This window comes from Flavobacterium album (genome assembly GCF_003096035.1).
GTDB lineage: Bacteria > Bacteroidota > Bacteroidia > Flavobacteriales > Flavobacteriaceae > Flavobacterium > Flavobacterium album.
Map to the genome: position 1 here is coordinate 2,632,227 of NZ_CP029186.1, position 57,671 is coordinate 2,689,897.

Sequence of the window (57,671 nt, forward strand, 5' to 3'; positions counted from 1 at the left end):
ATGTGATTGGAAAAATTGCTCACAAAAACGGCCGCTACATGCAATGCCTTGCGTTGTTCCGAGCCAATTTTGTGAACCGTGTCAGATAAGGATTTTGCCAATTCTGCCAGAACAGCATAGTCTTTTTCATGTTCACTTTCCAGGCAGAGTGGGACCTTTTTAAAATCGACATCCTTATTTTTAGAGAATGTCTGTAATGGGTAAAATACACCACGTCGGTTTTTGCCGTCTAATTGTTCCAATGACACGCTGCCCGAAGTATGTACCACCAGCCTTCCTTCAAATGGTAACTGAGAAGAAACGTCAGCAATCGCATCATCTGATACTGCAATGATATACATATCGGCTTCGGCAACAGTATCTAATGAAGTTGTAATCTTCTCTTCAGGAAGCAGGTGTGCCAGCTTTTCAGGATGCCTTGCATACACCTGTACCAGCGTTGCCCTGCCTGATCTTACGAAGGCTTTGGCAAGGTGCTGCGCTACATTTCCCGAACCGATAATGACTACTCTTAACATGGTCGCTAAATTATGAAAAAACTTTCAGGTTATCAGAGTGAAGTTTTTAGCCACGAATTACACTAATTTTCACAAATTAAGCTACATGGATTACCTGATTAAAACCGGAACAAGCCAAGACTAATTTAATGAAGCTAAAAATTTGTGAAAATTAGTGTAATTCGTGGCTAAAAAAATAAAAGCGGCTTCGGCCGCTTTCTATTTATTCTTTAACCCATTTGTTATCTTTCAGGTCGATGTCCGGGATAAACCTCTGCGGGTCGATCTCTACGGATTTCAGTTTCTTGTCAGATTTTACAAGGTATTTCCATTCATTTTGGCGCATCCAGGCCTCTACAGGCAGGGTACGCATCTCAATGGTATCATCGTCATAGGTTATCTTGAAGACTACCGGCATTGGGAAATCACCCTTGTTCACGAATTTAATGATTGCCGATCCTGTATCCTGCGTAACGTCAAGAATGCCAAGGTCGATGTTGCCATTCTCTACGAACCATCCCCTCCAGAACCAGTTCAGGTTTTCGCCTGCAGCATTGTCCATCGCGTTGAAGAAGTCGGTAGGCTGCGGGTGCTTAAACGACCAGTTTTTGATATAGCTACGGAAAGCATAGTCAAAACGGTCATGCCCAAGGATGTACTCACGAAGCATGATAAGCCCGGTAGCAGGCTTGTAATAAGCGGTATAACCCAGGTTCATGTTCTTGGCAATGTCCGGGTAGGTGGAAATACTTTCCCTGCTTTTCCATTTAAACCAGTGTACCCTGTTCTGCGCTTTGGCAATATCAGTAGGGTATTCGCCATTATTAAAGGCAAGCGTGCTGTAGTAATTGATAAAGGTGTTGAACCCTTCGTCCATCCATGCGTAACGGCGCTCGTTAGAGCCCACGATCATAGGGAACCAGTTATGGCCAAATTCATGGTCGGTCACGTCCCATAGGCTGGCGCCTGTAGCTCCCGCTTCACAGAACGAAAGCCCCGGATATTCCATACCGCCTGCATTAGATGCAACGTTCACGGCGTTAGGGTAAGGGAATTCAAACCACATTTTTGAGTAATGCTCTATAGCGGCTTTGGTATATTCGGTAGAGCGGCCCCATGCATTGGTGCCTTTTACCTCGGTATTATAAGCAGATTGCGCCATACCTTTTCTTCCGCTCGGGAAGTTGATGCGAGCCGCATCCCACACAAAAGCTTTTGAGGTTGCAAACGCCACGTCGCGTGTATTGGTCATTTTAAAATGCCATGTTGCCTTGCCGCTTTGCATTGGCCTGGTAACGCTGGTGTTGCCCACTTCTTCGGGAGTGATAAGGTAAACAGTTTTATCGCTTTGTTTTGCGTGTTCCCAGCGGGACTGCTGCTGTTTGGTAAGGACTTCTTTGGCATTTACCAATTCGCCCGAACCCACAACAATATGGTCATAAGGCACAGTGATCTTGTAATCGAAGTTGCCATATTCTACATAGAATTCGCCTGCACCAAGGTAAGGTTCTGTATTCCAGCCTACCACATCGTCATACACTGCTGCTCTTGGGTACCATTGCGCTAATGAGTAAATTGTACCTTTAGGAGTATTCAACTGGCCCATACGGTCCATACCCGCCTTCGGTATCTTGAACTCAAAGTTCATGGTAACGGTAGCCTTTGCTTTCGGTTTAAGCGGTTCGTTAAAGAAAACCTGCATCCTTGTGTCGGAAATAAGGTATTTATTCGATGCATCGCCTTTCGTTTTGGAGCTAAGGTTGGTTATGGTAAGCCCTCCATCCGTATCGCCCGAATAGCGGTTGCCGGCAAGGGGAGTGGTGAGCGTTCCGCGGGAATCCGGTGTAAAGCGGTTCTGCTCTACGTACATCCATATATAATCAAGGCTTTGCGGGCTGTTGTTATGGTAGGTCATCGTCATTTTGCCCTTCAGGATGTTGGTTTTGTCATCCAGTTCGGCTTCAATAACATAGTCGGCATTGTTCTGCCAGTAATGGGGGCCCGGCACACCCGATGCTGCACGGTATTCGTTGCCCCTGCGGTACATGACATCGTCAAATTCCGACTGGTTGTTCTTTGTCACTGCTTCCTGTGCGAAGGAAGTTAATCCTGTAAGGCTTAGGAGCAACAGTAATTTAGGTATTCTCATTAAATCTCTAAAGTTTGTATTGGTTAGTAATCAGGTTAAACGTCAAATATACCTAACTTCTGATTAATAATAAAATTATATTTCAGGCCTTATTTTTATCCGTAAAGTAAGGCTTTAAACTGAAGTTTTAAGTATTTTTGCACCAATTTACATTCAACTTTCCACACTCATGGATAAAATAATTTCGTTCTTTTTCTCAACACGTTTAATGGCTGTGCTTTTCCTTGTTTTTGCGGCGGCAATGGGAATTGGTACTTTTATCGAAGACGCCTACAATACCGAAACAGCCCGTGTTTTTATTTATAATGCAAAATGGTTCGAGGCCATCATGCTGCTTTTTGTAATCAACTTTTTCGGTAACATAAAGCGTTACCAGCTTCACAAAAAAGAAAAATGGGCCACACTGCTTTTGCACCTTTCGTTTATCCTTATCATAACCGGTGCGTTCGTAACGCGATACATCAGCTTTGAAGGCATGATGCCGATACGCGAGAATGAGACCGAAAGCCGCTTTTATTCTGATAAAGCTTATCTTACGGTACTTATTGATGGCGAGTACAACGGCCAGATGAGCCGCAAGAGGCTGGAAAAACCGATGCTGTTCTCCTCAAAAGAAGTGCCTTTCCTGGCTTCTAATTATTTCAATATCTCAGATGAATTTGACAAAACCCCTGTTGAGATAGAATACAAGGATTTTGTACTTGGCGCGAAAGACACTATCGTACAGGATAAAAACGGCAAGCTTTACCTTAAGCTTGTAGAGCAGGGTTCGGGTACCCGCCACGACCATTTCCTGAAAGAAGGCGAGGTACAGAGCATCCATAATATATTGTTTGCATTCAACAAACCTACCAAGGGCGCTATCAATATCAACAAAGAAGGCGAAACCTTTACCATCAACACGCCGTTTGAAGGGAACTTTATGCGTATGAAAGACCGTATGCAGGGCAATGTTGCCAAAGATACCACGCAGCCATTGATGTTCCGCTCACTATACAACCTTTCGGGCACGGTATTCGTAATTCCCGACCAGCCTATCACGGGGAAAATGGTTTACAAGTCCAATAAAGATTATAAAACAAAAGAACAGTCGGCGTTGACGGTAGTCGTAAAAGCGGATGGCAAAGAAAAGGAAGTCACACTCCTTGGGGGCAAAGGCCAGATAGGTGAGCCGCAAATGTTTAAGCTGGGCAATCTTGACTTTACCGTAACTTACGGAAGCAGGCAGTACGACCTTCCGTTTGCCATTAAGCTGAACGATTTTATCGCCGAGAAATATCCGGGTACCGAGAAAAGCTATGCTTCTTTTGAAAGTAAAGTTACTGTGATAGATAAGGAAAAAAACAATACGTTTGATACCCGCATTTTTATGAACAATGTATTGGATTACAGGGGTTACCGCTTTTTTCAGGCGAGTTTTGATGGGGATGAGAAAGGCACGAAGTTATCGGTAAACCACGACTTTTGGGGTACATGGATATCGTATGTCGGCTACTTCCTGCTGTACATCGGGCTGATGGCGATACTGTTCGATAAGAATACCCGTTTTGGCGACCTGAAAAAGAAACTGGATAAAATACAGACCAAAAAAGCATCATTAACAGCAGTACTTTTATTGTTTATCGGACTTAACGGCTATTCGCAAAACCATGCGCATGAAAAGCCAACCGAAAAGCAAATCGACTCCATCCTTCAGAAATACAAAGTAAGCGAGGAGCACGCTGCAAAATTCGGCCGCCTCATCATACAGGATTTTGGCGGAAGGATGAAGCCTGCCAATACATTCTCTTCAGAACTTTTGCGCAAAGTGAGCAAGAGCGATACGTACAAAGACATGAACGCCGACCAGGTATTCCTGTCAATGGCGCTGATGGACAGGCTATGGTATGAAGTGCCGATCATACAGCTAAAGCGCGGTAACGACAGCATCAGGAAAATAGCAGGGCTGGATAAAGAAGCGAAATTTGCTGCGATGTCCGACTTTTTTGACAACCAGGGCAATTATAAGCTGGAGAAGATACTCGATGGCGCTTACAAAGAGAAGGAGCCAAACCAGTTCCAAAAGGATTTTATCGACCTTGATAAGCGCATCAACCTTCTTAACTGGGCAATATCGGGACAGATATTGAAAGTGCTTCCGGTGCCGGGCGATAAAGATAATAAATGGCTATCCTACCCTGAAGCTGCCGTTAAGGATGGCATCGGGCTCGATACGATACGTAATGTAGTACCGGCTTACTTCCAATCGTTAGGTGAGGCAGTAGTGACCAAAGATTACAAACTGGCAGACAGCCTGTTGGAAGGCCTTAAAAAGTACCAGCACAAATATGGGGCATCCATTATGCCTAGCGATGACAAGGTCGAGGCGGAAATATTATACAATAAATTTGACATCTTTAAAAAGCTGTTCTCTTGGTACATGTATGCAGGCCTGCTGATGTTCCTGTTTGTTATCATTAAGATATTTAACCCTGCAAAATGGGTTAAGGCAGGCGCCAATATTTCGCATGTCATAATAGGGGTTTTATTCCTCCTGCATACCCTGGGCCTTATTGCAAGGTGGTACATATCAGGCCACGCACCGTGGAGTAATGCTTACGAATCGGTTATTTATGTAGGATGGGCTACCATGTTCTTCGGTATGGCATTCGGGAGGAAATCACAGCTTACCGTTGCATCCACAGGGTTTGTAGTATCCGTGGTATTGATGGTGGCACACTGGAACTGGACCGATCCCGAAATAGCCAATCTTGTGCCGGTGCTTAATTCTTACTGGCTCATGATACACGTAGCGGTTATCGTGGGAAGCTACGGGCCGTTTACCCTCGGATGTGTGCTTGGGCTTGTGGCGCTGTTCCTGATGCTGTTCACTAACGAAAAGAACAAGCAGAAAATGGACCTTAACATCAAAGAGATCACCTACATCAATGAAATGGCGCTTACTGTAGGTTTAGTCATGCTGACTATAGGGAATTTCCTTGGCGGGCAATGGGCCAACGAAAGCTGGGGCCGCTACTGGGGCTGGGACCCTAAGGAGACCTGGGCACTGGTGAGCATCATGGTATATGCTTTTGTGATTCACATGCGTTTTGTACCGGCATTGCGCGGCAAATGGATATACAACTTTTTCAGCGTGCTTGCTTTTGCATCCATACTGATGACGTACTTCGGCGTGAACTTCTACCTCACCGGGCTGCATTCGTATGCAAGCGGGGAGCTGCGTACACCAACGTATTTCTTTTGGATGGCGCTGGCTGTAGTCGTGTTAGGTATTTTGGCAAATATCAAGTACAGGAAATATTTTAAGAGTTCTAATAACAAGTAATTTTTCGTAATTTTATATAAAATAACAACCATGAAAAATATTGTAATGCTGGCCTGCGGACTGATGCTTTTGTTCAGCTGCCAAAACCAGGCCCAGACAAAAACTACCGCGAAAGCGACTGAAAAAAACAAACCAATGGCAAAAGAAACCATATACCAGTTTAAAGTAAAAGACCTTTACGGCAAAGAATTTGACTTTGCATCCCTTAAAGGCAAAAAGGTACTTATTGTAAATACGGCTTCCAAATGCGGCCTTACACCACAATATAAAGACCTTGAAGCCCTGTACAAAGAATATAAGGATAAAGGTTTTGTGATCGTTGGCTTCCCGGCCAATAACTTTGCATCGCAGGAACCGGGTACCAGCAAAGAGATAGCCGAATTTTGTGAGTTGAACTACGGTGTTACTTTCCCAATGATGGACAAGATATCGGTTAAAGGCAGTGACATGGCGCCGATATACCATTTCCTTACCGAAAAGAGGAAGAACGGCCTGCAGGACAGCGAAGTAGAATGGAATTTTCAAAAGTACCTTATCAATGAGAAAGGTGAACTTGAAAAAGTAATAAAGCCGCAGACATTACCTACCGATCCGCAGGTTGTTGACTGGATCAAAGCCTGATAATGGCCCGGGACAATTTTCCGCACATACTTACTGCTTCATCAACGCTGCTGGGGTTGTGTTTTGTTGTTCTCACATCGCTTAAAATCTCGAATTCAAGCGAGGCTTCGCTTATCGATGAATTTACGGCAGGCGCTATTGTAATGTTTATGGTGAGCAGTATGCTTTCCTATCTTTCAATGCGAAGCGGCAGGTTTGCTCCAAAGCCACAATACGAGCGGATTGCAGATATTGTTTTTCTTGCCGGGCTTACGTTTCTTTTTGTAACCACAATGCTTATTGCATTTAACGTAATCAAATAAATGATTTACCCCAAAATACCTTTGGCACAAAGCATCATAGAAATATGCCTGGCCAAAGGAGTTAACAATATTGTTATTTCCCCGGGATCGCGCAATGCACCGCTAACCATAGGTTTTGCTAACAATCCCAATTTTACCTGCTACAGTATTGCCGATGAGCGGTGTGCTGCCTTTTTTGCAACCGGTATGGCACAGCAGCTGAAAAAACCGGTTGCTGTAGTGTGTACTTCTGGGTCGGCATTGCTGAATTATTACCCGGCAGTCGCCGAAGCGTTTTACAGCCAGATACCGCTGATCGTCATATCTGCCGACAGGCCGCATGATAAGATCGATATTGGCGACGGCCAGACTATCCGCCAGGAAAATGTATATGCCAACCATATACTGTACAATGCAAACCTGTTGGAAGACGCTTCCGCAGAAAACGACAACAAGATAAATCAGGCTATCAATATTTCCATAACCCAAAAAGGGCCGGTACACATTAATGCGCCATTTGAAGAGCCGTTGTATGAAACGATAACCGAACTTTCCATACAGGCGCCGGTATTCAGTACCATTGTCGAAGAACCTGAAGTTCAAGAAGATCTTACGCCCTACGTCACAAAATGGAATGCTGCCAAAAAGAAGCTCGTATTAGTTGGCGTGAATGATCCCGGTACTATTGACAAGGCCGTTATTGAGATATTGGCGAATGACCCATCGGTTGTAGTAATGACCGAAACGCCTGCTAACCTCCACCATAAAAATTTCCTTGGAAGCATCGATACGATCATTACACCTTTCACCCACGAAGACTTTGAAGCGTGGCGGCCGGATATACTGCTTACGTTTGGTGGTATGGTGGTCTCCAAGCGCGTGAAGGCCTGGCTGCGCAAATATAGTCCGCAGGAACACTGGCATATCGATGAACTAAGAGCGTATGATACGTTTGGCGCACTGACTAAGCATTTTACAACAGATGCCAATATCTTCCTGAAGAATTTCCTGCCACAAACTGAGCCTGTACAAAGTGACTACAATCAGGCAGCACAGGAACTTAAGGCCTACAGACAGGTGAAGCACGACGAATATTTATCTAAAATACCTTTCTCCGATTTTAAGGCTTTTGAAATAATATTGCCTGCATTGCCTCATAATTCAATGCTGCAGATCAGCAATAGCGCTTCCATACGCTATGCCCAGCTGTTTGAGATGCGGGACGACATCGAGGTTTTCTGCAATCGCGGTACCAGCGGAATCGACGGAAGTACATCGACAGCAGTAGGGGCGGCAGTGGGCAGCCAAAAAGAGACGGTATTGATAACTGGTGATATAAGCTTTTTATACGACAGCAATGCGTTGTGGAATAACTATATCCCGAAAGACTTCAAGATCATTATCATCAATAATGGCGGCGGTGGAATCTTCAGGATATTGCCGGGCCACTCAGAAAATGCAGTGTTTAATACCTATTTTGAAACTGCCCATAACCTTACGGCAGAACACCTTGCTAAGATGTATGGTTTCGGATATCAATCGGCTTCGAATGAGAATGATGTGAAAACTGCTTTATCATCGTTTATGGAAAGATCGGGTCAGCCGAAGATATTGGAGATATTTACACCTATGAGCGAAAATGATGCGGTGCTGTTACAGTATTTTAAGTCGTTGGCATAATTCATTATTCTATTTAAAACAAATAATCCGCTAATAGTACTTGTGACTTTTAGCGGATTATTTTTTTACGGACTCTGTAAAGGCCCTGAATTATTTCACTTTTACGTCATCTTTCAGCCTGATGTCTTCTGACGATGCGCCAACGATAATCTCAAATGCTCCAGGATCGTAGCCGAAAGCTTTCTTGTCAGCCTTGTAATACGAAAAGGCATCGGCATCAAGCGTTACCGTGATGGTCTTTGACTCGCCTTTTTTCAGGAACACTTTATTGAAGCCTTTAAGCTCCTTTAAAGGGCGGTATACCGGGCTCTCCTTTTGATGTACATATACCTGGCTGATCTCGGCGCCGTCATAACTGCCCGTATTCTTTATTTTGTAGGTAACGGTAACATTGGTCCCCTTACCCGAAACCTTTAAATCGGAATACTCAAACTTAGTATAGGAAAGTCCGTAACCAAATGGGAATTGAGGCTTTGTACGGCTGTTGTCATAAAAACGGTAACCTACATTAAGGCCTTCGCCATAGGTTACTCGTTTGTCGTTATCAGCATCATAATAGCTGTCGTAAGTCGGGTTGTCCTCCCAGCGCTTTTCAAAGCTCGCCGGCAGCTTGCCGCTTGGGTTTACAGTGCCGAAAAGCAGGTCGGCAATAGCAGTACCGCCTTCCTGTCCGGGATACCAGGCATGCAGCAGGCCTTTAGTTCCCGGTAGCCACTTTTGCATAGCCACATTTCCGCCTGCATAAAGCACAACAATGGTATTTGGGTTGGCTTTGGTCACGGCTTTTATCAGGTCTTCCTGGTAGGGAGGCAGCTCAAAAGAACGGTCGAAGCCTTCACCTTCACCCGACATATTGAAGCCCGCGCTCAGGATCACCACATCGGCGTTGGCAGCTGCTTTTTCAGCCGCGCTAAAGTCAATAACTTCGTTATAAACCGCAAAAGCGATCACCGCGCCTCCTGCATTTTCATAATATTCGAGGCGTACGTTGTATTCCTTACCGGCTTCAAGCGGCAGGTCAACCATTTTAAGGGTAGGCGCGTGGTCGGCCCACATATCGATCACCAGTTTTTCATCTACATACAGGCGGAAGCCGTCATCGCCGCGAACGCCAAATTTATACGTAGCCGATTTAGCCGGGCGTACAACACCTGTAAAGCGTATGGAGAAATTATCTTCCGGGATACCCATAACATCCGGTGCTCCCGGCCAGTCATGGTTCATGCTTTTATCAGTAAAGGTTGCCACCGGCCTGCCTTCGAGGTTCTTGTTTTTAAAATACTCTGCCTTAAGGCCGTGTGTTTTAGACCCTTTTTCAGAGAAGAAGGGAGAGGATGCAATGTAGTTTTCCATCTGTGGGATGCTGTTATCTACAAAGTTTACCGTTGCCCCGGGCACAGCGGCTTTGATGCCATCCAGCAGGCTGGTACTATGAAAAGGCTCTGTATACGAGCTCCCGCCGCCTGCAATGTACCCTTTGGAATTGGGCCCAATTACCGCGATGGTTTTCACCGATTTGGAAATTGGGAGGATGTTGCCTTCGTTCTTTAGCAGCACCATGCCACCACGCGCCAGGTCCAACGCTACTTTTTCGCTTTCAGGATTTGGTTTCAGGGGCTCCGTCATCGTGTATTTTGTATCATAAAACCCAAACCGAAAAATGATCCTGAGTATGCGGCGCACTTTATCGTCTATAACCTTCTGGTCAAGCGTCCCGTTCTGTAAAGCAGGAAGGAGATTTTTACGGTTCATGAACTCACCGCTTGGCATCTCGAGGTCGAGCCCGCCTTTTGCAGCGGCAACACCATCATAGGTCGCCACCCAGTCGGACATCAGGATACCGTCAAAACGCCAGTCGCCTTTTAAAATATCATTATTCAGGTGGCTGTTTTGCGTGGCATGCTCTCCGTTCACGAGATTGTAGCTGTTCATTACGGCGCCCACTTTTCCTTTGGTTACGGCTGCCTTAAATGCAGGAAGGTAAATTTCCTGCAGTGTGCGCTCATCCATATCGGAGCTCACGTTGTTGCGGTCCCATTCCTGGTTATTGGCAGCAAAGTGCTTCACGGTAGCCACTACGTTTTTGCTTTGCAGCCCTTTTATATAACTAACGGCCATTTCGCCCGCCAGGTAAGGGTCTTCGCCAAGGTACTCAAAGTTACGCCCGTTCATTGGCGCACGGTAAATGTTTACCCCCGGCGCAAGCAATATGTGCACGCCGCGCTCGCGGGAGTCATTGCCAAGCGCTTCACCCAAACGGAAACTCAGGTTGGCATCCCATGTTGCGGCTGTCAGTACAGAAGCAGGGTAGGCGGTGGTCTTGCCGTAATTGCGAGTACCGACTGGGCCGTCGGTCATTTTTATCTCAGGAAGCCCAAGACGTTCTATACCGCGGATATAAAAGCCATTATAGCCTCCTATGTAATCAATTTTTTCTTCAGTTGTCATTTGGGAAAGCAGGTCTTCAACACGCTTCTCAACCTGGGCTTTAGGATCTTTGTACACCTGGGCATTCGCCGAAAGGCTCGCAGCCATCGCTGCAAAAATAATGTAGTAACGCATAAAATAGATGTTTGTTGGTTGTATCAGGCAGGCATATGTTCACCTTTATTTCAATCAAATGTTTTTCAACAGGGCCTCATAATGCTTAAAAGCAGGACTATACACAGCATTGAATTTTTCTTTCTGTGCTGCATTCAGGATCTGGAAGCCATAATCGTCTGCAAATTTTACTTTAATATTGTTGGATGCTGTGTTTATTACCACAATGCGTAAAGGTAGCTTCAGGCTGTCTATATTCTGCCAGCCATGCAAAGTGGCATCCTCGTTTTTGCCGGAGTAGGCGATAATGCCATCCGCAACATTATCAATTATCCTGAAATTATGTCCGGCCAATACGTCTTTAATTTTTGAAAGGGAAGCAGTATCAAGTGGCCTTTGTATCTCAAACTCATAATTTGCCTTCCCGTCTTTTAATGCCTGTATATTGTTTTTTGATTTCTGAAGCTGCCTCCTGGACTTACCCCTTGCGATAAATATGAGTATTATTATCGCAATTACAATTACTACGATTATATAAATAAATATTGTCTTCATGGCTTTTAAATTTTTATGGAGTGTTTGATTGTGATGTGTTTATAAATTTGGGATTTCGCCGAAAGGAACGCAGCCGGTGCCGCAATAATGTGGTACTTCATAGAATGTATGTTTGTTTATTTGGAAGGGTAAAAATAAGGATTTTTTAAGGGATCGCAGGCCGTATATGTGTCAAAAAAATCCATCAAAAACCTTACAAATGGTTATCGTTGCTATCGAAACATATTCAGGATCAACCTGTATAGGCGTTTCATGCCTTTAAAATTTCTGACAAAAGAAATCATACTGCACCCCAAATTTTATACTTTTGGACATGCGAAGATATATTCTGTTAATTACCTTACTGGTGTTGCTTTCATGCAGCGATAAATCTGTTAGCGAGACAACTATTGTGGGCATCATCCCTTACAAAGGCATTAGTGATGAGAAGATTGCCATGTTGCGGGAAGCCATAACAGAATATTATGGCATCGAAACAAAATTATTGCCTGAAAAAGAATTACCCAAAGAGGCGTTCATCGCTATAAAGTCTCCCCGTTACAGAGCTGACAGCCTTATTGCCATACAGCAACGCAATATGCCCGAAGGTATGGATTATATATTGGGCCTGACAGAAAGTGATATATCCGTAACTAAAAAAGAAAAGGACGGAAGCATCAAAAAACCGGAATGGAAATATAACGACTTTGGCATTATGGGACTGGCGTACTGTCCCGGCAAAAGCTGTATCGTTTCCGGCTTTCGCTTAAAGCATAAGGATAAGGAAGTACATTTCGGGCGTTTCAGGAAAGTGGTTATACACGAACTCGGCCATAATTTTGGCCTGCCACATTGCCCTAACAAAAAATGCGTGATGACCGATGCGGTGGAAAAGATCGCGACTATCGATAATGCACGGCCTGAATTGTGTGAGGATTGTAAAAAGAAACTGGATATATAAAACCACAAAGGGCATTAAGTTTTTCGATTAGAATCACAGCGTTGTGACCCTTGTGAAAAAGACTTAGTGCCCTTTGTGGTAAAAAAATTAATATTTCCCGCTCAACAGCGCACCGCCCATAGGTACTTTTGTGTCAAGCCCCAATTTCTTAAGCATTTCATACGTAGTGCAAACTGCCGCCGAAGTTACGGGTATCCCAATCTCTTTTTCAATAGCATCTATAGCTTCCAGCGATGGCATCTGCACGCAGGCCGAAACCACCAATACGTCAGCACCTTCAAGGTTCAGCCGTTTATAAATATCCAAAAGGTTCATTGGGTCCTGTGCGGCAACTTCAAGATTATCCGCGATCTCAAGTGCTATCGAATCCACTACCTCAAATCCCTGGTGCTCGATATAATCTACAACAAGCTGTGTCAAAGGCTTCATATAAGGTGTAATCACAGCGACTTTTTTTGCACCAAGCACTTTCAACCCATTAATCAGCGCACCCGCACTGGTAACAATAGGAGTAGGGGAGTCGTTCTTTACGGTTTCCTCGTGCAGGTTCGTCTCTGATACGCAGTGGTAGCCGCGCCCCATACTCATAATGGCCACAAGACAGGCATACCCCATCACGTCAACACGCGCATCACTGAGTTCCTGTGCGCATTTAAGGCTTTGGGCATCCATGGCCTCAAGTTCCTCCTTGGTCACTTTCTTCATGCGCATACGGCTGGAGTGGAAGGTAAAGCGCTCCGGGGAAATTGTCTCGCGCGAACGCAGCAGTGCCGGTATCTCCGTTTCCATGGTTATGTTTGAGCTTGGCACAATCTGGCCTATACGATAAGTCTTTTTCATGTCTTAAAATTCCAATTTTAATAAATTCCAAGCTCCAAATCCCAAATAACAAACTCGGTCACCGTCCTGATGTTTGGAATTTGTTATTTGCTATTTGGTGCTTTTTAATAATTATTTTACTTCTTCCGAATCAACTATTGTGTTCCTTAACGTCCCAATCCCCTCTACAGTTGCTTCCACCACATCGCCCGGCCACATCCATTCCTGTGGGTTTCGGCCTGCGCCAACGCCTGCAGGGGTTCCGGTTGCAATGATATCACCTGCTTCCAGTGTGAATACTATGCTCAGGTCATGTATCAGTTCCTCAATATTAAAGAGCATGTATTTCGTATTCGAATTCTGCTTCTCTACGCCATTCACTTTTAGCGAAAGGTTTAGGTTGTGTGGGTCGGCTATCTCATCACGGGTAACAAGCATCGGACCCATTGGTGCAAAAGTATCCTGCCCTTTAGACACGATCCATTGCCCGGCACGGCGGCAGTCACGTGCACTAATGTCATTAATGACCGTATAGCCATACACGTAGTCCATAGCATTTTCCTTTTTGATGTTCTTACCATGTTTGCTAATTATTACTGCCAGTTCCACTTCCCAATCCAACTGCTGCGTAATCTTTTGGTTATGTATAATATCGGTGTCGGTACCTGTCACTGCCGTTGGCGGCTTCGAAAAGATAACCGGCTGTTGGGGCAACTCTTTAGAGGTATCCAGTGTCCTGGCCGACTCCGCTACGTGCTCGGTATAGTTCAGCCCAATGCCAAAGATATTCTTACGGGGCTTGGGTATTGGTGCCAGAAGCGTGGCATTCGCCAAAGGTATCGAGCAGTCCAGTAATTCTTCTTTTGTAGCCGTATTCATCAAATGGACGGCGTGATTGATGCCTTCAATGCCAAGGTCGATAAAGTCCAGCATATTATCCGGCAGGTGGCTGCTTTTTATTTCGCCAAGCTTGTGCGCATCAATAATCATATTTTCTTCCACAAATCCGAGGCTTGCCGGCGCATGGTTTATTCGGTAGGTAACTAATTTCATTTATTTTGGTTGTTTGTCTATTCCTGGTTATTCTATATTACGTTTCATGGTAGAGACGCAGTGCCTGCGTCTCGCGATTTGCATTATGTCAGACGCAGGCACTGCGTCTCTACAGTTATTTTCAGAAGGATATTTACGTTCCAACAGGCAACCCTGAACCCTGAACTCCAAACCCTAAACGGCCTGCTTTCCCTCCGGATGCGCCATTTCCTGATACAATCCCAACGATGTTATCACTGGCAGGTCATTAAACGAGAACAGGCACGCATCTTCCGTTTCACTCAGGTTTACATGCTCATGGTAGGCCCACGACGGTACGCAGAAAATATCCCGCTCCTTCCAGTCCAGGCGTTTTCCTGCAATGATAGAGTAGCCGTGGCCCTTCGCACATTGGTACACGAACGAGCCTGTATGCCTGTGTGCCAGCGTATGCTCACTTGGTCGTAGCAATTGTATCGAAGCCCCCATGGTCTGCATCACGTGGCCGCCTGTTTGCGGATTGGTATAATGCATAAGGATGCCATCATACGGCGAACCTTCATTCACCTTTGCAGCCTCCAAAAGCGCAGGATATACCTGCTTCCACGAATATTTAAAAAGGGGAGAGTAGGGCTTGTCCCAACCGTTATCCGCAGGCACGAGTCCCACGCCGCTATAGGTCAGGGGTGAATGATTTACCGGAGATGTCAATGGCTGCTTGCCGTCAAAAACCGCATAGTCATTGGCCTCTAAGGCGTTCACTAACGGAATATCCAGCCCGTCCTGCCAAATGCACGTTTTGCCTCCTTCTTCTACACCGTGCTCATGCCAAGTGCTATTGGGTGTAATCACAAAATCGTTGACTTCCAGCATTATCTTGTTACCGTCAACCACAGTATAGCCGCCTTCACCTTCCATGATAAAGCGCAGCGCCGAAGCCCTGTGCCGGTGCGCCGAAGTGCTTTCGCCAGGACGCGTTACCTGTATGCCTGTGTACAGCCAACCCACAGCAGCGCTCACATCGCGACGCTTGTCGTTCACAAGGTACACCACACGTCGGCCTGCCTGCTCGGGCGTAACCAGTTCCGATGATTTCAAAACCAGTTCCCGAAGCTGTTCATATTTCCATAGCATCGGCACCGAAGAGGTACGCGGCTCCCACGGCTCTATGTCATTGGCAACCGTCCAAAGCGCGCCCGCACCAAGGGTCTCCAGTTCTTTATAATAGGCCTCCAGTTCCGGGGTGTCCTGCACCCGTGCACGGCCTAAAACACTATCGTCATGTTTTGTTTCCATACTAAATCAATTAGTTGAAGTTGTTTTTTTATTTGAAGCGGAATGGCCAGTCTCTTATCAGCCATCCATGTTCCTGCCTTCCGCTGTATCCCCGCAGAAAAAGCGGGGGATGCCGCTTCAGTCAGGGCTATCGGCCATCCATTTTATTTTTGGCCGCTTTCATCGCCGTCCGTAAACGTAATATTCTTCCTCGGCGCGGTATTCACACGCAGGTCGAATATATCAAACCGGTTATAATGCCCCAGTATATCGTGCATCTGCTTGGGCTGTATGCATTTCGACAGGTCAATGTCCGCATATACGATTCCTTCCTCATCAATCAGCGGCTCACCAATCACAGCGCCGTTCGGCCCGATAACCCCGGAAAATGCACTGTTTTTGCGCGTCAGTAATTCCTCGGCATTTGGCACATCTTCCTTCATAATGTCGATAATCTCCTTTGTGATAGTAGAGCAGGAGACAATGGTAAAAAGCTTTCCTTCAAACGAATGCGCTGCCGCACGAATCTTTATTGCCTCTGCCATATTGTAATCTGGTGGGGCAACAGGCAATGAGATGTAGTTGGCAATATGTATCAGCTCTCCCTGTGTCAACAGTGTAAAGCGCGCCAGCGTGTTGGTGTTTTCGCCACAGGCCAATGTCCCGATGGGGCCTATTTCTGTATTATACACTTTCAATGACGACCCGTCGCCGCCCGTCCACGTCAGCTTTTCCGCCCAAGTTGGCACCAGCTTTCTGTGCTTTCCAACAAGGTTCCCATTATTGTCTATAATAAGGTTGGTGTTGTACAGTTCCCCAAAGCTCTGCCCGCGCTCATTCACACCGATCACTACATGGCAGTTGTGCTCTTTCGCCGCTTGGCATATCCTGTCTACTTCCGGTCCCGGAACCGTAATGGAATTTACATACAGTTTCTCGTACCACTTACTGCCCTGCACCGGTGTCATGATCCAGTTCCAGTACGGATATCCGGCTACGAACACCTCAGGGAACGCCACAAGTGATGCTCCATTTCCGGCAGCCTCAGCAATTATGGAAATGGCTTTATCCACCGTAGCATCTACATCCAGAAAAACAGGGGATGCCTGCACGGCTGCAGCCTTGAATTTTGGTAAGTCCAACATTTTAATTACGAATTATAAATTACGAATTACGGCCTGTCAGGTCCGTAAAAGTCTATTATCTCAAATCTATTATCTTTTTGTCTCGCTTAAAACCTCATATCCGGAATCAAATATTCCTCGAGCTTTGCCCGCATCTCTTCCGGGAACGGACTTGATTTTATCTCGTCGCGGCCTTCGCCGAATTCCACCCGTACAAGCGATACTTCTCCTTCAAGGCAAATTGAGCCATCTTCATGCTCAAACTTAAAGCCACAGGTCATTGAAGACGAGCCCAGTTTTTTTACCCAGAAGTATTTTGTTAATATATCACCCAACCGGGCAGCTTTCTTAAACTGTATCTTTAAATCCACTGTGGGAATTCCTCCCGTTTTATGGATATTTTTGAACGGCATGTTTAACGCCTCGCTGTAAAAATCCTCTACTATATTATTGAGCATCTCCAGAAATCGCGGGTAGAATACTATCCCCGCAAAATCTACGTGCTGGAAACGAACGGTCTCTTTTTTTATAAATGTTTTTTCCATCAGGCTTGTACTGTATTTTTCAATTTAAATCGTTGTATTTTTCCAGTCTCCGTTTTCGGCAGCGCATCCATATATCGAATTTCCCTTGGATATTTATACGGTGCTGCAATGTTCTTGAACCAGTCCTGTATTTGCTTCGTCAGCTCGTCCGAGGCTTTTTCTTTGTCTTTCAAAACCAAGTAGGCACATACCAGCATTCCGCGGTTCTCGTCCGGCAGGCCGACTACAGCGCACTCAATAATGTCATCGTGTGTAAGCAATACGCTTTCTACCTCGATGGCGGCGATGTTATACCCCGAAGAGATGATCATATCATCCCCGCGTGCCACGAACCAGAAATAGCCGTCCTCATCCTTACGGAAAATATCGCCGGTAATGTTCCAGCCGTTCTCTACATATTCTTTTTGCTTGTCAGGGCTGTTCAGGTACTTGCAACCGGTTATACCACGTACGGCTAACCTTCCGGGGGTGCCGTCTGTTATTTCGTTGCCTTTGTTATCTACGATCCTCGCTTCATAACCGCGTATGGGCAGCCCGGTTGCACCTTTGCGCATATTTTCCTCATTCGACGATATAAAGATATGGAGTATTTCGGTTGACCCGATGCCGTCGATAATCTTTAATCCCGTTGCTTCATACCATTCTTCCCAAACTTTTACGGGCAATGTCTCCCCGGCCGACACACATTTTCGCAGCGAAGAAATATCAAAGTCTTTTACTTTGGTAGTCAACACCCGCCATGCCGTTGGTGCAGTAAAGCAGATGGTTACCTTGTGTTCCGCAATAGCTTTTAGTAGCAGGTCGGGCGACGGTTTTTCTATCAAAAAAGTCGATGCTCCATAATAGAATGGGAATAGCACTAATCCACCCAAACCGAAGGTAAATCCAAGCGGCGGGCTTCCGGTAAAGATATCATCCGGTGTAGGCTGTAATGAATATTTAGGGAAAGCCTCGCAAATAAGCAATATGTCCTTATGATAGTGCGAGGTCATTTTTGGCTTGCCGGTCGTGCCGGAGGTAAAGCCTATAATCGATAATGAATCGGCTTTTGTAGGATGGTTTCCGAAGGTCTTCGGCTTGTTGCCCATCAGCGTTTCCAGTTTCGAAACATGCTGTCCCGAACCGTCAAACGTAACGATATGCTTCAGGAACGGAGAACTGACGGCGAGCATAGCCTCTTCTAATGTAAAATCACAAAACGCATGCGATATCTCAGCGCATTCCACCATTACGCTTAGTTCTTTTTCACGAAGCAACGGCATGGTAGCTACCACAATGCCGCCCGCTTTCAGTATCCCGAACCAGCAGGCCACATACATCGGGTTGTTCGCAGAGCGTATCATTACACGATTACCCGGTACAAAATCAAGGTTATCTTTAAGCACATGCGCTATCTGGTTGGCTTTTTCATAAAGTTCATGAAAGGTCCAGCTGCCCTCAAAAGTGCGTATGGCTATCCTGTCGCCATTGCCTTCGGCAATATGCCTGTCCAGCAATCGCTCCACGCAGTTCAGGTCTTCCGGGAACTCAAAATCCGGATGGTCAGTAAAGCATTCCGCCTGTAATGAAGGGTGGGGGAGATGGTCGTGTGCAAAATTATCTTCGTAATGTCTCATTGCTAAAATGTCGTCTTTATCATGATTCCGAAATTATGCGATACAATGTCACTTCGGACGCAAATGGAACCATAAACAATGTAAATGCCACATTTCGACTGCGCTCAATATGACATTTACATTGTTTATTTAGAATATTTACGTTCATGTATTACTTCTTATGTGTCAACGGTTTCAATGCTCTTTTCATACCTTCCACAGCTTTTCGCTCTCCGCCTTTATACGGATAAAAATGAGATGCAGCCGACATATATTGCTTCGGTATGCCTACTGAATCCAGGTCGTTCGCCTTGTACTGTTCATACGCCTGAGCGGTACGCACAAAATACGGGTCGAGCAGCAATGTTTTGCCTAATGCCACTAGGTCGGCGCGGCCATTTAACAGAATCGTATTGATCTGGTCAATGTCCTGGATGTAGCCCGCGGTGATCGTTGGAACGTGGACAGTATTACGCACCATATCGCTGAACGGTGTCTGCCACATCCTGCCTACTGCCGGTTTCTGGTAATCAACAGTCAATCCGGTTGAGACGTTAATAATATCTGCTCCGGCCTTTTTAAACGCTTCAGCAATTGCGAGCACATCGCCTTCATCAATACCGCCTTCTGCCCAATCGGATGCCGAAATACGTACGCTTATGGGTTTCTCGGGAGGGAATACCTCACGCATGGCTTTAAATACCCTTATTGGGAATTTAAGCCTGTTGGTTATGCTTCCGCCAAATTCATCTTGTCTTGTATTTGTCAGAGGCGAAAGGAACGATGCGAGCAAAAAGCCGTGATGCGCCTGTAGTTCTATCATATCGAAGCCCGCTTCATTCGCGTTCTTTGCCGCATTGGCAAACTCCTCCGTAATAATGTCCATATCTTCTGTGGTCATTTCATTCGGAACGGCCATCGCATCATTATAGGCTATGGGCGAAGCTGAAAGCAGTCCCCAGGTATCATCCAATGGTTCGTTATGCCCTTCCCAAGGAAATCTCACGGCCCCTTTTCGTCCGGAATGGCCAATCTGTACCGCTATTTTAGCAACGCTGTTTTTATGGATAAAACCAGTAACCCTTTTCCATGCAGCAACTTGTTCATCAGACCATATTCCCGGGCATCCCAAAGTTATCCTTCCGGTCGGTGAAATGGCAGTGGCTTCAGTTATTATGAGGCCTACACCACCTGTAGCCCTCGCACCGTAGTGCATCAGGTGCCAGTCGGAAACGAGTCCATCCGTTGCCGAGTATTGTTCCATCGGGCTCATCACGATGCGATTATCCAGCACCATAGAGCGTAAGGAGAATGGCGTAAATGCAGCAGGGGTATCGGGTTTGTTATCGGCTAAGTTCGCATTGAATTCAGCCAGTACTTTTTGTGTAAACGATTTGTCACGCAACCCAAGGTTTTCAAACGTGACCTTCTTGGAGCGCGTCATTACGCTAAAGGCAAATTGCATGAACGGGTGCTGAATGTGGCGGTCCATATCCTCAAACCATTGCAGCGACACATTGGCCGCATGCTGTATCATTTCCACGCGGTTGCGGCGCAGCTTCTCATAATTCTCAAAAACAGCAGGCACATTATCGCCGTGTTTTATGACCGAATCGGCCAGGGCAATAGCACACTCCATAGCCAGCTTGGTTCCCGACCCAATAGAATAGTGGGCCGTAGCCTTGGAATCACCCAGCAGCACTATATTGTCGTGGCTCCATTTTTTGTTGGTAATAACAGGAAACTGCCTCCAGTGCGAGCGGTTGGATATTAGCCCATGTCCCTCAAGCTCTTCTGCAAACAGCTCTTGAAGCTTATTGATCGTGTTTTCTTCATCTGTAACGCTGAACCCCGCTTTTTGCCAGGTTTCATCCGTGGTTTCAAATATCCAGGTGCTCATGCCTTCCTCATATTGGTAGGTGTGGGCTACGAAAGTGCCATAAGGCGTTGTCCTGAAAAAATAAGTAAATGCATCCAGCGGTCGGGTAGAGCCCATCCACACGAAACGGTTGCTTTTCAGTTCGATATCGGTACCGAAATCGGAAACGAATTTCTCACGTATGCCGCTGTTGATACCATCTGCCGCCACAATGATGTCCGAGTCGGCAAATTGGGTCATATCATCTACATTAGCCTCAAAATGAAGGTTAACGCCTTCTTCCCGGCAGCGTTGCTGAAGCAGTTGCAGCAACGTTTTTCGGGAGCATCCGCAAAAGCCGTTACCGGTAATGCGCACCTTCTCACCATCGCGGGCTACATCAAGTTCGTCCCAGTAAGCGAATTTCGTGCGGATCAGGTCATACGACTGCGGGTCACGCGTAAGGAACTCGCTCAGTGTCTCATCAGAGAACACCACGCCAAAACCAAAGGAATCATCGGCACGGTTGCGTTCGTAAACATTTATGGTATAATCAGGCCTTGCTTTTTTAAGCAGGATGGAAAAATACAATCCGCCCGGGCCGCCGCCTATTACTGTTATTTTCATGGTTTTATAAAAGGTCTTTTAATGGAGAAAACCTCGCCAATTTTAGCATAATTTGAACCTTCGAGGCGGGCAATAGGCTTATAGGTTTCCCTGTTGATCTTAAAATCGTCCAACAGCACGCTTTCGTCCACATGGAACATTACGATACGGCCTATCATTATCGTTGCGCCGCCATCCTTATGGCTTTCAAGGCTGTAATGATGCACGAGCTCGCATTCGAAATGGATAGGGCTTTCGGCTACCCTTGGCGCTTTTACCAAAACAGAAGGTATTGCGGTCAATCCTGCATATTCAAACTCATTGCTATCAGGCGGCAAGTTTATGGAGGAGTTATTCATTGCTTCCACCAGTTCCTCTGTAGCCATATTTACCACGAACTGTTTTGTGGCTAATACATTGTTTAATGTGTCTTTATTGATATTCCCGCTGCGTACGGTAGAGAACATCACATGGGGCGGGTCTTCGCCTACAGCATTAAAAAACGAGAAGGGAGCGAGATTAGGGATGCCATCTTCGCTTATAGTGGATATCCATCCGATAGGGCGCGGAATTACAGACCCCGTAAGGATCTTATATATGTCTTTCTGGCTGGTGTGCGCCGGATCGATCTGCATGGCTGTGTTTGTTTAGTTCCCACAAATAAAAGAAAAATTATGAATTTATTTTTAATGATTTTTGTGATATATTCAGCAATTACAGGAAATTTTAATTATGGTGACAAAAAAGTACCAACTTTTATGGAAATTGTGTTTTTTAATTTGATAGCAGTCGAAGTATTATGATGTAATGACCAACTAAATGGTAAGTAAAACACAGCTGGCTTAAAATGAAAAAGACCCGTGGGTGGAAGCCCCTGGGTCTTTAATACTGCTAGTCCATAACATGACTTGTAGTAAGTTGCAAATATAATGTATACTTCTTTGGCAGCCTAATAAAAAGTAAGTGATGCAGAAATTTTTTTTGATATCATAGTTAGGGTGCTGATATACAATTGTTTTTTTAATGAAAACTAAAGTATATTAAATTGTTATGAAGTATTGATGAGTGGCAGTTTTTAAGGGGATTTGTGTCTAATCTTATAAGATTAAAACCGTAAAAAGCAGATTTTCAATTTTTTAATGACTACCTTTACAACATAGTAACCCGATTTACTGAAAGCTTCTTTTTTATCAATTTTCTTTAAGCACTAAAGAGACTTTTTAAGAACCAACTTTTCACAAAGTCATAAAGAAAGTCACTTATGTATTCGAAGAATGTTTTTTTATCCGATGACGATCTTGACGATGTTGAGTTTTTCCAGATCGCTCTTTCCGAAATATGCGGGCAATGCACGCTTACAGTTTCTTACGATGGCGCAGAACTCCTTGACCAGCTTGTTGTGTGTACCGATGACAGTAACCCCGATATTATTTTCCTTGATGTAAATATGCCTAAGGTTAACGGCCTCGAAGCCCTTGAGGCAATCAGGGAAACACCGCGTTTTCGGGAAGTGCCCGTAGTGGTGTATTCCACATCGTCAAGCGACCATTTTATCAGTGATGCCCACCGTCTTGGAGCCAATTACTACTTTGTAAAGCCATCGACCATTAACGCGCTGCGCGAGCAAATAAGCATGTTTTTGTCTTTCGACTGGAAAAAATATGTTTTCCCAACTGACAGGTCAAAATTTTTATTGGGAAGTAATGATGGCTTTACATCAAATCAATCTAGTATTCTCCGCTAACCGCTTGAATATCGAAATCAATTACGGATAATCTTAATTGCCCATGCAAAATAATTCCATATTCTTCGTGTTAGTTCATAGATTATAACAGTCACCAAAAAAGCAAACAGGATATCAATTGCCAATGCGGTATAGCTTGTATTTTCTACAGTCCCTGAGCATTTTCGGGAAATACCTGTTTATAAAATGTTATTGGAAAACCTTTAGTTAGGCTGCCATCCGTAGGAAGGCCGTTAATTTCGGATTGTTGGCAAATGATATAAAATACGCAGGCTGATAACAATAATAGAAGGATCGTTCTTTTTACATATACTTTTTTCATAAATGTTAATCAATCACGACAATCTCATATTTCTCTAGTAATCCTTTAAGGCCGGCCTGCGAAAATCGTGCTTTTTTGAGTTTGTTCCGTTCCGGATCTATTGAGAAATTGTAGCTGGTGGTGAAATCGGCTTTATTGGCGATGGCATCGATGAAAACACTTTTGTGCAGGTTGCAGTTGTCAAATTGCACCTCGGTGAGGTCGGTATTCATAAAGTCAACTGCAATAAGGCTGCAATCGGTAAAAGTGGTGCCTTTAATTTTAAGTGTGTAAAATTTGGCATAATCAAGTGTACAATCCCTGAATTCTATATCAAACAGCAGCGGGTCGACCATAGAAAAATTCACATTTTTAAAGTCACAGCGTGTAAATAGCGCTCCCCTGAAAGCAACATAATTGATTTTCGCCTCATTGAAACTGCAATCGGTAAAAGTGCAGTCGATAAAACCCACACCGGTAAAATTACAGTCGGCGAAGTCGCAATCGGTAAAGTTGCAGCGCTCAAAATCCTTGTACATGATCTCTTCGGGCTGGTAAACGGTGCCGTTTATTTCGCGGCCTACAATGTAATTTTCTGTCATGGGGTAAAAGTAAATATTATTGGAACGCGGATGACGCGGATTTTGGCAGATTGATACGGATTTTACATTTACCTTTAGATCGATGTACAAAACCAACTTCCCTTTAGCCCCGACAGTAGCGGCATCCTGCTGAGGTACGAAGCAGATAAAGCTGATGGCGGGACGCACGATGGCAAAAAGCGGTAGATGGCTGCTATAAATAGTTTTCAGTCGCAGTCACAGTTTTCAGCCCATTAAATAATAAGTTTGAGTGAGCGGGTTCTGGCTCCCCTCTCCTTGGGAGAGGGGTCGGGGGAGAGGACTTTTTCATACGCTTTTAAGTCTATAAATCTCACCTAAAATCCTTATTTTTGTGCCTATGAAAATGGATATCCACAAGTATATAAGCCAGTTGAATGAAGCCCAGCAGGCGCCGACATTGCAGAAGGATGGGCCGATGATCGTGATAGCAGGTGCGGGGTCGGGAAAGACACGTGTACTCACCATCCGCATTGCGTACCTTATGAGCCAGGGCGTTGATGCGTTCAACATACTCGCACTTACCTTCACCAACAAGGCAGCCAAGGAAATGAAGAAGCGTATCTCGGATATCGTAGGTGCATCCGAAGCGAAGAACCTTTGGATGGGGACATTCCACTCGATATTTGCAAAGATATTGCGCTTTGAGGCCGACAAGCTCGGTTTTCCCTCGAACTTTACCATATACGACACGCAGGACAGTGTGCGCCTAATCAGCGCCATCATCAAAGAGAAGCAGCTGGATAAGGATGTGTACAAACCCAAGCAGGTACTGGGGCGCATTTCATCCTATAAAAACAGCCTCATCACGGTAAAGGCCTATTTCAATAACCCTGAATTGCAGGAAGCCGACGCCATGTCTAAAAAGCCGCGCCTTGGGGAAATTTATGAAGAATATGTGAACCGCTGCTTTAAGTCGGGCGCAATGGACTTTGACGACCTTTTGCTGCGTACGAATGAGCTGCTAAGCCGTTTCCCTGATGTGCTGATGAAGTACCAGGACCGTTTCCGCTATATACTGGTGGATGAGTACCAGGATACCAACCATTCGCAGTACCTTATCGTAAGGGCGCTTTCGGACAGGTTCCAGAACATCTGCGTGGTCGGTGACGATGCGCAGAGTATCTATGCTTTCCGTGGAGCGAACATCAACAACATTCTGAACTTCCAGAAGGATTATGACAATGTGCAGATGTACCGACTGGAACAGAATTACCGTTCCAGCAAAAATATAGTCGAGGCAGCCAACGCCATTATCGACAAGAACAAGACCAAGCTGGACAAAGTGGTTTGGACAGCCAATGACGAAGGCCACAAGATAAAAGTGCACCGCAGCCTTACCGATGGTGAGGAAGGCCGTTTTGTGGCCAGCACCATTTTTGAGGAAAAAATGCGCAACCAACTGAAGAACGGCCAGTTTGCTATATTATACCGTACCAATGCCCAGTCGCGTGCGATGGAGGATGCCTTGCGCAAGCGCGATATCCCTTACCGCATTTATGGTGGGCTGTCGTTTTACCAAAGGAAAGAGATCAAGGACGTGCTGGCCTACCTGAGGCTCGTTATCAACCCGAAGGATGAGGAAGCGCTTATCCGCGTTATCAACTACCCGGCACGCGGTATTGGCGACAGCACCGTTGAAAAGCTTACTGTAGCTGCCAACCATTATAAGCGCTCGATATTTGAGGTGATGGAGAACATCGACAAGATCGACCTGAAGCTCAACGGCGGCACAAAGGCGAAACTACAGGATTTTGTCACGATGATAAAGAGTTTCCAGATCATCAATGAGAACCAGGATGCTTTTTACCTTGCCGAGCACGTTGCCAAAAAAACAGGGCTAATTCAGGAACTGAAGAAAGACGCTACACCCGAAGGCATAGCCCGTATAGAGAATATCGAAGAACTTTTGAACGGTATCCGCGACTTCATTGAAGGGCAGCGGGAAGTGGACGGAGCCCGGGGAGCGCTATCGGAATTTCTAGAGGACGTGGCTTTGGCTACCGACCTTGATAAAGATACCGGTGATGACGACCGTGTGGCGCTGATGACCATTCACCTTGCGAAAGGCCTTGAGTTCCCGTATGTGTTTATTGTAGGTATGGAAGAGGACCTGTTTCCAAGTGCTATGAGCATGAATACCCGCAGCGAACTGGAGGAGGAGCGGAGGCTGTTTTATGTAGCGCTTACCCGCGCTGAGCACCAGGCCTATCTGACCTATGCACAATCGCGTTACCGCTGGGGCAAACTGGTAGATAGCGAACCGTCACGATTTATAGAAGAGATAACCGATAATTTCCTGGAATACCTTACGCCGACAGAAAATAATTACCGCTATAAGCCGATGATCGATGCCGATATTTTTGGTGATGTAGACAAGTCAAAGCTAAGGCAGGTAAAACCGACCAACACGCCGCCACCGGCATGGGTTACATCCAACGACCCCAAGCCGGATATGAACGTACGCCGCCTTAAGCCACTTGAAGGCCGTGCACCGGTAAGCACTACGCCAATGCCCGACAGCAAGCTGGTTCCGGGCAATATCGTAATGCACGAACGTTTCGGGAAAGGCGAGGTGCTAAACCTCGAAGGTGTCGGTGCCGATAAAAAAGCCGAGATACGTTTTGAAGTAGGGGGGATAAAGAAGCTATTGTTACGGTTCGCGAAACTGGATATTATAAGTTAGTACTAAATAAAAACGGAAGCCATCAAGCTTCCGTTTTATTATTTCAGTGGCTTGAAACGCTCGCCGAGAATGATAGCATAGCCCTGATCGTAGGCTACTACCGCCTGCATCCTGTCGTAGCGCCCTTTTTTATCTCCTTTCCAGCCGCTCTCCCCGTTATCGCCATACAGCACGATCAGGATAACCATGTAGTTGCCGTTTACGCCTGTAGTTTTCTCGATATTCCCTTTGGCATCGGTTTGTACCCAAAACTCAGTAGGATAGGCAGGCACGTCATGGGGTTGGAATTTACCCTGGCCTTCACGCTTCACATCAACAATTGGCGCTTTTGTTTTTTCGTACTGATAGAATCCAAGCAATTCGTCGGGAATGGCTTTCGTTCCGTAAAACGTAGCTCCGTCGATAACAAATTGTTTTACATCTTTAGTCTGGGCCGGTGCGCTGATTGTTGCAACAGTAAAAAGCAACAATGCAGCTAAAGCTTTGAAAGTTTTCATGGTGTTTGATTTACATATAGCGCCAAATCTAATTGTAAATCATGTGGAATGCAATACCTATAAATGGGTAATTTATTCCCCTACAAAAGCTATTGCCTCAACTTCCAGCAGAAAATCGGGATTGCCCATTCCGGCCACAAACAATGCCGTTATAATTGGAGGATTTTCGTTGCTTCCTAAATATTTTTGGGAGGCCTCAAAACCTTTCCGCACGTCTTGTCCCTGTGTGATATAAATATTCATTTTGATGACATCCTTAAAGGTTGCCCCGGCCGCGGCCAGCGCTTTTTCAATGTTGAGCATTACCTGCTCGGTCTGCGCGGCGATATCGCCTTTGCCTATTATTTCACCTTTTTCGTTAACGGAGTTCTGGCCGCCAATATATATCGTTTTCCCATTTCCGGAAGTGGTTACTACCTGCGAGAAGGCAGGGCTTTTCATCATAGTGTCAGGATTTAAAAATTGTACAGGCATAGCGAATTATTTTAATAACACCTAATTTACCGAACAATAGCCCAATGGCGATGATGTTTATATTCTCTTTAACATTACAATTCATACAGTTTAGCTAACTTTAAGCCGCAAACCTGAAACAAACGACTATGGCCCAGTTCATAAAGATATACCCCGAAAATCCTAACGAGAAAGAGATAGCCAAAGTGGTTAAGATATTGCGTGACGGTGGGATCATTATTTATCCGACCGATACCGTTTATGGCCTTGGCTGCGATATTACCAACAGCAAGGCGCTGGAACGCATAGCCAAGATAAAAGGCATTAAGCTGGAAAAGGCCAATTTCTCATTCATATGCAGCGACCTGAGCAACCTTTCGGACTATGTAAAGCAGATCGATACCGCCACCTTCAAGATACTGAAGCGCTCATTGCCGGGGCCTTATACTTTTATCCTTCCGGGCAACAATAACCTTCCTAAAGAGTTCAAGAAAAAGAATACGGTAGGTATCCGTGTGCCTGATAATAATATTGCGCTTGAGATCGTGCGCCAACTAGGCAACCCTGTTATTTCAACTTCCATACGCGATGAGGATGAGGTATTGGAATACTCCACCGATCCTGAGCTCATCTTCGAGAAATGGCAAAACCTGGTAGATGCTGTTATCGATGGAGGCTATGGTGATAATGTAGCTTCAACGATTATCGACCTTTCCGGTGCAGAGCCGGTTGTGGTAAGGGAAGGAAAAGGAGATCCTGACATTTTTTAAAACAAGGGTGACTATTCCCCATTTGTTGTAGGGGGCGTGTAACCATCCTCTTCAGTCCACGGTGTATCAGCCTTTATTTTGATTTTTATATACCGGTAGTTGTACTTTTTAATATCCCTGGCATTATCAGACCTGTAGCTTTCGGCAGTAATGGATGGCACCACTGCGGTATAAAAGCAATTATCGCTACCCCAAAATCCTTTCCCCATTGGAGACCAGTTACCAAATTCCTTATAGGTGCCGTGTGAGCCTTTTTCCTTCCATTTATAAGCGTGTATTATTGTAGGCGAATCGCTGTATAACTGACCCATATCCATCACATAGTCGAGATTTGCAGAAAATACGGGTGCATTGCTAAAGGTTGCTATTTCCTCACCTGTAGTTTTATCAATCAGGAAATAAGTGTATTCCTCACAGGCTTCGCAGACATAGAGCAGGAGGTAAGCATGGAGCGCTTTGTATTCGCCTGCATATATATAAGTATTGGGCATACCTCCATCGCCTTTGCCATCCCTGAATTCTTTTCCTGCAATGGTAATTGTGCTGTCCTTTTTCGTAATAGCATTATTTATTTCAAAATACTCTACTGAAGTTTTTTTCATTTTATTGAATTCCTTTTCAGTAATCAGGTTAACTTCAACATCGGGATAATCATCCGGATTGAAAAGATAATCGGATGTAAACTCTCCGGCTTCACCACAATTCTCTCCGGAAATATAATTTTCCGTGCCATATTGCTTTTCACGAAAGGGTGCATTCAAGTCGGCATTATCCAGTGGGATGTCCAATTCGGTACCTACAGCTTTTTTTTGTATGTAAAACAGGGTTTCCCTTTGCGCGTCATCAGCGACAAGAAACAGGCTGTCGGCCTCATCCAAAATATACACTTTGCTTTTTTCACGATAGCAAAATCTGGCATCCTGCCTATCCATTCCAAATGCCTTCGTACCATTTTGCGGAATTACATAGCCTTCACGCAGGATCTTCTTCCCCATTATTTGAAATTTTGGTGCTTGTGGAGTATATGATGCTCCTGGCGATGAGCAGGCGGCAAAGAACAATACAAGTAAAGCAAAGGGTATAGTTTTCATGTAATCGGTTAACGGTTTTTATATCAGATTTTACTTGTACTGGCTACTCAAAACCTGTGCCTTTATTTCGGTAGAAGATTGACAATTATGTAACAGCTTTAAGATCAAATGATAATTAGCGTATACTCTATTTTTAAAGGCGTAAAGTTAACACAATAATAATGATCAGTACATGTATAAGTCCGTATTAGTCATGAGATTGCGTCCTGTAAACCAATAACGATAAATGGGACTGTTCGACAAAAAAGAAAAAAGCCTTAAGCAGGAATTTACTAAAAAAAATGTACGCCTTAATAAAGAAGCCGTAAAAGAAATTGAAGAGCTCTACGACGATCTTAAATCAGGGTATGAAGGGATTGAAGCTGTAGTTGCTGAGTTCAAAAAACTCTCGGTCGAACTGGAACAAAGGCTGCAGGATGGCGACCGCGAAAAAATGCAGGACCTGTCTAAAAAAGTAGTAAAGATAGACAAGCTGGTGAGGGATGCGGTACGTGATGTGCGCGATGTGCTTAGGAACCAGAAGAAGCGGGTTAAGGAAGCTGCCGGCGAAATATAAAAAATCCCCATTGCGTTGCTGCAATGGGGATTTCTTTTTTGGAAAGAAAAAAACTATTGTTGCCTGTTTACGTAAACCCATCCGGTCCTGCTTTGTCCCGGGCGCTCAATTACATAAAAGTAGGTTCCGGTAGGCAGCTCATCGCCGTTATCGGTTTGTCCGTACCATTGGTTCGTATAGTCGTTCTTACTATATACTTCTTCGCCATACCTGTTAAAGATAGAAAGCTTTTTCGCACCCATACCGGAGATATCAAAGTTGTCATTCTTGTTATCCGCATTTGGCGAAATACCCCTCGGTATGTCACAGAAAGTACCATCTACAGTGAAAGTATAGTCTGTGGAACAGCCACCCGGTGTGGTAACTGTCAGCGTAAAGTCGATAGGGTAGAGCTCAGGGGTAATAGAATTGCTGTCGGCATATTCTGTAGCATCAAACTTAGTGCCGGTGCCTACCTGTGCGCCATTAGCATCTGTCCATACAAATGTAGCAGTGCTTTCGTCAGCTCCTGTCACCGAAGCGTTCAGCATGTAGCTGTTTTCAAAGCCGCCGCCTTCACAACCCTGGCTGCCTGTAATCGCGATATTGTTCACAGGAGCATTAAGGGTTACCGTAGCGTCCGGCGATTTACAGCCGCCATCGCTCATAACACTTATTGTATAGTTACCCGGATCAAGGCCTGCAAATGTTGTAGCCGACTGGTAATTGGTACCGTCAATGCTATAGCTGTATTGCGATCCCAGCGGGCCTGCTATAGTTATAGCTCCCATTCCTGTAGCACAGTCCGGCTGCGTAAGTGTGGTAGTAGCTGCAACCGGTGTTTCAGGTATTGCATTAACGGTCACTGTAGCAGTAGAGGTACATCCGCTGATGTTTTTAACAGTGATAGTATAATCGCCGGGAGCAAGGTTGATGAAACCGGTTCCGCTCTGGAAATTGGTACCATCTATGCTGTAGCTGAATCCTGAACCTGTTGGCCCAGTTACATCAATCCTTCCTACATTATTGAAACAGGTAGGTTGGGTAACATCGGTTGTAGCTACAGCAGGTATCGGTGAGCTGTCGATATTAATGAACCCTGTAGTCGAAGTACAACCTCCCGCATTCATTACTGTTACGATATAAGCGCCTCCTGCAAGTCCTGCAAATGTAGTACTGCTTTGGAAGTTAGTACCATCAATACTATAGGTGAACCCTGTACCTGTTGGTGTGTTTACAACGATTGTTCCCGTAGGTACTGCACAGGTTGGCTGCGTAGGTGTAGTTGTTGCAACTGCAGGCACAGTAGGGACAGGGTTGATCGTAATCGTTGCTACCGACTGGCATCCTGCATTATCAGTTGTTAGGGTATACGTGCCGGGAGCAAGGTTAGCAAATGTAGTTGTAGCCTGGAAGTTAACCCCGTCAATACTATAGGTAAATCCGGCTCCTGTTGGTGCAGTAACCTCGATAGTTCCTGTAGTTATACCTGTACAGTTAGGCTGTGTTACCATTGTTGTTGCCACTGCCGGTGCGCCCGGTGCTGCATTAATGGTTACGGCTGATGATACAGAAGTACATCCGCCTGAAGTTTGCGTTGTGATCGTGTAGCTCCCGGGTGCAAGGTTAGCGAATGTCGTTGATGTCTGGAAGTTCGTTCCGTCAATGCTGTAGCTAAATCCTGCTCCTGTTGGAGAATCAACAACGATAGTTCCTGTCGGCATACTACATGTAGGCTGCGTAACTGTAGTTGCTGCAGCAGCAATTCCTGTAGGGACAGCATCGATAGTAACCGAAGCTGTAGAAGTACATCCGTCTGTATTTTGTGTTGTAACAGTATAGTTGCCCGGTGCAAGTCCTGCAAATGTTGTTGAAGACTGGAAGGTAGTGCCATCTATACTATAAGTAAATGCGCCTGTTGGAGCAGTAACCTCAATTGTTCCTGTAGGCGTTGTACACGTTGGTTGTGTCAGCGTTGTAGTAGCAACTGCAGGTCCTGCCGGAACCGCATTGATCGTTACTGAAGCTGTAGAAGTACATCCGCCTGCGTTTTGTGTAGTAACAGTATAGGTACCAGGGGCAAGGTTAGCGAATGTAGTTGTATTCTGGAAGTTTGTACCGTCGATGCTGTAAGTAAACGCACCAAGAGGAGCAGTAACTTCAATTGTTCCTGTAGGTGTGGCACAGGTTGGCTGTGTCAGTGTTGTTACAGCAGCAGACGGTGCACCCGGTACAGTATTAATTGTTATAGTCGCTGTAGCAGATGTACATCCTGCGCCGTTTTTAGTAGTAACAGTATAGTTACCCGGAGCAACGTTAGCAAACACAGGAGAAGCCTGGAAGGTTGTACCGTCTATACTGTAGGTAAGGTCGCCTCCTGTTGGGAATGTTACTTCAATGCTTCCGCTTGTTGTACAGTCAGGCTGTGTTACTGTGGTTGTAGCCACAGCGGGAGCTGTAGGAGCAGCATTTATGGTTATAGCTGCCGTAACCGAAGTACATCCTCCGGTAGCCTGCGTTGTTATAGTGTAAGTACCTGGTGCAAGGTTAGAGAATGTATTGGAAGACTGGAAAGTCGTGCCATCAATACTATAGGTAAATCCTGCCGGTGTGTCCACAACGATGCTTCCTGTGGCAGTGGTACAAGTTGGCTGAGTCACTGTAGTTGTAGCTACACCGGGTACAACAGGCACTGCATTTATAGTTATTGTAGGTGTAACTGAGTTACATCCTGCGCTGTTTTGCGTGGTAACAGTATAATTGCCGGGAGCAAGGTTGGCAAATACAGGTGATGCCTGGAATGTCGTGCCATCAATGCTATAGGTATATTCCCCTGCCGGAGTTGTTGGGTTTGTAACAGTTATGGTTCCGGTAGCAGTAGTACAAGTTGGCTGTGCTACTGTTGTGGTTGCCACAGCCGGTGAAGTTGGCGCTGGGTTAATGGTGATTGTTGCCGTTACTGATGTACATCCTAATGCAGTCATGCTCGTGATCGTGTAGTTGCCCGGTGTAAGCCCACTGAACACGCCTCCTGACTGGAAAGTACTTCCGTCAAGGCTATAGGTAAGTGTAGGATCTGCAGAAGTGTCAACCGTTATAGTACCGGTAGCTGTGGTACATGTAGGCTGTGTTACTATAAATGTAGCAACTGCCGGTGCAAGCGGTGCAGGGACAATTGTAAACGGCACTAAGGAAACACAGTTAGCCGATGATTTGATTGTAAGTGTATAACTTCCGGGAGCGATACCGTTGAAGGCAAGCCCGGGCTGGAAGTTCACGCCGTCTATACTATAGGTAAGGCCGTCTCCTACTGATGGCATGATAAGCAGCCCGCCTGTAGGAATGGCACAGGTAGGTGCTACAGGTATAACCACCGCAAGAGGCAGCGGAGAAACTGTTAGCTGCACTGCGTTACTTATAAGTGTACATCCGGCTGAGGTAGCTACACAGTAGAACTGCGCACCGTTAAATTCAAGCGGAGTGTCAATCACTGTAAGCTGTACGGTATTCGCGCCTAAAAAATTGTCGCCATCGGTTATATTTACCCAGTTACCTGAGGCATTAAGCATTTTCCACTGGTAAGTAAATGTAGATGCGGCGCTTAGGGTAACGGTATATTGCACGTTGTCGCCTTCGCATACCGCAGCGCTCAGTGGCTGTGCCGAAATATGGTCAGATGAAGAAGAAGTTATATTGTGTATGCCCAGATTAGAGCAGTCCTCGGTGTCAGAAATTGCCCAGTCGGCAGCATTATATGTTGCGCTTGGTACTTGTGCATTAGCATTCCTTATCATTGAAAAGCCAACGTTTGACGGAGTGTTAACAACATCGATGACTACAGTGTTTTTTACAAGCTCAAGTTTATCGCTATCGTTAAATCCGCTTGGCAGTAAATTGATCGGTGTACCTGTAAGTCCGCAAACCGAAGTAGCGGTGCGCACTATGTTTATACCTCCAGGTGCAAGCATGCCCGTAAGGTTTAGTGTAAAAGTAGCAGGGCCGTTTATTGTTCCGTGGCGTACAATGCTGTATAACGAAAGGTCTATAGTAGCATTGGTGCCATTATATAATTCTATGGCACCGCCTTCACCCGCTTCGGCATCATATATTTCAGAAATGAAAAGATCGTTAGGGCCAACAAATGCGGGGCAGTTTGATGATATCATGGTAAAGGTACCGGATGTGCCTGTACATGCATTTGTAGTTACCGTTACTGCACCTGTTGGAGCGCCATCTGCAACTATGGCTTTAATTTGTGTATCTGTTACTACGGTAAAGCCTGACGCTTCAACACCGCCGAATTTAACTGATGTTGTACCGGCGCTAAAGCCGCTCCCTGTTATTGTTACAAGAGTATTCGACGGACCCGATGCCGGCGAGAATGAAGAGATAACCGGTGCTGTACAGCCGGCATTCACGTTCCCGTTGAGCGTAAAGTCGTCCAGCCTGAAAGTTCCGCTGCCCGTTGCGCCGCTTAATGACAGCATAACCGTTACATTACCCGTAAGGCCATTCACAGGATTGGCTACTGTAGTAGTAGGTATTGCTGCGCCTGTAGTAGGTACGTTACCGTTTCCTACGTTGACACCGTTTATAGTCATTGTCCAGTTTTGGGCGCCGGTATTGCTGCGCCTCCTCCAAAAGCTGAAGGATGTGATATCGAGCGTTTTTCCCGCGGCAACGTTAAATGTCAGGGTAATGGTAGGCGATCCGCCACTGTCATTAAGAGCGATTGCCTCTCCTGTTGCGCCTCCAAGGTTTGTCCATGCGCCGGTGCTGTTTGACCATGACGAACCCGAAAGGTCTGGGTTTAATGTAGTAGGCGCTACAGTGTAGGGATGCGTGGTAATATTGGTTGTACCAAAATTGTGCATGTAAACCTGCGCGTAGCTTCCGGGCTTGATCACAAATAAGAATGTGAGTAGTAAAATAAGCCTGAAATGGGTAATTTTTCTTTCCATAATTGTTTCTTTTAGCAAAGGGATTCTGTACAAAATTAATTACTTAACAAGCCAACTGTTTCGTCATTAAGTAACATTTATTAAAAGATTAACCTGCATTTAAGAGTTATCGTTGCGCTCGTTATTATGCAGGCATAAAAAAAATAGCCCGTAAAAGTAGGCTATTTTTTATTAAAATTGCGGCAACAATCCGATAATTATAACATAACATTCGGGTTTTGTTATATAAGTTGCTCATATTGAGAGCGGATCAATCAAGGCTCAAAGGTGTCAGATAAAAAAAACCAACCAGGTATTGCAATCTGCCGCTTAATTTTTTATGAATTTCACTGACTGCAAGCCTTCAGCTTTTATAAAATATGTGCCCACCGGAAGTTGTTGCACCGCGATAGGGGAATTTACACCGGTTTCAAAGGCGGTTACTGTTTGTCCCAGCATATTTATAATGTTGCCCTGTACTTTTCCGTCAATCCCCGAAAGGTAGATATTATCCTTCGCAGGATTTGGATACACTATAACTTTTTCCTTTGCGTCGAAATCACCGGTGCCCGTAGTGGTATTGCTTATTTTAGCAAGGTAAGGATAGGTATCAAAAGGGCCTGCTTCGTGTTCAAGCGTATCAAAAAACGCTGTATTATTGGCCATTCCCGCAATATATATGTTGCCATTGGCGTCCGCGGAAATACCATCTGCACGGTTATATCCGTTCCCCCCTGTAGTCTTTGCCATGAGTACAACACCATCAGGGCTGTATTTCAGCACAAGCGCCTGGTTGCCCATAAGCGGTGTTTCGGTAGCTATGCCATTGCCCCAGTTAATATTTCCTCCAGTCTGCCCGGTAAAATAGATATTACCGTCGTTATCCAGCCGGAGAAAATTCCTGTTGCCCGGTATTGCTTTGCCTTCTCCCGGAACTTCACGCACCCATTCATAATCCCCTGCTGCATTGAGCCTGGCTAAAAAGAAATCTTCAAAACCATTGCCATCAGGGCCTTCGGCAGCGATACCTTCAAAAGCATAAGGCCCGAAAAGATCAGAGCTGTAATATATTTCATAAGGTGTGCGTGCTACTACCTGCGCAGAAGTGCACGTAATATTTTCAGTGTATTGCATCCATTGGTATACGCCCTGCGGTGAATATTTTACCACATAAGTATTGTACGCAAACGGGGAGGGCATTTGGACACCGGCAAAAGTCGCCATATTGTCGGCGCAGGCACCGGCTGCATAAATGTTGCCATCGCTGTCAACACTTACTGATGTTACCCTGTTCACGTGCTGCTGTACGATACTCTGCACCTTCGTGCCATCCGGAGAATATTTATCGATATACGATGTACCGTAATTGTCGTAGCCAATGTAAATATTATCCTGCGCATCAATATGCAGCGCCCTTAATTCGCTGGTCCATGTAAATTCTTCTTCCGAGATAATCAGCTTGTGCCAGAGCAGGTTACCTTGCGCGTTGAATTTTGCCAGGACAAAATGGTCGCCCTGCTCCACCGTGCTTATAGTGAGGCCATCAATGGTAATCGTCCCGACATACCCAAGCTCCATAATTATATTTCCCTGCGAATCGGCTGCCAGGTTATGGTTGCAGGCTTTACCACCGATTTCTTTTGAGAAAAGCAGCTGGCCGTTACTGTCATATTTATTATAATAAAGGTTGCCCATTAGGTCGTTATAAGCATAGGGCTGGCTTTTAAATCCTGTAAAATATACATTGCCGGATGGGTCATTGGCTACAGAATAGCCTACCATGCCGGGGTTCAGGTCTAATTCGATCGCCGGGGTTTCCAGCCATTGGAATGTTTGCGACTGGGCCGCCATAGTGGTAAGGAGCAATGCGGAGTAAAATATCTTTTTCATGATGATTTTTTTACCAAAAATAGGAATGGTATACAACCTGCCATGATAAAAAAATTATTTTCTGAATATCACTTAGAATTTGTGATATCCAATTGAGAATTCGGAATATAGTTTTGTGAGTAAAATTTTATGGAATCGTTATTTACAAATTGTGCCAATTTATAATGGCCTTTACTTTTTAAATAAGATTCCCTACAATCTTACAGGTTTGAGGTGATAATTGTTTTTTGGCCTTTATTAAATATGCATTAAATGAATTAACAACTCTTTAACATTACTTTTTATACTTTTGGAAGTAGGCCGCAATGTTACGGCCTGTTTTTTTGTTGCGCTTCCCTTTACAATTTAAACACTTGTAGGCAAAGGCTTTACAGTTTTACCATAGCCGTGCCCTAATAAAATATGATACTAATCGTTGATGACATAAGGGCAAATATTGTCGCTTTGCAAAAGATACTGGAACTCCATAAACTTCCGGCCGATACTGCAGAGTCTGGTGAAGAGGCATTGCGAAAAATCCTGAAAACGGATTACTCCCTTATAATAATGGACGTACAGATGCCCGGTATGGATGGCTTTGAGGTGGTAGAAATCCTTGCGGGAAGCAACCGGACCAAAGACATACCTGTGATATTCCTTTCGGCCGTGAACAAGCAGAAGAAATTCATATCGAGAGGCTATGAAACGGGGGGCGTAGATTATGTTACAAAACCGGTAGACCCCGACCTGCTAATCCTCAAAGTAAAAACTTTCCTGAAGCTGTACGAACAAAAGAAAGAGCTCAGGGATATCCGTGATTTGTTATTTAAGGAAATCGAGATACGTAAGGAGGCCCAGGAAAACCTTGAAGTAAAAGTAGCGGAGCGCACGAAAGAGCTGGTATCTAAAAATGAGGAACTGGAAATGCGCAACCACGAGTTGCAGCAGTTTTCATGGGTCGTATCACATGACCTTAAAGAACCCATTCGCAAAATAGAGCTCTTCATCAAGATCATTAAAGAAAAATATCTGAAGGAAGACGCCACGGCATTTGATTATGTAAACCGTACGATAAAATCGGCAGCAAGGATGTCGGCCCTTATTACCGACCTGCTTGATTATTCAAGACTATCTTCCAATGTTGCCTCAGTTAAAACAGACCTTAATCTGGTTATCAGCGAGGTGGTGTCTGACTTTGATTATATGATCGAAATGAAGGAAGCTATAGTCAAAGTTGGCGACATGCCTGCTATACATTGCGTAGGCAGCCAAATGCGCCAGGTGTTCCAGAACCTGGTGAGCAATTCGCTGAAATTCTCTAAAAAGGATGTGCCGCCTGTAATTGAAATAGATGCCGAACTGGTGCTGGAGAAAGAATTTGATAGCCCGGCATCGGCCGACGGGCAGTTTTGCAGGATTACCGTAAAAGATAACGGTATCGGGTTTGACGAAAGGTTCCTGGATAAAATATTCATTATTTTCCAAAGCCTCAACGATCGAAGCGTTTATGAAGGAACAGGCATAGGGCTGGCTATCGCAAAAAAAATAGTAGAAAAACATAATGGCATTATTACCGCAAAAAGCGAGCTACATAAAGGCTCCTGCTTTATCATGGTGCTGCCGGTATAAAAATAATAACACGTTATCACAATAGTATGCAGGGTAAATTTAGGAGGAATTTATTAATAAGCTCGGGTATTTCGATGCTGATACTTGTAGTCAGCTCGACTGCTTCGTTCCTGAGTATCAGGAACCTTTTGGACAGTACACAATGGGTAAACCATACGCAGGATGTTATTTACAACCTTAACGAGTGCACATCGGTAATGGTAGATGCGCAGGCAGGAATGCGGGGCTACCTTGTTACAGGCAACGACAGCATGCTGGACCAGTACCGGACTGCCGAAGAACGTGCGGACGGGTATCTGGAAAAGCTTGCTTTACTTACAACAGACAACGAAGCGCAACAGGAAAGCCTGAAAGAGCTCGAACCCGTGATTAATGAGCTTTTCAGTTACATGAAGGTGAGGATATTTGAAAAGGAAAGGGGCCAGCAAACCCTTAGCACCGACCTTGATACCGGTAAAAGGCTTATGGCGAACATACGCAAAATTACCAAGCGCATGGAAAATCGCGAGCAGGAATTGCTGAAAGAACGGACCTCTACATCAGAGAAATATGGAATGTACAGCCAGGTACTGATAATTGTGGCAGCATTGCTCGCACTTTGCATAAGCATGGTATTTTTTGTAAGGATACTTAGGGATTATAACCAAAGGCTGGAGCTACAGCTGCAGCTTGAAAAAAGTGACAGGGAGACTGCCGAAAGGATAAGGGTAATAAGCGGCGTGGCAGCGGAGATATCGTCAGGAAACTATACCATAAGGGTAGACGATACGGAAAGCGATGCATTGGGCAGTGTGGGCGGATCGCTGAACAATATGGCAAAAGCGCTTGACAAATCGTTCAAAACGCTGTCGGATAAGGAATGGCTGCAATCGGGTATTGCAGACCTGAATAAAGTAATGATAGGGGAAAAGAGTCCCGAGCAACTCATAAAAGATGTCATAGAATATATTGCAGCTTATACCAACAGCAGTGCCGGCATAATCTACCTTCCGGAAGGGGAAACCCTTTATCCCGCAGGAGGCTACAGCTACATACCGGGCAGGGACAGGCAACGGATAAAACTTGGCGAAGGCTTGCTGGGCCAGGCGGCTGCTACAGGAAAACTACTTGAAATGAAAGGCCTCTCATCCGAAAATATAAGCATCTCTTATGCACTTGGGGAAGTGAAGCCTGCGCATATTGTAGCGTTCCCATTGATAGATGACAAGCTTACTGGTGTTGCAGAGCTGGTATCCGTAAGGGAATATTCAGCACGCGAACTGGAATTTTTGACTTCCGCGGCCCACAATATCGCAATTGCCATAACAACAGCACAGAGCAGGAAACGCGTTCAGGAGCTACTTGAAGAGACCGAGGCACAATCTGAAGAGCTGAGAGTGCAGCACAGTGAGCTGGAAAGCATGAATGCCGAACTGGAAACACAGACCGAAAAGCTTCAGGCATCCGAAGAAGAGCTCCGCGTACAGCAGGAAGAACTACAGCAGACCAACGAAGAGCTGGCCGAACGCAGCGTATTGCTGGAAGAGCGCAATATGGAAATCCAGAAAAAATCGGAAGACCTGGAGCTGACAACACGCTACAAATCGGAGTTTTTGGCAAATATGTCACATGAGCTAAGGACACCGCTCAACTCTATATTGTTATTAAGCCGGCTGCTGTCGGAAAATAATGATAAGAACATGAACGATGAGCAGGTAGAGTTTGCCAAGGTGATACAGAGCTCCGGTACCGGATTGCTGGGGCTTATCGATGAGATACTGGACCTTTCGAAAATAGAGGCGGGTAAAATGGACCTGGAATTCATGGACATCGCTACCCAGGAGGTAACCGGTAACCTGAAAGACCTCTTTACCGAAGTAGCAAAACAAAAAGGCATTGAGTTTAAGATAGTGGATTCCGAAGCGCCGTTGGTAATAAAAACCGACAAAATGAGGCTGGAGCAGATATTGAAAAATCTTATTTCGAATGCCATCAAATTTACATCAAAAGGGTCGGTTACCCTTGAGATCAAAAAACAGGATAACAACGATAAAGTAGTTTGCTTTACTGTTAAAGATACCGGAATAGGCATACCACCCGAAAAACAGCCGCTTATTTTTGAGGCATTCCAGCAGGCAGACGGCTCCACCAAACGCAAGTATGGCGGCACAGGGCTTGGGCTATCGATCAGCAGGGAGCTTGCCAAATTGCTTAAGGGAGAAATTGCACTGAAAAGCGCTGTAAACGAAGGCAGCGAGTTTACATTGAGTATTCCTGTAATAGGCGCATCGCAAATTCAGGCTGGCGGCGTAAGCGAAAATTCAATTAAAGATACCGAAGAAGCCGGAGAAGGCGAGGCTGAAAAAGAGAAAGCCGCAGAACTGGAGCTGAAGACCAAATTTATCAGCCCAGTGATTCCCGAAGATGTACCGGATGACAGGGATGACATCGGTCAAAATAACAAGGTAATACTCATCGTGGAAGATGATGTGAATTTTGCAAAATCGCTGTTGGAATTTACCCGCAAGCGCGGTTATAAAGGCGTAATATCTGTTCGTGGCGACCAGGCGCTGAACATGGCGATAATTTACAGGCCGGTAGGGGTGCTGCTCGACATACAGCTGCCGATAAAAAGCGGCTGGGAAGTAATGGAAGACCTCAAGGGCAATTCGCAGACAAGGCACATACCCGTACATATCATGTCGTCGCACAAAATGAAGCAGGAAAGCCTGCTCAAAGGCGCTGTGAACTTTCTAGACAAGCCCGTGGCTTTCGAGCAAATGCCGGAAATCTTCAAAAGGATAGAGCATATCATCAACCGGGAGTCGCAGAAAGTGCTCATTATAGAGGATAACCCCAAACATGCCAAGGCGCTCGCTTATTTCCTGGAGACGTTCAATATCAATTCGGAAATAAAAAGCGAGATCGTGGATGGGGTGGATACGCTTAAGAACACTCCTGTGGAATGCGTGATACTGGATATGGGTATACCCGACAGGCAGGCTTATGAAATACTGGAGAACATCAAAAAGAACCCAGGGCTTGAAAACCTTCCGGTGATCGTGTTTACGGGTAAGAGCCTTTCGCTGAAAGAAGAGCTTAAGATCAAGAAGTATGCTGATTCTATCGTTGTAAAGACGGCCCATTCCTACCAAAGGATGCTGGATGAGGTGTCGTTGTTCCTTCATTTGGTAGAAGAAAATAAAAAGACCGAGGGAACGGCAGGCCATAAAAAGCTGAATTTACTGAACAATATCCTTAGCGATAAGACCGTGCTTGTGGTTGACGACGATGTTCGCAACATCTATTCGCTTACCAAAGCGCTGGAAGCAGTTAAGATGAAAGTAATAACTGCCATTGATGGTAAGGAAGCGCTTAAAATGCTTGAGCGCCACCCGGAAACAGATGTTGTACTGCTTGATATGATGATGCCGAATATGGACGGTTATGAGACTGCAGCCCGCATAAGAGAAAACAGAAGCCTGAAAAATCTGCCGGTAATAGCGGTTACGGCAAAAGCAATGACCGGCGACAGGGAAAAATGTATAAATGCCGGCGCTTCGGATTATATAACCAAGCCGGTAGATGTTGACCAGTTAATGTCGCTTCTACGGGTGTGGTTGTATGATAAACAATAAAAATGTATGAAGAGAATCCTGATAATAGATGACGACGCAAGGAATATTTTTGCCCTGAGCGCTACATTACGCTCAAAATCGTTCGATTGCGTGTCCTGTAACAGCGCCCCTGATGCCCTGAAACTTCTGGAAGGCAATACCCCGGTAGATGCGATACTAATAGATATGATGATGCCAGATATGGACGGTTATGAAGCTATACCTTTAATTAAGGACATACCGCACAGGCAGGGCACGCCCGTTATATCGGTTACCGCACAGGCCATGGTGGGAGACAGGGAGAAGTGCCTTCGGGCAGGCGCTGATGATTATATTTCGAAACCGATTGATGTTGATAAATTGCTGCGGGTTTTAAGCACTATATAAAGCATTATGGTAAATGACAGGGAGTTAGAGGTGCTGATCAATGAGATCTACGAATACTATGGCTATGACTTTAGCGGGTATTCGCTTGCCTCGTTCAAAAGGCGTATTGACAGGCTTTACAATCTGGACAAGTTTGGGAATTTTGCCGAGTTCTTGTCTAAAGTCCGCACTGATACTGCTTATTTTAAACGGATGGTGGAGGAAATTACCGTAAATGTTACAGAGATGTTCCGCGACCCGCTGTTTTATAAAGTACTGCGCACAGAACTAATACCTGTACTGGCTACGAAGCCGTTTATACGGATATGGCATGCCGGATGCTCTACGGGTGAGGAAGTCTATTCGATGGCGATCATGCTCAAAGAAGCCGGGGTGCTGCATAAATCATTGCTCTATGCTACCGACCTGAACCCTACAGTGCTCGATACTGCCAAAATAGGGGTTTTCAATTTGCGAATGATGAAGCAGTATTCCGAAAACTACATAGCATCGGGCGGCAAAAAAGACTTTTCCGACTATTATACGGCACAATACGGCCTGGCGAAGTTCGGTGGAGACCTTACGGAGAAAATGGTGTTCTCGCAGCATAATCTGGTGTCAGATAGGTCGTTCAATGAATTCGACCTGATAATGTGCCGCAATGTGATGATCTATTTTGATAAGGACTTGCAGGACAGGGCACTTGCCTTATTTGACGAAAGCCTTTCAAAGCTGGGATACCTGGCGCTTGGTACCAAGGAAACCATCAAATTCTCCGACCTGAAAAAAAACTACGAACAGGTAGACAAAGAAAAGATATGGAAGAAGATAAAATAATTTCAGGATGCAGGGTTCTCATCATCGGTGGTTCGGCCGGTAGCCTTGACGCACTACTGAAAATACTGCCTCATCTTACTGCAATCCCTTCTTTTTCGCTGGTTATTGTATTGCACCGCAGGAGCGGGGAGGACACTACGCTCGAAGAGCTTATCGCCGTGAAAACTTCCATACCCGTAACCGAAGTAGAGGACAAGATACCATTATTACCGGGATGTATCTATATAGCGCCTTCAGACTATCACCTGCTTTTCGAAAATAACGGGACACTATCGCTGGATATTTCCGAAAAAATAAATTACAGCAGGCCGAGCATTGACGTTGCATTTGAATCGGCTGCCGATATTTACGGCCCAAAGCTAACTGCTATACTGCTTTCCGGCGCCAATGCCGACGGTACACAAGGGCTTATTGCCGTAAAGAATGCTGGCGGTACCATCGTCGTACAAGACCCCGAAACCGCAGAAATGCCCTTTATGCCCCGCAATGCAATTGAAAATATGACGCCCGATCATATTTTAAACGTGGAAGAAATGATAGGGTTTATAGGAGGAGGGATTGGTTTGTGAAACTGTTTACTAATATAAAAATGAAAACAATATTAAGTCTATTGCTATTTGCGCAAGTTGCAGTTTCATGCGCGCAATCGAAGAAAGAAAATCCAATTACACACGCTGACAAGACGGCAAATACATTTCCTTTACAAACAGGTCCGTTAAATGACTTTGAAGGTGTTTTTACAGATGCTCAAAAGAAAGATTTAAGTGAACGATTAGACAATTTTAAGGAGACTACCGATAAGGAAATATTTGTTGTTTCAGTAGAGACGTATTTTCCAAAAGATGATTTTCAGGAATTCACGGTAAACCTGGCAAATGATTGGAAAAAAAACGGTGCAAACAATACTGTCTTTATTGTCTTTAGTAAAGAAAATAGAAAGATTGCACTATCTATATACCCGGGTACCACAAATTTAAAGGACAAAGATGCGCAGGATGTAATTTCAGAAATAGTAATTCCGGAGTTTAAAAAAGGAAATTATTACGAGGCCATAAAACAAGGTATTACTGCGTTAATTTCCAAGTGGAAATAATCATTGCATAGTTTTAAACAAAGATATATTTAAGGGCTATATAAATAGTTTGTGATATAATGCATATTTAGTAATAACCATAGTACTTGTTACGACTTTTGTTATTTCCTAAATAAAAAAACCTTTAAATAATTGATATTTAAAGGTTTAAAATTTCAGCGGAGAAAGAGGGATTCGAACCCCCGGACCTGTTACAGTCAACAGTTTTCAAGACTGCCGCAATCGACCACTCTGCCATTTCTCCAGTATGTCGCAAATCATTTCCTCATTGCGGTTGCAAATATAATAACCTTTTCCGGTTTTCCAAACACATTTGCAGTAAAAAACACAATTTATTTAGCTCGGCTTTTTAAGCATTTCATTGCGTGAATATTAAGAAAAGTAAAATAATTAAAATTCTACATATTCGGTGATCTCAAGGCCGTAACCGATCATTCCAACACGCTTTGTCTGGCCCGAGTTGGTCAGCAGGCGGATCTTGCAGATATCAATGTCATGCAATATCTGTGCACCGATGCCAAAATCCCTTTCGTCCATTTTTATCTGGGGGCTTTGCAAAGGCCCTGCGGCTGCAATTCTTTCAGCTCCTTGATCCTCGTGAGCAGCTCGGAAGGGGAGATCTCTTGGTTGATGAACAAAATAGCGCCTCTGCCTTCTTCATTGATGCGTCTGAACATATTGTCGAGCTTCCTGTCGGCATCATTGGTAAGCGTGCCCAGGATGTCGTTATTCACCTGCGTAGAGTTTATTCTTGTCAGTACCGGTTCTCCTATATTCCAGCTGCCTTTTGTAAGGGCGATATGTACCTGCTTGTTCGTGGTTTGAACGTAAGCCCTCAGCCTGAAGGTACCAAAACGGGTTTCCATCTCGAAATCTTCTTTCTTCTGGATAAGGCTGTCGTGCTGCATCCTGTAGGCTACCAGGTCTTCTATCGAAACCAGCTTCAGGTCGAATCTCTTAGCTACCTCATACAGTTCAGGAAGCCGTGCCATGCTGCCGTCCTCATTCATGATTTCACAAATAACGCCTGCAGGCTTAAAGCCTGCCAGCCTTGCGAAATCTATCGCGGCTTCGGTATGGCCTGTACGCCTTAATACACCACCTTCTTTGGCTATCAGTGGGAATATATGCCCGGGCCTTGCAAGGTCTGCCGGTTTTAGGTTCGGGTCCATCAGCGCCTCTACAGTCTTTGCCCTGTCATGTGCCGAGATACCTGTAGTAACACCATTCCCCAGAAGGTCTACTGAAACGGTGAATGCGGTTTGCATAGAATCGGTATTTCGGGTTACCATTACATGGAGGTCGAGTTCTTTACAGCGTTTTTCGGTTAGGGGAGTGCATATAAGGCCCCGGCCATGGGTAGCCATAAAGTTGATCATCTCGGGGGTGACTTTATCAGCAGCGGCAAGAAAATCGCCTTCATTTTCCCTGTCTTCATCATCCACCACAATAATTACTTTGCCTTGGCGGATATCTTCAATAGCTTCTTCTATGGTATTGAGCTGTATGCGTTCTTCAACTTGCATGTTAAGCATCTTTTGGTTTTATTTTGAATACTTTATTGAATACTTTTTGCAGCGGCACTATCAATGGATCCCAGTTGATGGTCACATTCATGTCATTCGTTGCCCTGTAGGTAAGGAATATAGCCAGTGGGCTTAATACAAAAGCCGACATCCAGGAGCCAAGGTAAGGAGGGATAGCATTCTCCTGTGCCAGTTTTTTGCCGAAAGTATTGATAAAGTGGAATGTTATAAAAATGAGCACCGCAAAAACGATAGGTAAGCCAAGGCCGCCCTTGCGGATAATAGCCCCGAGAGGTGCTCCAATGAAAAACATGAGCAGGCAGGCGTAAGCAATTACAAATTTATCGTAAAAAGCCAGCCAGTGGTTGTTTATGACCTTTAGCCTTTCAAATAGGCCTACTTTGCCCGAAGTGATAGTGCTTTCGGCGCTGGTGACGCTGTTGGTCGCGATCTCGAGTACTTTTCCCTTATCTTCTTTTGATGTTATGATCTCAATCAGTTTTGCAGGGATGCTGTCTTTTTTTACCGGTTTTAATGTATCCTTTCCGGGAAGGTTCAGCAATTGTCTTGGCGCCGTCAAAACAATGGCGGACCTTTGGGCAGCGTTCAGCGCTATGTTTTTGGCTTCTTTATTGTAATTGCCCTGCAGTGAGTCCAGCGTATAATTAAGCTCACTCAGGTTAAGCATGTTGTTGGTTTGCGCTATCTGCTCCTCATCGGTGCTGGCGTTGTTGAGCATGCTCAGGTCGATGTTCATTATCTGCTTCGTGAAGCTGCTTTTTGCAAATGGCTGCTTTTTGCGTTCAACCGGGTTTTTACTCGGTACATCTTCGTAATAATAGCCGTCATAAAGCTCAAGCTGCAACAGGTTCGAGGATTCGCTGCTTTTTAAAAGTCCTTTTTTAGAGCGTATTATGGTCGCGTTGGAATTTCCTGGAATCCGCTTATGGATAGTAACGCCAGTAAGTTTCTCACCATTTTCACCGGATTTTCTATCAACTTTGATGTTATAAGCTCCTATTGAGTTGAACTGGCCTTCCACGATCGCCATTGCCGGTTTCCGCTTAATGATGTTGGCCCGCAGGTTAATGAATTTGTATTCCGCCTTAGGGATTATATCGTTCGCAAAGAAAAATGCCACAATGCTGAGCCCGAAAATAAATATCATAAGGCTCCTCATGGCCCTGCTCAGGGATATGCCCGCCGATTTCATAGCAGCAAATTCATAATTTTCGGCAAAATCCCCGAAAGTCATGATCGAAGCCAGCAATATGGAAAGCGGCAGTACTAACGGCACCACCTTAGGAGCGTAGAATATCAGGAATTTCGCGATCACGCCCGCATCCAGGTCCTTACCGGCAAGCTCTGCTATAAACAGCCATATTGCCTGCAAAATAAAGATGAAGAACAGGATAACGAATACCGACGCGAACGTCTTTATAAAAGAGATAAGGATGTAACGGTCTAGAATTTTCACCGGAAATTAATCTAATCTATTAATGTAATAATTAGGATATTTACTTTCGGTAAAGGTAAAGTGATTTTTTGACAAAGGCTGGTTTGTTTTGAAAGAATTTATGGTTATTACCATTTTAGTCCCATCCTTTTCGGTCCTGATGTAATTAAAAATGTGTTTTGTCTGCGTATCAACCCCTATCAGGATTTCCTTTGTGGGATCTTTTGCATTCAGCGGGTTTAGCTTTATGTACTGTATTTTCCTTCCTTTGATCTTTTGCAGGATATCCCATGAGTACTTGTACCCCGAATTGAAAAAGGTAAGCATCTTCGAAGGTGTCAGCTCATCCGACTTTTGGTCGTCATATTTGGAAATGGTTATTTCCTCATCCTCAGGGACAATGTTGTATACTTTCTTCCCGTCAAATATACGCGTCATACCCATAAAATTAAGCACATACTGGTTGCCTTTCTGTACAACGGTGCCTTTGCTTTCCTGGTTCAGGTTTTGTTTCGGATTGCTTACGGAATATTTAAAGTCTATTGTGATATTCTCATAACTTTTTACTTTCGCGCTCACCTGGTCGAGGAGCGCTTTTGCCTTTGCGGCATCCTGCGCTTTTGCCGGGAGGCTTAGGGCTATGATAAAAAGTGTAATGATCCTGATAATCCTTTGCATGCTAAAAGTCGTTTTCTTCATTTTTGAAAAATTGCTCAAGGGAAACAAGATCGGGGATAAGTACATTACGGGCTTTACTGCCTTCGAACGGGCCTACTATACCGGCTGCTTCCAGCTGGTCTATTAGCCTTCCAGCGCGGTTATAGCCCAGTTTTAGTTTTCGCTGAAGCAATGATGCCGAGCCTTGCTGGGCGGTAACGATCACTTCTGCAGCTTCCCTGAACATTGAATCTCTTTCGGAGATATCTATATCAAGATTAATGCCACTTTCTTCTCCAAAATATTCCGGAAGCAGGTAGGCATCGGGATACCCTTTCTGCGAACCGATGAATTCAGTGATCTTTTCCACTTCCGGCGTATCCACAAATGCACACTGCACACGCACCAGGTCATTGCCCTGTGTATAAAGCATGTCCCCGCGGCCTATAAGCTGGTCGGCGCCCTGGCTGTCGAGGATGGTACGCGAATCGATCTTAGACGTTACACGGAAAGCAATCCTCGCAGGGAAGTTGGCTTTGATGATACCGGTAATAACGTTTACCGATGGCCTCTGTGTAGCAATGATAAGGTGGATACCGATAGCCCTTGCCAGCTGTGCCAATCGGGCGATAGGTGTCTCCACTTCTTTGCCGGCCGTCATGATAAGGTCGGCAAATTCATCTACTACCAAAACAATGTAAGGCAGGAACTTATGCCCATTCTCGGGGTTCAGCCTCCTTTGACGGAATTTCTCATTATATTCTTTAATGTTCCTTACCGATGCATCCTTAAGCAGGTTGTAGCGGTTGTCCATTTCGATACAAAGGGAGTTGAGCGTATTGATAACCTTCGTGTTGTCGGTAATGATGGCATCGCCGCCATCGGGCAGTTTTGCGAGGTAATGCCTTTCTATTTTATTAAAAAGTGTAAGCTCTACCTTTTTAGGGTCTACCAAAACGAATTTTACCTCTGCCGGGTGCTTTTTATAAAGGAGCGAGGTGAGGACGGCATTCAATCCAACCGATTTACCCTGTCCGGTAGCTCCCGCCATCAGCATGTGCGGCATCTTGGCAAGGTCGGCCACAAACGTTTCATTGGATATGGTTTTTCCCAAAGCAATAGGAAGCTCCATTTCCGCTGTCTGGAATTTTGGCGAGCCAATAACGCTTTTCATAGAAACAGTCGAAGGGTTCTTATTAGGAACCTCTATACCTATCGTACCTTTTCCTGGGATAGGCGCAATGATACGGATGCCCAGAGCCGAAAGCGAAAGGGCAATGTCGTCTTCAAGGTTTTTGATCTTCGAAATACGGATGCCCGCTTCCGGTACAATCTCGTATAGCGTAACCGTCGGGCCTACAGTAGCTTTTATCTGTGCAATGTCGATTTTGTAATTGCGCAGCGTTTCTACAATCCTGTTCTTGTTCTCTTCCAGTTCTTCCTGGTTAATGGTAATGCCGCCCGAAGAATAGTCTTTTAATAATTCTATCGATGGGAACTGGTAATTTGACAGCTCAAGGGTAGGGTCGAATTCACCAAAATCCTTCACAAGCTTTGCAGCCAGGTTTTCTTCAACTACATCTTCCTCTGCAAATTTCTCAATTACAAAGCTGTCATCATCCGTCTCGATGATCTCATGTGCAGGGGGGGTATATTCAACCGGCTTTGGTTTTATCGCGGGTTCAAGGTTTATTTCTGACGAATGCTCTATAGTTGGTTTTAAAGCTTCACGGTTGATCTCGAATTGCGAAGGCGGCGGGGTTGGAGTAACCGTGCGTACTATCATTTCGGGCTCCTCCTCGTCTTCTTCGTTTTCTTCATGGTATGTTGTCGCAGAAGTATCCGTTACCGAATAAGGCATCGGTGCAGGCGTAGGAATATTGGCAGCATCTGGCGTGTGTTGCGGCTCCGGTGTTGTTTCGAGTTCTTCCTCAATCTCTTTTCGCCTTTTTTCGAAAAACAGCTTAATGGCATCCGGCGACATTTTTACCCTGAATATTAGGAAAACGAACAGCCCGAAAATAAGCAGCAGCAACGTGCCCGTACTTGCCAGGTAGTCCTGCATGAAAAGGTTCATTTCATATCCTATGACACCGCCAAGCTCCGGCAGGTAAGCATTGAAGAACCCGAAAAGGATCGAAACGATCACAACAAGGTACAGGTCCCAAAATAATGTTTTTTTGAGCTTTTTTACAGGCAGGTCCAATACGAGGTAAGCGCCTGTTAAAAAGAAAAAGCGTATCAGTATAAAGGAAGCGACACCAAAGCCGTGATACAGGAACAGGTCGGCTAAAAAAGCCCCGAGTTTCCCAAGCCAGTTGTGCACGGTTTCATTGCGATTGCTAAAAGCCGACAGCTCGCTTTGGTCGTAGTCCCAATAGAGGAAATAAGAAATGAAAGAAAGGAGCAAGGCCACCGAGAACAGGAAAAACAAAACGCCGAGCAATACCTTATGCTGGCGCGATAAGCCCCATTTTTTCTTTTCTGATGCCGGTTTGTCTGCTGTGCCTGTGGTTTCTTTTTTGCCCTTTGCCATTTAAATTTTTCTTGACTGTAAAAATATCAATAAATTTAAAAAAGCAATACTACTTTGGGATAATAAATTATTATACCGACAACCATAGCTGCCAGGGCTGCAAAGCATACAGCCCCGGAAGCAATATCTTTTATAAATCCGATCTTTTCATGGAAATCGGGATGTATGAAATCGCAGATCTTCTCCACGGCAGTATTAGCGCCTTCAATGGCAAGCACGAGGCCTATGGCAAAAGTCTGCAGCATCCATTCTGTTGCCGAGATCTTAAAATAAAACCCTGCAACAGTTATGATGATAGCTATAAAGAATTGCACCATAATGCTATGCTCGCTCGTCACGAGCCTGTAGGCCCCCTTTACAGAATAGCCAACGCTTTTCAGCCTGCCTTTTACAAATCTGTTGTCTTTCATTTAGTTGAGTGCTGCAAGGGCTTTATCATAATCCGGCTCGTCTTTAATGTCCGGCACCTGTTCCGTATACGTAATATTACCTTCTTCATCAAGCACTATTACCGATCTTGAATGCAGCCCTTCAAGCGGACCCGAAGTTATGGTAAGCCCATACGTTGTACCAAAGCTGCCGTCCTTAAAATCCGATAATGTTATTACATTACTAAGGCCTTCAGCGCCGCAAAAACGGTTAAGGGCAAATGGTAAGTCGCGCGATATGCAAAGCACTTTCGTATTTTCAAGGTTGCCTGCCTGTTCATTAAATTTCCTTACTGATGTTGCGCATGTACCGGTATCAATACTCGGGAAAATGTTTAAAACAAGCCTGCTGCCTTTAAAGTCTTCTAATGATGCTTTAGACAGGTCGCCTTTTATAAGAGTGAAGCCAGGAGCTTTAGTGCCTTTTGCAGGCAGTTCGCCGATAGTTGTGATGGGGTTTCCACCCAGTGTAATATTAGCCATTTGTGTTCTTTTAGAAACACAAAAGTAAGGATTTATAAATGGAAAACAATAATGGTTTTTGCCACGAATTACACGAATTCCCCAAATTATTCCTAAAGTCATTTAATAGCAGATGCATTTCTTTATGGGTTATTATTGGAATTTGTGTAATTCGTGTAATTCGTGGCAAAAACGAAATTTAAAGGTACATCACCAGCATGCCCACACTCATAGCGATCATCAGGCCGTCCTCAATAATGGTAACAGTACTCATCGGCAGGTTGAACACGGCCCCAAGGCAGGCGCACTGTATCTTCTTTTTATTGAGCACACTTTGCAGTACACCAATAAGGCTTACCGACATAACCACTGCCGTAACGGAATTGGTAATCACAGGTTCAACGTTTAAGGCAAAAGCAAGCCCAAGCGCCAGTTCGATAAAAGCGTAGATGTAGCCCCACGTTTTAAACTTCATAGCAACCACATCATACATCGCGTAGCTTTCGGCAAATCCCTTCAGGTCAAGCATTTTGAAAAAGGAAAATGTAAGGAAGAACCCTGCCATAAAAACACGCATGAATATCATTGTGTTGAAAGTATCGCCCGTTGAAGCAGTAATTAAAGAAATTACGCTTATGTAGCCAAATATCAACAGTATAGGTTTATAAGTTACAACCCAGCTTTTCTTTTCTTCAGCCTGCCCGCCAAAAATATTTACAGGCGGCTTGTGGGTAGGCTCCTGTTCAGATAACTGGTACTTCGGATAGTCTTTCAAAGCTTCCCGGAGTTGGGCTGTAGGGATGTGGTTCTCCATCGAAATATCGGCAGTGCCATTTTCAAGGTTGATAGCCACATCGGTCACTCCCGGCACTTTTTTAAGCAGGAAGCTCACTTTGGCGGAACAGCCATCACACGTCATTCCGGAAATATTATAGGTATGTTGCATCATTAGTGGATTTAAATTGATAATACAAAGTTCCGTATTATCTATCAAAACCGCTTATGCAATCTTTGAAAATAGCTATGACTTTTACAGTTTCTTTAGATTTTAATTTCACGCAAAGCCGCGGAAGACGCAAAGCCCGATCCTGCTTAGATTGCGAAGTAATCACTTTATGCCTTCAAATATAGATGCTTTAATATCAGTACCTTATCGACTTTTGGTCTTTCCATGAAATTCAAAGGCGCAAAAGTTTCAAATACTTTCAGTATTTACAGTTCGTCAATCTTTTTGCGCTTGTTTTCTTTTATTGTTTTATAAAAAGTAGGAGTGAGGCCTGTCACTTTCTTAAACTGCCCCGAAAGATACGCCGCGCTGCTGTAACCCAAAGCATCGGCAATTTCTGCCAGCGAAAGCTCATCATATACCAACAGTTCTTTTACTTTTTCAATACGCTGGCTGATGTAGTATTTCTCAATGGTAGTGCCTTCAACCTCAGAGAAAAGGTTGCTCAGGTAAGTATAATCATAATGCAGCTTATCGGCCAGCCAGTTGGAAAGATTGGTGTTCAGCGTTTCATCAGAATGGTGGACAAGGTAAACAATTTCGTTTTTTACCTGCTCGATGATCCTGCCTTTACGGTCGTTTATTAGCTCAAAACCCAATGCCTGCAATGATTTATCTACATGCTGTAGCTCTTCGGGCGTGAGGTCGTTCTTTATTTCCGCTTCGCCCAATTCAACAGCCAATACATTGATACCGGCTTTTTCAAGTTCGGCCCGCACTGCGGTAATGCAGCGGGGGCACACCATGTTCTTAATATACAGTTGCATTAGTTATGCGAATTTATCCAACCGGTCAATGCGTCATACGCCTGTTTCTCGGTAACGGGATCATTCAACCCGGCATCGTGGTCTTTGCCTTTCATGGTGATCAGCTTCGATTCGATCTTCTTTATCTGCAGAAGTCCATAAAGGAATTTTGAATTGGAATACGGCACGAGCTTGTCGCTATCGCCGTGTATCAGCAGCGTTGGAATAGCCTTTATGTGGGCATACGGGCTTACATCGGTAAATTTTTTATCCTGCATCAATGAGTCCGTGTACTTTGCATCTGCCAAAAGTTCCACGTTTTTTGTGAGCTGTGTTTTTTCCAGGTACTCCAGTGTGCCTTTGTCATCAAAACGTGTAGGCGGGCATATCGCATTAATTGATTTTACATTGCGTGAAGTTGTATATCCATACAGCAATGCCAGATGTGCACCGGCGCTTATCCCGGCCATGTGTACCTGTTTTGTGTTGTAGTTGTATTTCGGGCCTTCCTTCTGTATGTAAGCAACGGCATTGTCTACATCTTCAAGAAGCTGTTTGCAGTGCACGGTTTCGCTTACATAACGGTAATCGATATTGGCCACCACAAACCCGCGGTCACGCAGGTCTTTGGCGCGTTTGTCGGTATACTCTTTGCCGCCCATCATCCAGGCGCCGCCATGTATCATGATAACCACAGGTGTAGTTGCAGTTATATTTTTAGGAAGAAAAAGATCGAGTGTCTGCTGTTTGTCAGTGCCGTAAGCAAGATTTATAAAGTCCTGCTGGGCAGGGCAGTTTATGGTAAAGGCGATAAAAGCTATAGTGCTGAGTAAAATGTTTTTCATAAAGGCTCTAAGTTAACAAAAGGACTAAATTAGTTTAATTCGCGTAATTGACAGTAAGGAAGGCAACAAAAAAAACGCCCCCGTTTCCGGAGGCGTTCCTGTTAACCTGATTATGAAAAACTATTCTTTATCTATCGCGCCAAGAACCCGCATCATAAAACTGTTCAGTGCGTCCTTTTTGGTCATGCCGCCTTTTATCATTTTATTTACCTCGAGTGCCCCATACATATTGGAGATAATCTCCCCAATAACATCCAGTTCTTCATCTTTCAGCGAAGGCACTTCGGTAAGCGCTTCAAGCACTTCCAGAGTTTCTGTAATATAGTCCTGGTCGTTATCTTCGATAAACTGGTTAAGGTGCTTAATTACTGGTAACTTCATTGACTAAGTCGGTTAAGATTTCTACTTTATTCGTCTGAACCTGGTTTACCAGCTTGCCGTTCCTGAAGGTGGCAAAGGTAGGCAGGTTGTCAACTTTAGCAAGTTTCCTGGATTCAGGGAAATTTTCAGCATCAGCGATCACAAAAGTTACATTTTCATTTTCCGAAGCCATTTTTTTGAATTTAGGCTTCATGATGCGGCAATTGCCACACCACCCGGCTGAATATTGTACCACTACCACCGGTTCACCGGCAACAATCTCTGCTAAATTATCAACTTCTAGTTCCTGTAACATGGTAAGGTGTGTTTTAAATTATTAGTTCGAAGCCAGGTAAGAAGCAACGCCTTTACGGTCGGCAGTCATGGCCTCTTTTCCTTCTTCCCAGTTAGCCGGGCAAACTTCACCTTTGGTCTGAACGTGGGTGTAAGCGTCAATCAGCCTAAGGTATTCGGCTACGTTACGGCCAAGCGGCATATCGTTTACGCTTTCGTGGAATATTTTTCCTGTCTCATCTACAAGGTAAGTAGCCCTGTAAGTAACGTTCGATCCTGTAAGAATTACAGAGTCGGTCTCTTCGCTGTATTCTGTAGACTCGATATCAAGGATGCCAAGGATGTTAGAAAGGTTCCTGTTGGTGTCAGCAAGGATAGGGTAGGTAACACCTTCTATACCTCCATTGTCTTTTGGAGTGTTAAGCCACGCAAAATGCACTTCTTTAGTATCGCAAGAAGCGCCTATAACCATGGTATTTCTTTTTTCAAACTCTCCCAGGGCAGCCTGGAACGCGTGAAGCTCTGTAGGGCAAACAAAGGTGAAGTCTTTAGGGTACCAGAACAGCAACACTTTTTTGTTATTGTTTACAGCCTCTTCATAAATATTTATACTCAGGTTGTCACCCATTTCAGAGATGGCATCGACAGCAATGTTTGGGAATTTTTTTCCTACTAATGACATAGTGTGTTATTTATTTGATGAATGATTAATTTTCTATTGCAAATATACCAGTAATAGGTTTTAACTATCGTAAATACCAATTGTTATTGCTTATGCTTGTATAGAAAATTCCTATTTATATTTTAATTAAGAAAATTTTAACAAATAACCAAATCTTGGTAAAATTTTTTTCAATTAAGTTTTTATATTTGTTATTGCTGCAAATAGCAGGCATTTTGAATTTTAAATAAAAACAATGGGGTTAAACAGCTTATTTCGTAAAAAGAACGTACAGGACATATTAAGGCAGGTTGAGAGTAATGAACATGGACACGATTCTTTAGGCAGGCACCTTACCGTTAAGGATTTAGCAGCTTTTGGCATCGCAGCAATCATCGGAGCTGGTATTTTCAGTACGATTGGTAAAGCCAGCGCCGATGGGGGCCCTGCAGTTATCTTCCTGTTTCTATTTACGGCTGTTGCCTGTGGCTTTGCTGCCTTTGCCTATGCCGAATTCGCCTCTATGGTGCCGGTATCGGGAAGCGCCTACACGTATTCTTACGTTGCTTTTGGCGAGATCGTTGCCTGGATAATAGGCTGGGCGCTCATAATGGAATACGCCATTGGGAATATTACTGTCGCTATATCCTGGAGTGATTATTTTACGGGGCTTCTCGATGGAATAGTCACAACCCTTAATACAAGATACGACTGGCATCTGGGCACTTTGGCCGACTGGGTGCAGATGGATTACCTTACCGCATCGAACGGGTTTGATAATGCCACCGCACTTATGCAGGGCGGAAAGAGCTTTGCCAACCTTGATGCCGGATTACAGCAGGCTTACAACGCATGGACAACCGCACCTACTATAGGCTCGTTCCATTTTGTGGCTGACCTTCCCGCTTTGTTTATCATTATCATCATTACAGCCCTTGTATACAGGGGTATGAAGGAATCACGGAATGCCAGCAACCTCATGGTGGTTATAAAGCTTTGTATCATCCTGCTGGTTATTGCCGTAGGGGTATTTTATGTAGATACGGCCAATTGGGACCCGTTTGCACCCAATGGAGCAGCAGGGGTGCTCAAAGGTGTATCGGCAGTATTCTTTGCCTATATAGGATTTGATGCGATATCTACTACTGCCGAAGAATGCAAGAACCCGCAGCGCGACCTGCCCAAAGGAATGATGTGGGCTATTGTCATTTGTACGATATTATATGTGATAATCGCCCTGGTATTAACGGGCATGGTTCGCTATAACGAACTTAATGTTGGCGATCCGCTGGCGTTTGTATTTCAAAAGCTCGACCTGAAATGGATGAGCGGCATCATAGCCGTGAGTGCCGTTGTTGCCATGGCAAGCGTCCTGCTGGTGTTCCAGATGGGGCAGCCGCGTATCTGGATGAGCATGAGCCGCGATGGGCTGCTGCCAAAACGCTATTCCCGCGTGCACCCGAAATTCAAGACTCCATCATATGCTACTATTGTGACCGGTTTCGTAGTTGCCGTTCCTGCTTTGTTCCTGAACCTGACCATGGTTACCGACCTTTGCAGTATCGGGACATTGTTCGCTTTCGTACTGGTATGTGCCGGTGTGCTTGTTTTGCAAAACCGCCCCGATGTTCCAAGGGGGAAGTTCAAAACACCTTATGTCAATGCTAAATTCATCATGCCGGTAGCGCTTATTGCCGGGGTTATATTTTCGTTTACTTATAATAAAGAAACCACCATGGCTTTCCTGAATAATGAAAAAGAGATCAATACCCCGGCGACAATTGTAACATCTTTATCCAAAGAACAAACTACAGAGGTGTACAACTCGCTGCTGGCGCGCGATGTGGCGACCGGAAGCCAGGACCTTGAGCAGATACTCGGAACCTATGAAAAAGATGAGGCGGCCTACAAAAAGCTTGTGGATGAACTGCCTATTGCTGAAGAGTTGAAATATGAAAGCGGCTTCGACCTGTTTAAGCATAAGATACCGATGTATATTTTTCTTATAACATTGGTATTGCTGGCAATATGGGCCTTCCGTAAAAACCTCTCGCTGATACCTTTGCTTGGCCTTATCTGCTGCCTTTACATGATGGCACAGCTTAGTGTGTGGAACTGGATTTACTTTACGGCATGGCTGCTGATAGGGCTTTCTATTTACTTTGGCTTTAGCCGGAAAAATAGCAAGCTTAATCAGGTGAAGGTGATTTAGCCGGAGTCATAA

45 protein-coding genes, 1 tRNA gene and 1 pseudogene (1 of these 47 only partly in view) are annotated in these 57,671 nt (G+C 44.8%); 16 read left to right on the plus strand and 31 right to left on the minus strand.

Annotated elements, in window-relative coordinates:
- Nucleotides 1–518: the 5' portion of a Rossmann-like and DUF2520 domain-containing protein gene (locus HYN59_RS11850; protein WP_108778461.1), read on the minus strand. The gene continues 238 nt to the left of window position 1, outside the view; the window shows 518 of its 756 coding nt (coding positions 1–518); it begins with the start codon at nucleotides 516–518; the stop codon falls past the left edge of the window.
- A 202-nt stretch (nucleotides 519–720) separates the two neighbouring features.
- On the minus strand, nucleotides 721–2,646 hold the full coding sequence (locus tag HYN59_RS11855) for a M1 family metallopeptidase (protein ID WP_108778462.1): 1,926 nt from the start codon (nucleotides 2,644–2,646) through the stop codon (nucleotides 721–723).
- A gap of 169 nt (nucleotides 2,647–2,815) precedes the next feature.
- Between HYN59_RS11855 and HYN59_RS11860 the strand changes: the two genes are divergently transcribed.
- Genes HYN59_RS11860 through menD form a run of 4 tightly spaced genes read left to right on the plus strand, consistent with a single transcriptional unit; the run spans nucleotide 2,816 to nucleotide 8,553 of the window.
- Complete coding sequence (locus tag HYN59_RS11860; protein ID WP_108778463.1) at nucleotides 2,816–5,971, plus strand: cytochrome c biogenesis protein; 3,156 nt, start codon at nucleotides 2,816–2,818, stop codon at nucleotides 5,969–5,971.
- A gap of 30 nt (nucleotides 5,972–6,001) precedes the next feature.
- Nucleotides 6,002–6,592, plus strand: coding sequence for a glutathione peroxidase (locus tag HYN59_RS11865; protein WP_108778464.1), 591 nt, complete (start codon nucleotides 6,002–6,004; stop codon nucleotides 6,590–6,592).
- A gap of 2 nt (nucleotides 6,593–6,594) precedes the next feature.
- Nucleotides 6,595–6,894 (plus strand): hypothetical protein, encoded by a 300-nt coding sequence (locus HYN59_RS11870; RefSeq protein ID WP_108778465.1) that lies wholly within the window; start codon nucleotides 6,595–6,597, stop codon nucleotides 6,892–6,894.
- Nucleotides 6,895–8,553 (plus strand): 2-succinyl-5-enolpyruvyl-6-hydroxy-3-cyclohexene-1-carboxylic-acid synthase, encoded by a 1,659-nt coding sequence (gene menD / locus HYN59_RS11875; protein ID WP_108778466.1) that lies wholly within the window; start codon nucleotides 6,895–6,897, stop codon nucleotides 8,551–8,553.
- A 90-nt stretch (nucleotides 8,554–8,643) separates the two neighbouring features.
- Here the strand turns inward: menD and HYN59_RS11880 are convergent, their stop codons facing one another.
- Nucleotides 8,644–11,115, minus strand: a complete 2,472-nt coding sequence (locus HYN59_RS11880; RefSeq protein WP_108778467.1) for a beta-glucosidase — start codon at nucleotides 11,113–11,115, stop codon at nucleotides 8,644–8,646.
- Nucleotides 11,116–11,169: 54 nt separating this feature from the next.
- Entirely contained in the window at nucleotides 11,170–11,649 is a 480-nt protein-coding gene (locus HYN59_RS11885; protein ID WP_108778468.1) for a hypothetical protein, read from the minus strand.
- Between the two features lie 313 nt (nucleotides 11,650–11,962).
- On the opposite strand from HYN59_RS11885, the gene HYN59_RS11890 reads away from it, so the two are divergent.
- Nucleotides 11,963–12,589 (plus strand): zinc-dependent metalloprotease family protein, encoded by a 627-nt coding sequence (locus HYN59_RS11890; protein ID WP_108778469.1) that lies wholly within the window; start codon nucleotides 11,963–11,965, stop codon nucleotides 12,587–12,589.
- 87 nt (nucleotides 12,590–12,676) lie between these two features.
- Here HYN59_RS11890 and HYN59_RS11895 read toward each other — a convergent pair whose 3' ends face one another.
- From HYN59_RS11895 to HYN59_RS11930, 8 genes are all read right to left on the minus strand, one after another.
- On the minus strand, nucleotides 12,677–13,429 hold the full coding sequence (locus HYN59_RS11895) for a maleate cis-trans isomerase family protein (protein ID WP_108778470.1): 753 nt from the start codon (nucleotides 13,427–13,429) through the stop codon (nucleotides 12,677–12,679).
- A gap of 111 nt (nucleotides 13,430–13,540) precedes the next feature.
- Nucleotides 13,541–14,461: a fumarylacetoacetate hydrolase family protein gene (locus HYN59_RS11900; RefSeq protein WP_108778471.1), complete on the minus strand. Its 921-nt coding sequence runs from the start codon at nucleotides 14,459–14,461 to the stop codon at nucleotides 13,541–13,543.
- 174 nt (nucleotides 14,462–14,635) lie between these two features.
- Entirely contained in the window at nucleotides 14,636–15,736 is a 1,101-nt protein-coding gene (locus tag HYN59_RS11905; protein WP_108778472.1) for a cupin domain-containing protein, read from the minus strand.
- Between the two features lie 143 nt (nucleotides 15,737–15,879).
- Nucleotides 15,880–16,860: a carbon-nitrogen hydrolase family protein gene (locus HYN59_RS11910; protein ID WP_108778473.1), complete on the minus strand. Its 981-nt coding sequence runs from the start codon at nucleotides 16,858–16,860 to the stop codon at nucleotides 15,880–15,882.
- 86 nt (nucleotides 16,861–16,946) lie between these two features.
- Nucleotides 16,947–17,384, minus strand: a complete 438-nt coding sequence (locus HYN59_RS11915) for an acyl-CoA thioesterase (protein ID WP_108778474.1) — start codon at nucleotides 17,382–17,384, stop codon at nucleotides 16,947–16,949.
- The gene (locus HYN59_RS11920) at nucleotides 17,384–19,000 is read right to left on the minus strand and encodes an AMP-binding protein (RefSeq protein ID WP_108778475.1); all 1,617 of its coding nucleotides are present in this window, start codon (nucleotides 18,998–19,000) and stop codon (nucleotides 17,384–17,386) included. Before HYN59_RS11920 ends, HYN59_RS11915 begins: the two co-directional genes overlap by 1 nt.
- 151 nt (nucleotides 19,001–19,151) lie before the next feature.
- Nucleotides 19,152–21,464, minus strand: a complete 2,313-nt coding sequence (locus tag HYN59_RS11925) for an oxidoreductase (protein WP_108778476.1) — start codon at nucleotides 21,462–21,464, stop codon at nucleotides 19,152–19,154.
- Nucleotides 21,461–22,078: a flavin reductase family protein gene (locus HYN59_RS11930; RefSeq protein ID WP_108778477.1), complete on the minus strand. Its 618-nt coding sequence runs from the start codon at nucleotides 22,076–22,078 to the stop codon at nucleotides 21,461–21,463. The genes HYN59_RS11925 and HYN59_RS11930 overlap by 4 nt, the downstream gene beginning before the upstream one ends.
- 626 nt (nucleotides 22,079–22,704) lie before the next feature.
- Between HYN59_RS11930 and HYN59_RS11935 the strand changes: the two genes are divergently transcribed.
- Nucleotides 22,705–23,187: a response regulator gene (locus HYN59_RS11935; RefSeq protein ID WP_108778478.1), complete on the plus strand. Its 483-nt coding sequence runs from the start codon at nucleotides 22,705–22,707 to the stop codon at nucleotides 23,185–23,187.
- Nucleotides 23,188–23,514: 327 nt separating this feature from the next.
- Here the strand turns inward: HYN59_RS11935 and HYN59_RS11940 are convergent, their stop codons facing one another.
- Nucleotides 23,515–24,090 carry a pentapeptide repeat-containing protein gene (locus tag HYN59_RS11940; protein WP_108778479.1) on the minus strand — a complete coding sequence of 192 codons (576 nt, stop codon included), beginning with the start codon at nucleotides 24,088–24,090 and terminating at the stop codon, nucleotides 23,515–23,517.
- Between the two features lie 370 nt (nucleotides 24,091–24,460).
- Between HYN59_RS11940 and HYN59_RS11945 the strand changes: the two genes are divergently transcribed.
- A complete protein-coding gene (locus HYN59_RS11945) occupies nucleotides 24,461–26,794 on the plus strand; it encodes an ATP-dependent helicase (protein ID WP_108779729.1) in 2,334 nt (777 codons plus the stop codon).
- Between the two features lie 38 nt (nucleotides 26,795–26,832).
- On the opposite strand, the gene HYN59_RS11950 is transcribed toward HYN59_RS11945, so the two are convergent.
- Both HYN59_RS11950 and HYN59_RS11955 read right to left on the minus strand, forming a co-directional pair.
- Complete coding sequence (locus HYN59_RS11950) at nucleotides 26,833–27,291, minus strand: hypothetical protein (RefSeq protein WP_108778480.1); 459 nt, start codon at nucleotides 27,289–27,291, stop codon at nucleotides 26,833–26,835.
- 72 nt (nucleotides 27,292–27,363) lie between these two features.
- Complete coding sequence (locus HYN59_RS11955; protein WP_245895560.1) at nucleotides 27,364–27,735, minus strand: RidA family protein; 372 nt, start codon at nucleotides 27,733–27,735, stop codon at nucleotides 27,364–27,366.
- A 158-nt stretch (nucleotides 27,736–27,893) separates the two neighbouring features.
- On the opposite strand from HYN59_RS11955, the gene HYN59_RS11960 reads away from it, so the two are divergent.
- The gene (locus tag HYN59_RS11960; RefSeq protein ID WP_108778482.1) at nucleotides 27,894–28,514 is read left to right on the plus strand and encodes an L-threonylcarbamoyladenylate synthase; all 621 of its coding nucleotides are present in this window, start codon (nucleotides 27,894–27,896) and stop codon (nucleotides 28,512–28,514) included.
- Nucleotides 28,515–28,525: 11 nt separating this feature from the next.
- Here HYN59_RS11960 and HYN59_RS11965 read toward each other — a convergent pair whose 3' ends face one another.
- The gene (locus tag HYN59_RS11965) at nucleotides 28,526–29,509 is read right to left on the minus strand and encodes a hypothetical protein (RefSeq protein ID WP_108778483.1); all 984 of its coding nucleotides are present in this window, start codon (nucleotides 29,507–29,509) and stop codon (nucleotides 28,526–28,528) included.
- Between the two features lie 322 nt (nucleotides 29,510–29,831).
- On the opposite strand from HYN59_RS11965, the gene HYN59_RS11970 reads away from it, so the two are divergent.
- The gene (locus HYN59_RS11970; RefSeq protein WP_108778484.1) at nucleotides 29,832–30,161 is read left to right on the plus strand and encodes a hypothetical protein; all 330 of its coding nucleotides are present in this window, start codon (nucleotides 29,832–29,834) and stop codon (nucleotides 30,159–30,161) included.
- A gap of 53 nt (nucleotides 30,162–30,214) precedes the next feature.
- Here HYN59_RS11970 and HYN59_RS11975 read toward each other — a convergent pair whose 3' ends face one another.
- The gene (locus HYN59_RS11975; RefSeq protein WP_108778485.1) at nucleotides 30,215–35,101 is read right to left on the minus strand and encodes a T9SS type B sorting domain-containing protein; all 4,887 of its coding nucleotides are present in this window, start codon (nucleotides 35,099–35,101) and stop codon (nucleotides 30,215–30,217) included.
- A 309-nt stretch (nucleotides 35,102–35,410) separates the two neighbouring features.
- Nucleotides 35,411–36,970: a T9SS type A sorting domain-containing protein gene (locus HYN59_RS11980; RefSeq protein WP_146185930.1), complete on the minus strand. Its 1,560-nt coding sequence runs from the start codon at nucleotides 36,968–36,970 to the stop codon at nucleotides 35,411–35,413.
- Nucleotides 36,971–37,372: 402 nt separating this feature from the next.
- Here HYN59_RS11980 and HYN59_RS11985 point away from each other — a divergent pair, with 402 nt between their 5' ends.
- From HYN59_RS11985 to HYN59_RS12010, 6 genes are read left to right on the plus strand one after another with little or no spacing between them, the layout of a single operon-like run.
- Entirely contained in the window at nucleotides 37,373–38,578 is a 1,206-nt protein-coding gene (locus HYN59_RS11985; RefSeq protein ID WP_108778487.1) for a sensor histidine kinase, read from the plus strand.
- Between the two features lie 26 nt (nucleotides 38,579–38,604).
- On the plus strand, nucleotides 38,605–42,195 hold the full coding sequence (locus tag HYN59_RS11990) for a hybrid sensor histidine kinase/response regulator (protein WP_181369430.1): 3,591 nt from the start codon (nucleotides 38,605–38,607) through the stop codon (nucleotides 42,193–42,195).
- 6 nt (nucleotides 42,196–42,201) lie between these two features.
- Complete coding sequence (locus tag HYN59_RS11995) at nucleotides 42,202–42,561, plus strand: response regulator (protein WP_108778489.1); 360 nt, start codon at nucleotides 42,202–42,204, stop codon at nucleotides 42,559–42,561.
- A 6-nt stretch (nucleotides 42,562–42,567) separates the two neighbouring features.
- Nucleotides 42,568–43,377 carry a CheR family methyltransferase gene (locus HYN59_RS12000; protein WP_108778490.1) on the plus strand — a complete coding sequence of 270 codons (810 nt, stop codon included), beginning with the start codon at nucleotides 42,568–42,570 and terminating at the stop codon, nucleotides 43,375–43,377.
- Nucleotides 43,359–43,946 (plus strand): chemotaxis protein CheB, encoded by a 588-nt coding sequence (locus tag HYN59_RS12005; protein WP_108778491.1) that lies wholly within the window; start codon nucleotides 43,359–43,361, stop codon nucleotides 43,944–43,946. Before HYN59_RS12000 ends, HYN59_RS12005 begins: the two co-directional genes overlap by 19 nt.
- 20 nt (nucleotides 43,947–43,966) lie before the next feature.
- Nucleotides 43,967–44,470 carry a TPM domain-containing protein gene (locus HYN59_RS12010; protein ID WP_108778492.1) on the plus strand — a complete coding sequence of 168 codons (504 nt, stop codon included), beginning with the start codon at nucleotides 43,967–43,969 and terminating at the stop codon, nucleotides 44,468–44,470.
- Between the two features lie 159 nt (nucleotides 44,471–44,629).
- On the opposite strand, the gene HYN59_RS12015 is transcribed toward HYN59_RS12010, so the two are convergent.
- The 13 genes and pseudogenes from HYN59_RS12015 to HYN59_RS12075 all read right to left on the minus strand — a co-directional run bounded on the left by HYN59_RS12015 (nucleotide 44,630) and on the right by HYN59_RS12075 (nucleotide 55,468).
- Nucleotides 44,630–44,714, minus strand: a tRNA-Ser gene (locus tag HYN59_RS12015).
- A 146-nt stretch (nucleotides 44,715–44,860) separates the two neighbouring features.
- A pseudogene (gene ribB, locus HYN59_RS12020) lies at nucleotides 44,861–45,996 on the minus strand (3,4-dihydroxy-2-butanone-4-phosphate synthase).
- A 1-nt stretch (nucleotide 45,997) separates the two neighbouring features.
- Nucleotides 45,998–47,473 (minus strand): LptF/LptG family permease, encoded by a 1,476-nt coding sequence (locus tag HYN59_RS12025; RefSeq protein ID WP_108778493.1) that lies wholly within the window; start codon nucleotides 47,471–47,473, stop codon nucleotides 45,998–46,000.
- Between the two features lie 6 nt (nucleotides 47,474–47,479).
- On the minus strand, nucleotides 47,480–48,130 hold the full coding sequence (lolA1, locus tag HYN59_RS12030) for an outer membrane lipoprotein periplasmic chaperone LolA1 (protein WP_245895561.1): 651 nt from the start codon (nucleotides 48,128–48,130) through the stop codon (nucleotides 47,480–47,482).
- A 1-nt stretch (nucleotide 48,131) separates the two neighbouring features.
- The gene (locus tag HYN59_RS12035; RefSeq protein ID WP_108778495.1) at nucleotides 48,132–50,645 is read right to left on the minus strand and encodes a DNA translocase FtsK; all 2,514 of its coding nucleotides are present in this window, start codon (nucleotides 50,643–50,645) and stop codon (nucleotides 48,132–48,134) included.
- Between the two features lie 35 nt (nucleotides 50,646–50,680).
- Nucleotides 50,681–51,055, minus strand: coding sequence for a diacylglycerol kinase (locus tag HYN59_RS12040; protein WP_108778496.1), 375 nt, complete (start codon nucleotides 51,053–51,055; stop codon nucleotides 50,681–50,683).
- Entirely contained in the window at nucleotides 51,056–51,556 is a 501-nt protein-coding gene (gene tpx, locus HYN59_RS12045; RefSeq protein WP_108778497.1) for a thiol peroxidase, read from the minus strand.
- Nucleotides 51,557–51,734: 178 nt separating this feature from the next.
- Nucleotides 51,735–52,484 (minus strand): heavy-metal-associated domain-containing protein, encoded by a 750-nt coding sequence (locus HYN59_RS12050; RefSeq protein WP_342748323.1) that lies wholly within the window; start codon nucleotides 52,482–52,484, stop codon nucleotides 51,735–51,737.
- Nucleotides 52,485–52,747: 263 nt separating this feature from the next.
- Complete coding sequence (locus tag HYN59_RS12055) at nucleotides 52,748–53,308, minus strand: helix-turn-helix domain-containing protein (RefSeq protein WP_108778498.1); 561 nt, start codon at nucleotides 53,306–53,308, stop codon at nucleotides 52,748–52,750.
- Nucleotides 53,308–54,132, minus strand: a complete 825-nt coding sequence (locus HYN59_RS12060) for an alpha/beta hydrolase (RefSeq protein ID WP_108778499.1) — start codon at nucleotides 54,130–54,132, stop codon at nucleotides 53,308–53,310. Before HYN59_RS12060 ends, HYN59_RS12055 begins: the two co-directional genes overlap by 1 nt.
- A 120-nt stretch (nucleotides 54,133–54,252) precedes the next feature.
- Nucleotides 54,253–54,513, minus strand: a complete 261-nt coding sequence (locus tag HYN59_RS12065; RefSeq protein ID WP_108778500.1) for a DUF6952 family protein — start codon at nucleotides 54,511–54,513, stop codon at nucleotides 54,253–54,255.
- Nucleotides 54,494–54,808 carry a thioredoxin family protein gene (locus HYN59_RS12070; protein ID WP_108778501.1) on the minus strand — a complete coding sequence of 105 codons (315 nt, stop codon included), beginning with the start codon at nucleotides 54,806–54,808 and terminating at the stop codon, nucleotides 54,494–54,496. The genes HYN59_RS12065 and HYN59_RS12070 overlap by 20 nt, the downstream gene beginning before the upstream one ends.
- A gap of 21 nt (nucleotides 54,809–54,829) precedes the next feature.
- Complete coding sequence (locus HYN59_RS12075) at nucleotides 54,830–55,468, minus strand: peroxiredoxin (RefSeq protein WP_108778502.1); 639 nt, start codon at nucleotides 55,466–55,468, stop codon at nucleotides 54,830–54,832.
- Between the two features lie 235 nt (nucleotides 55,469–55,703).
- On the opposite strand from HYN59_RS12075, the gene HYN59_RS12080 reads away from it, so the two are divergent.
- A complete protein-coding gene (locus HYN59_RS12080) occupies nucleotides 55,704–57,659 on the plus strand; it encodes an amino acid permease (protein ID WP_108778503.1) in 1,956 nt (651 codons plus the stop codon).
- Nucleotides 57,660–57,671: the final 12 nt, after the last annotated feature.

Excerpts from the sequence above, each read along its gene's own strand:
- HYN59_RS11855 (WP_108778462.1), bottom strand. The coding sequence starts at position 2,646 with ATGAGAATACCTAAATTACTGTTGCTCCTAAGCCTTACAGGATTAACT.
- HYN59_RS11860 (WP_108778463.1), top strand. The coding sequence starts at position 2,816 with ATGGATAAAATAATTTCGTTCTTTTTCTCAACACGTTTAATGGCTGTG.
- HYN59_RS11865 (WP_108778464.1), top strand. The coding sequence starts at position 6,002 with ATGAAAAATATTGTAATGCTGGCCTGCGGACTGATGCTTTTGTTCAGC.
- HYN59_RS11870 (WP_108778465.1), top strand. The coding sequence starts at position 6,595 with ATGGCCCGGGACAATTTTCCGCACATACTTACTGCTTCATCAACGCTG.
- menD (WP_108778466.1), top strand. The coding sequence starts at position 6,895 with ATGATTTACCCCAAAATACCTTTGGCACAAAGCATCATAGAAATATGC.
- HYN59_RS11880 (WP_108778467.1), bottom strand. The coding sequence starts at position 11,115 with ATGCGTTACTACATTATTTTTGCAGCGATGGCTGCGAGCCTTTCGGCG.
- HYN59_RS11885 (WP_108778468.1), bottom strand. The coding sequence starts at position 11,649 with ATGAAGACAATATTTATTTATATAATCGTAGTAATTGTAATTGCGATA.
- HYN59_RS11890 (WP_108778469.1), top strand. The coding sequence starts at position 11,963 with ATGCGAAGATATATTCTGTTAATTACCTTACTGGTGTTGCTTTCATGC.
- HYN59_RS11895 (WP_108778470.1), bottom strand. The coding sequence starts at position 13,429 with ATGAAAAAGACTTATCGTATAGGCCAGATTGTGCCAAGCTCAAACATA.
- HYN59_RS11900 (WP_108778471.1), bottom strand. The coding sequence starts at position 14,461 with ATGAAATTAGTTACCTACCGAATAAACCATGCGCCGGCAAGCCTCGGA.
- HYN59_RS11905 (WP_108778472.1), bottom strand. The coding sequence starts at position 15,736 with ATGGAAACAAAACATGACGATAGTGTTTTAGGCCGTGCACGGGTGCAG.
- HYN59_RS11910 (WP_108778473.1), bottom strand. The coding sequence starts at position 16,860 with ATGTTGGACTTACCAAAATTCAAGGCTGCAGCCGTGCAGGCATCCCCT.
- HYN59_RS11915 (WP_108778474.1), bottom strand. The coding sequence starts at position 17,384 with ATGGAAAAAACATTTATAAAAAAAGAGACCGTTCGTTTCCAGCACGTA.
- HYN59_RS11920 (WP_108778475.1), bottom strand. The coding sequence starts at position 19,000 with ATGAGACATTACGAAGATAATTTTGCACACGACCATCTCCCCCACCCT.
- HYN59_RS11925 (WP_108778476.1), bottom strand. The coding sequence starts at position 21,464 with ATGAAAATAACAGTAATAGGCGGCGGCCCGGGCGGATTGTATTTTTCC.
- HYN59_RS11930 (WP_108778477.1), bottom strand. The coding sequence starts at position 22,078 with ATGCAGATCGATCCGGCGCACACCAGCCAGAAAGACATATATAAGATC.
- HYN59_RS11935 (WP_108778478.1), top strand. The coding sequence starts at position 22,705 with ATGTATTCGAAGAATGTTTTTTTATCCGATGACGATCTTGACGATGTT.
- HYN59_RS11940 (WP_108778479.1), bottom strand. The coding sequence starts at position 24,090 with ATGACAGAAAATTACATTGTAGGCCGCGAAATAAACGGCACCGTTTAC.
- HYN59_RS11950 (WP_108778480.1), bottom strand. The coding sequence starts at position 27,291 with ATGAAAACTTTCAAAGCTTTAGCTGCATTGTTGCTTTTTACTGTTGCA.
- HYN59_RS11955 (WP_245895560.1), bottom strand. The coding sequence starts at position 27,735 with ATGATGAAAAGCCCTGCCTTCTCGCAGGTAGTAACCACTTCCGGAAAT.
- HYN59_RS11960 (WP_108778482.1), top strand. The coding sequence starts at position 27,894 with ATGGCCCAGTTCATAAAGATATACCCCGAAAATCCTAACGAGAAAGAG.
- HYN59_RS11965 (WP_108778483.1), bottom strand. The coding sequence starts at position 29,509 with ATGGGGAAGAAGATCCTGCGTGAAGGCTATGTAATTCCGCAAAATGGT.
- HYN59_RS11970 (WP_108778484.1), top strand. The coding sequence starts at position 29,832 with ATGGGACTGTTCGACAAAAAAGAAAAAAGCCTTAAGCAGGAATTTACT.
- HYN59_RS11975 (WP_108778485.1), bottom strand. The coding sequence starts at position 35,101 with ATGGAAAGAAAAATTACCCATTTCAGGCTTATTTTACTACTCACATTC.
- HYN59_RS11980 (WP_146185930.1), bottom strand. The coding sequence starts at position 36,970 with ATGAAAAAGATATTTTACTCCGCATTGCTCCTTACCACTATGGCGGCC.
- HYN59_RS11985 (WP_108778487.1), top strand. The coding sequence starts at position 37,373 with ATGATACTAATCGTTGATGACATAAGGGCAAATATTGTCGCTTTGCAA.
- HYN59_RS11990 (WP_181369430.1), top strand. The coding sequence starts at position 38,605 with ATGCAGGGTAAATTTAGGAGGAATTTATTAATAAGCTCGGGTATTTCG.
- HYN59_RS11995 (WP_108778489.1), top strand. The coding sequence starts at position 42,202 with ATGAAGAGAATCCTGATAATAGATGACGACGCAAGGAATATTTTTGCC.
- HYN59_RS12000 (WP_108778490.1), top strand. The coding sequence starts at position 42,568 with ATGGTAAATGACAGGGAGTTAGAGGTGCTGATCAATGAGATCTACGAA.
- HYN59_RS12005 (WP_108778491.1), top strand. The coding sequence starts at position 43,359 with ATGGAAGAAGATAAAATAATTTCAGGATGCAGGGTTCTCATCATCGGT.
- HYN59_RS12010 (WP_108778492.1), top strand. The coding sequence starts at position 43,967 with ATGAAAACAATATTAAGTCTATTGCTATTTGCGCAAGTTGCAGTTTCA.
- lolA1 (WP_245895561.1), bottom strand. The coding sequence starts at position 48,130 with ATGCAAAGGATTATCAGGATCATTACACTTTTTATCATAGCCCTAAGC.
- HYN59_RS12035 (WP_108778495.1), bottom strand. The coding sequence starts at position 50,645 with ATGGCAAAGGGCAAAAAAGAAACCACAGGCACAGCAGACAAACCGGCA.
- HYN59_RS12040 (WP_108778496.1), bottom strand. The coding sequence starts at position 51,055 with ATGAAAGACAACAGATTTGTAAAAGGCAGGCTGAAAAGCGTTGGCTAT.
- tpx (WP_108778497.1), bottom strand. The coding sequence starts at position 51,556 with ATGGCTAATATTACACTGGGTGGAAACCCCATCACAACTATCGGCGAA.
- HYN59_RS12050 (WP_342748323.1), bottom strand. The coding sequence starts at position 52,484 with ATGATGCAACATACCTATAATATTTCCGGAATGACGTGTGATGGCTGT.
- HYN59_RS12055 (WP_108778498.1), bottom strand. The coding sequence starts at position 53,308 with ATGCAACTGTATATTAAGAACATGGTGTGCCCCCGCTGCATTACCGCA.
- HYN59_RS12060 (WP_108778499.1), bottom strand. The coding sequence starts at position 54,132 with ATGAAAAACATTTTACTCAGCACTATAGCTTTTATCGCCTTTACCATA.
- HYN59_RS12065 (WP_108778500.1), bottom strand. The coding sequence starts at position 54,513 with ATGAAGTTACCAGTAATTAAGCACCTTAACCAGTTTATCGAAGATAAC.
- HYN59_RS12070 (WP_108778501.1), bottom strand. The coding sequence starts at position 54,808 with ATGTTACAGGAACTAGAAGTTGATAATTTAGCAGAGATTGTTGCCGGT.
- HYN59_RS12075 (WP_108778502.1), bottom strand. The coding sequence starts at position 55,468 with ATGTCATTAGTAGGAAAAAAATTCCCAAACATTGCTGTCGATGCCATC.
- HYN59_RS12080 (WP_108778503.1), top strand. The coding sequence starts at position 55,704 with ATGGGGTTAAACAGCTTATTTCGTAAAAAGAACGTACAGGACATATTA.